This window comes from Streptosporangiales bacterium (assembly GCA_009379825.1).
Lineage (GTDB): Bacteria > Actinomycetota > Actinomycetes > Streptosporangiales > WHST01 > WHST01.
On the sequence record WHTA01000042.1, the window covers coordinates 1 to 47,462 of the forward strand.

Annotated in this window: 45 protein-coding genes and 1 pseudogene; 26 read left to right on the forward strand and 20 right to left on the reverse strand. The window is 70.6% G+C overall.

Features of this window, described 5'->3' with window-relative positions; all coding sequences use genetic code 11:
* The first annotated feature begins 67 nt into the window (after window positions 1–67).
* The 4 genes from GEV07_19000 (at window position 68) to GEV07_19015 (ending at window position 3,156) form a co-directional block, all read left to right on the forward strand.
* Window positions 68–694, forward strand: coding sequence for a sigma-70 family RNA polymerase sigma factor (locus tag GEV07_19000; protein ID MQA04712.1), 627 nt, complete (start codon window positions 68–70; stop codon window positions 692–694).
* Window positions 691–1,362 (forward strand): anti-sigma factor, encoded by a 672-nt coding sequence (locus tag GEV07_19005; protein MQA04713.1) that lies wholly within the window; start codon window positions 691–693, stop codon window positions 1,360–1,362. Before GEV07_19000 ends, GEV07_19005 begins: the two co-directional genes overlap by 4 nt.
* 87 nt (window positions 1,363–1,449) lie before the next feature.
* Window positions 1,450–1,917, forward strand: a complete 468-nt coding sequence (locus GEV07_19010; protein ID MQA04714.1) for a DNA starvation/stationary phase protection protein — start codon at window positions 1,450–1,452, stop codon at window positions 1,915–1,917.
* A 72-nt stretch (window positions 1,918–1,989) separates the two neighbouring features.
* The gene (locus GEV07_19015) at window positions 1,990–3,156 is read left to right on the forward strand and encodes a hypothetical protein (GenBank protein ID MQA04715.1); all 1,167 of its coding nucleotides are present in this window, start codon (window positions 1,990–1,992) and stop codon (window positions 3,154–3,156) included.
* A gap of 7 nt (window positions 3,157–3,163) precedes the next feature.
* Here the strand turns inward: GEV07_19015 and hisN are convergent, their stop codons facing one another.
* Genes hisN through GEV07_19030 form a run of 3 tightly spaced genes read right to left on the reverse strand, consistent with a single transcriptional unit; the run spans window position 3,164 to window position 6,127 of the window.
* Window positions 3,164–3,970 (reverse strand): histidinol-phosphatase, encoded by an 807-nt coding sequence (gene hisN / locus GEV07_19020; protein ID MQA04716.1) that lies wholly within the window; start codon window positions 3,968–3,970, stop codon window positions 3,164–3,166.
* Window positions 3,971–4,029: 59 nt separating this feature from the next.
* Window positions 4,030–5,346 carry a mandelate racemase/muconate lactonizing enzyme family protein gene (locus GEV07_19025; protein MQA04717.1) on the reverse strand — a complete coding sequence of 439 codons (1,317 nt, stop codon included), beginning with the start codon at window positions 5,344–5,346 and terminating at the stop codon, window positions 4,030–4,032.
* Window positions 5,312–6,127: an FCD domain-containing protein gene (locus GEV07_19030; GenBank protein MQA04718.1), complete on the reverse strand. Its 816-nt coding sequence runs from the start codon at window positions 6,125–6,127 to the stop codon at window positions 5,312–5,314. The genes GEV07_19025 and GEV07_19030 overlap by 35 nt, the downstream gene beginning before the upstream one ends.
* Between GEV07_19030 and GEV07_19035 the strand changes: the two genes are divergently transcribed.
* Both GEV07_19035 and GEV07_19040 read left to right on the forward strand, forming a co-directional pair.
* The gene (locus GEV07_19035; protein ID MQA04719.1) at window positions 6,030–6,968 is read left to right on the forward strand and encodes a prephenate dehydrogenase/arogenate dehydrogenase family protein; all 939 of its coding nucleotides are present in this window, start codon (window positions 6,030–6,032) and stop codon (window positions 6,966–6,968) included. The two genes, GEV07_19030 and GEV07_19035, sit on opposite strands and share 98 nt — an antisense overlap.
* Window positions 6,969–6,973: 5 nt before the next feature.
* Window positions 6,974–8,387, forward strand: a pseudogene (locus GEV07_19040) (MFS transporter).
* Window positions 8,388–8,390: 3 nt separating this feature from the next.
* Here GEV07_19040 and polX read toward each other — a convergent pair.
* The 4 genes from polX to typA are packed head-to-tail and all read right to left on the reverse strand — an operon-like array spanning window position 8,391 to window position 14,289.
* A complete protein-coding gene (polX, locus tag GEV07_19045; GenBank protein MQA04720.1) occupies window positions 8,391–10,112 on the reverse strand; it encodes a DNA polymerase/3'-5' exonuclease PolX in 1,722 nt (573 codons plus the stop codon).
* A 9-nt stretch (window positions 10,113–10,121) separates the two neighbouring features.
* Entirely contained in the window at window positions 10,122–11,111 is a 990-nt protein-coding gene (gene rsgA / locus GEV07_19050) for a ribosome small subunit-dependent GTPase A (GenBank protein MQA04721.1), read from the reverse strand.
* Window positions 11,112–11,118: 7 nt separating this feature from the next.
* Entirely contained in the window at window positions 11,119–12,381 is a 1,263-nt protein-coding gene (gene aroA / locus GEV07_19055) for a 3-phosphoshikimate 1-carboxyvinyltransferase (GenBank protein MQA04722.1), read from the reverse strand.
* A 48-nt stretch (window positions 12,382–12,429) separates the two neighbouring features.
* The gene (gene typA / locus GEV07_19060; protein MQA04723.1) at window positions 12,430–14,289 is read right to left on the reverse strand and encodes a translational GTPase TypA; all 1,860 of its coding nucleotides are present in this window, start codon (window positions 14,287–14,289) and stop codon (window positions 12,430–12,432) included.
* A 154-nt stretch (window positions 14,290–14,443) separates the two neighbouring features.
* Between typA and GEV07_19065 the strand changes: the two genes are divergently transcribed.
* From GEV07_19065 to GEV07_19120, 12 genes are all read left to right on the forward strand, one after another.
* Window positions 14,444–14,878 (forward strand): CBS domain-containing protein, encoded by a 435-nt coding sequence (locus GEV07_19065; GenBank protein ID MQA04724.1) that lies wholly within the window; start codon window positions 14,444–14,446, stop codon window positions 14,876–14,878.
* Between the two features lie 179 nt (window positions 14,879–15,057).
* On the forward strand, window positions 15,058–16,002 hold the full coding sequence (locus tag GEV07_19070) for a sulfotransferase (protein ID MQA04725.1): 945 nt from the start codon (window positions 15,058–15,060) through the stop codon (window positions 16,000–16,002).
* 38 nt (window positions 16,003–16,040) lie between these two features.
* Window positions 16,041–16,814: an SOS response-associated peptidase gene (locus GEV07_19075; GenBank protein ID MQA04726.1), complete on the forward strand. Its 774-nt coding sequence runs from the start codon at window positions 16,041–16,043 to the stop codon at window positions 16,812–16,814.
* Between the two features lie 29 nt (window positions 16,815–16,843).
* On the forward strand, window positions 16,844–17,173 hold the full coding sequence (locus GEV07_19080; protein MQA04727.1) for a conjugal transfer protein TraR: 330 nt from the start codon (window positions 16,844–16,846) through the stop codon (window positions 17,171–17,173).
* Window positions 17,174–17,267: 94 nt separating this feature from the next.
* Window positions 17,268–17,915 (forward strand): alpha/beta hydrolase, encoded by a 648-nt coding sequence (locus GEV07_19085; GenBank protein MQA04728.1) that lies wholly within the window; start codon window positions 17,268–17,270, stop codon window positions 17,913–17,915.
* 207 nt (window positions 17,916–18,122) lie between these two features.
* Window positions 18,123–18,752: a sigma-70 family RNA polymerase sigma factor gene (locus GEV07_19090; protein MQA04729.1), complete on the forward strand. Its 630-nt coding sequence runs from the start codon at window positions 18,123–18,125 to the stop codon at window positions 18,750–18,752.
* Window positions 18,749–19,039 (forward strand): mycothiol system anti-sigma-R factor, encoded by a 291-nt coding sequence (gene rsrA / locus GEV07_19095; GenBank protein ID MQA04730.1) that lies wholly within the window; start codon window positions 18,749–18,751, stop codon window positions 19,037–19,039. Before GEV07_19090 ends, rsrA begins: the two co-directional genes overlap by 4 nt.
* A 374-nt stretch (window positions 19,040–19,413) precedes the next feature.
* Window positions 19,414–20,796, forward strand: a complete 1,383-nt coding sequence (locus GEV07_19100) for an HD domain-containing protein (protein MQA04731.1) — start codon at window positions 19,414–19,416, stop codon at window positions 20,794–20,796.
* Window positions 20,793–22,040 (forward strand): HD domain-containing protein, encoded by a 1,248-nt coding sequence (locus GEV07_19105; GenBank protein MQA04732.1) that lies wholly within the window; start codon window positions 20,793–20,795, stop codon window positions 22,038–22,040. Before GEV07_19100 ends, GEV07_19105 begins: the two co-directional genes overlap by 4 nt.
* A gap of 5 nt (window positions 22,041–22,045) precedes the next feature.
* Entirely contained in the window at window positions 22,046–23,386 is a 1,341-nt protein-coding gene (locus tag GEV07_19110; protein MQA04733.1) for an ATP-grasp domain-containing protein, read from the forward strand.
* A gap of 72 nt (window positions 23,387–23,458) precedes the next feature.
* Window positions 23,459–23,674, forward strand: a complete 216-nt coding sequence (locus GEV07_19115; GenBank protein ID MQA04734.1) for a biotin/lipoyl-binding carrier protein — start codon at window positions 23,459–23,461, stop codon at window positions 23,672–23,674.
* 5 nt (window positions 23,675–23,679) lie between these two features.
* Entirely contained in the window at window positions 23,680–24,066 is a 387-nt protein-coding gene (locus GEV07_19120; GenBank protein ID MQA04735.1) for a thioesterase, read from the forward strand.
* 7 nt (window positions 24,067–24,073) lie between these two features.
* Here the strand turns inward: GEV07_19120 and GEV07_19125 are convergent, their stop codons facing one another.
* Window positions 24,074–24,403: a GNAT family N-acetyltransferase gene (locus tag GEV07_19125; protein ID MQA04736.1), complete on the reverse strand. Its 330-nt coding sequence runs from the start codon at window positions 24,401–24,403 to the stop codon at window positions 24,074–24,076.
* 208 nt (window positions 24,404–24,611) lie between these two features.
* Between GEV07_19125 and GEV07_19130 the strand changes: the two genes are divergently transcribed.
* The gene (locus tag GEV07_19130; protein ID MQA04737.1) at window positions 24,612–26,174 is read left to right on the forward strand and encodes an amidohydrolase family protein; all 1,563 of its coding nucleotides are present in this window, start codon (window positions 24,612–24,614) and stop codon (window positions 26,172–26,174) included.
* Window positions 26,175–26,182: 8 nt separating this feature from the next.
* Here GEV07_19130 and GEV07_19135 read toward each other — a convergent pair whose 3' ends face one another.
* Window positions 26,183–27,091 (reverse strand): DUF2785 domain-containing protein, encoded by a 909-nt coding sequence (locus GEV07_19135; protein MQA04738.1) that lies wholly within the window; start codon window positions 27,089–27,091, stop codon window positions 26,183–26,185.
* A gap of 122 nt (window positions 27,092–27,213) precedes the next feature.
* Here GEV07_19135 and GEV07_19140 point away from each other — a divergent pair, with 122 nt between their 5' ends.
* Window positions 27,214–28,722: a PAS domain-containing protein gene (locus GEV07_19140; protein MQA04739.1), complete on the forward strand. Its 1,509-nt coding sequence runs from the start codon at window positions 27,214–27,216 to the stop codon at window positions 28,720–28,722.
* A 239-nt stretch (window positions 28,723–28,961) separates the two neighbouring features.
* On the opposite strand, the gene GEV07_19145 is transcribed toward GEV07_19140, so the two are convergent.
* Together GEV07_19145 and GEV07_19150 are read right to left on the reverse strand one after the other, a co-directional pair.
* Window positions 28,962–29,216 (reverse strand): WhiB family transcriptional regulator, encoded by a 255-nt coding sequence (locus GEV07_19145; GenBank protein MQA04740.1) that lies wholly within the window; start codon window positions 29,214–29,216, stop codon window positions 28,962–28,964.
* Between the two features lie 287 nt (window positions 29,217–29,503).
* Entirely contained in the window at window positions 29,504–30,430 is a 927-nt protein-coding gene (locus tag GEV07_19150) for a diacylglycerol kinase family lipid kinase (GenBank protein ID MQA04741.1), read from the reverse strand.
* 86 nt (window positions 30,431–30,516) lie between these two features.
* Between GEV07_19150 and GEV07_19155 the strand changes: the two genes are divergently transcribed.
* On the forward strand, window positions 30,517–30,924 hold the full coding sequence (locus GEV07_19155) for a hypothetical protein (protein MQA04742.1): 408 nt from the start codon (window positions 30,517–30,519) through the stop codon (window positions 30,922–30,924).
* A 3-nt stretch (window positions 30,925–30,927) separates the two neighbouring features.
* On the opposite strand, the gene GEV07_19160 is transcribed toward GEV07_19155, so the two are convergent.
* A complete protein-coding gene (locus tag GEV07_19160) occupies window positions 30,928–31,503 on the reverse strand; it encodes an HTH domain-containing protein (GenBank protein MQA04743.1) in 576 nt (191 codons plus the stop codon).
* Between GEV07_19160 and GEV07_19165 the strand changes: the two genes are divergently transcribed.
* Entirely contained in the window at window positions 31,365–31,925 is a 561-nt protein-coding gene (locus GEV07_19165; GenBank protein MQA04744.1) for a DinB family protein, read from the forward strand. The genes GEV07_19160 and GEV07_19165 overlap by 139 nt on opposite strands.
* A 23-nt stretch (window positions 31,926–31,948) precedes the next feature.
* Here the strand turns inward: GEV07_19165 and GEV07_19170 are convergent, their stop codons facing one another.
* A complete protein-coding gene (locus GEV07_19170) occupies window positions 31,949–32,509 on the reverse strand; it encodes a hypothetical protein (GenBank protein ID MQA04745.1) in 561 nt (186 codons plus the stop codon).
* Window positions 32,510–32,669: 160 nt separating this feature from the next.
* Here GEV07_19170 and GEV07_19175 point away from each other — a divergent pair, with 160 nt between their 5' ends.
* The gene (locus GEV07_19175; protein ID MQA04746.1) at window positions 32,670–33,878 is read left to right on the forward strand and encodes an NAD-dependent malic enzyme; all 1,209 of its coding nucleotides are present in this window, start codon (window positions 32,670–32,672) and stop codon (window positions 33,876–33,878) included.
* Between the two features lie 72 nt (window positions 33,879–33,950).
* Window positions 33,951–34,919 carry a zinc-binding dehydrogenase gene (locus GEV07_19180; GenBank protein MQA04747.1) on the forward strand — a complete coding sequence of 323 codons (969 nt, stop codon included), beginning with the start codon at window positions 33,951–33,953 and terminating at the stop codon, window positions 34,917–34,919.
* On the opposite strand, the gene GEV07_19185 is transcribed toward GEV07_19180, so the two are convergent.
* The 5 genes from GEV07_19185 to GEV07_19205 all read right to left on the reverse strand — a co-directional run bounded on the left by GEV07_19185 (window position 34,906) and on the right by GEV07_19205 (window position 40,999).
* Complete coding sequence (locus GEV07_19185) at window positions 34,906–35,325, reverse strand: hypothetical protein (GenBank protein ID MQA04748.1); 420 nt, start codon at window positions 35,323–35,325, stop codon at window positions 34,906–34,908. The two genes, GEV07_19180 and GEV07_19185, sit on opposite strands and share 14 nt — an antisense overlap.
* A gap of 4 nt (window positions 35,326–35,329) precedes the next feature.
* The gene (locus GEV07_19190) at window positions 35,330–36,046 is read right to left on the reverse strand and encodes a PadR family transcriptional regulator (GenBank protein ID MQA04749.1); all 717 of its coding nucleotides are present in this window, start codon (window positions 36,044–36,046) and stop codon (window positions 35,330–35,332) included.
* Window positions 36,043–36,975: a DUF4097 family beta strand repeat protein gene (locus GEV07_19195; protein ID MQA04750.1), complete on the reverse strand. Its 933-nt coding sequence runs from the start codon at window positions 36,973–36,975 to the stop codon at window positions 36,043–36,045. Before GEV07_19195 ends, GEV07_19190 begins: the two co-directional genes overlap by 4 nt.
* A 99-nt stretch (window positions 36,976–37,074) precedes the next feature.
* Entirely contained in the window at window positions 37,075–37,269 is a 195-nt protein-coding gene (locus GEV07_19200; protein ID MQA04751.1) for a hypothetical protein, read from the reverse strand.
* A gap of 22 nt (window positions 37,270–37,291) precedes the next feature.
* Window positions 37,292–40,999 (reverse strand): multifunctional oxoglutarate decarboxylase/oxoglutarate dehydrogenase thiamine pyrophosphate-binding subunit/dihydrolipoyllysine-residue succinyltransferase subunit, encoded by a 3,708-nt coding sequence (locus tag GEV07_19205; GenBank protein ID MQA04752.1) that lies wholly within the window; start codon window positions 40,997–40,999, stop codon window positions 37,292–37,294.
* Window positions 41,000–41,159: 160 nt separating this feature from the next.
* On the opposite strand from GEV07_19205, the gene GEV07_19210 reads away from it, so the two are divergent.
* Window positions 41,160–42,821 (forward strand): AMP-binding protein, encoded by a 1,662-nt coding sequence (locus GEV07_19210; GenBank protein MQA04753.1) that lies wholly within the window; start codon window positions 41,160–41,162, stop codon window positions 42,819–42,821.
* A gap of 185 nt (window positions 42,822–43,006) precedes the next feature.
* On the forward strand, window positions 43,007–46,630 hold the full coding sequence (metH, locus tag GEV07_19215) for a methionine synthase (protein MQA04754.1): 3,624 nt from the start codon (window positions 43,007–43,009) through the stop codon (window positions 46,628–46,630).
* 15 nt (window positions 46,631–46,645) lie between these two features.
* On the opposite strand, the gene GEV07_19220 is transcribed toward metH, so the two are convergent.
* Window positions 46,646–47,320, reverse strand: coding sequence for a hypothetical protein (locus GEV07_19220; protein ID MQA04755.1), 675 nt, complete (start codon window positions 47,318–47,320; stop codon window positions 46,646–46,648).
* A partial coding sequence (locus tag GEV07_19225) for an ISNCY family transposase (GenBank protein MQA04756.1) occupies window positions 47,304–47,462 on the reverse strand: 159 nt, incomplete at its 5' end. The genes GEV07_19225 and GEV07_19220, both read right to left, overlap by 17 nt.

Genomic DNA, 47,462 nt, shown 5'->3' on the forward strand with positions numbered 1-47,462 from the left:
GGACTACCTTGAGCATGGGCGTACCTTCCCGAACCAGCGCGCCAACGCTGGCCCTGATCAGAACTGCATGGGCTTCAGATCATCCTTCGAGAAGGTACGCCCCTCCCGAAGCACATCCACAGGTTCTGATCATTGCTCGACAGCTGACGTAGCCGCGGCGAGTCGTGAGGGGGCCGTGCCAGACAGTCAGGCGGAGCTGATGCGCGCGCTGCACGACGAGCATGCGGCGGCGCTGTGGGCGTACGCCCTGCGGCTGACCGGCGGCGACCGTGCACGCGCCGAGGACGTGGTGCAGGAGACGCTGTTGCGCGCCTGGCGGAACCCGGCCGTGCTCGACCGGGGGGACGGCGCGCGCTCCTGGCTGTTCACCGTCGCCAGGCGGATCGTCATCGACGAATGGCGCACCAAGAGGTCCAGGAGCGAGGTGTCGGTGGCGGAGCTCCCCGGCACCGGCAGGTACACGTCGGCGAACGACGAGACCGAACAGACGATGTTGGTCTGCTGCGTCGCGGAGGCACTCGAACGGCTCTCCGTCCCGCATCGACAGGTGATCATCGAATGCCACTACCTCGGACACTCGGTCGCGGAGGCGGCCGGGCGGCTCGGCGTGCCCGAGGGCACGGTGAAGTCGCGGCTGCACTACGCGTTGCGTGCCCTGCGGCTCTCCCTCGAGGAACTGGGGGTTAGCGAATGAGTGCTGAGGACCGCTTCGCCACCTACGACGCGCCGTACGTGCTCGGCGCGCTGTCCCCGCGCGACCGGCAGGAGTTCGAGCTGCACCTGCGCGACTGCGCCGACTGTGCGCGGGCCGTGCGCGAGCTCGCCGGCATGCCCGGCCTGCTGTCGAAGGTGCCGCCTGACCTGGTGCCGGCGGGGGAGCCGCCTGACCTGCCGCCGGAGACGTTGCTGCCTTCGCTCATCGACATGGCACGCAGACAGCAGCGGCGGTCACGCTGGACGACTATCGGCACGAGTGTCACCGCGGCGGCAGCATGTCTGGTGCTCGCCGTCGTCCTCGTCCTCGGCGCGGCTCCCACCGGTGAGCGGCCGGTGTCCATCCCCACCGTCACCATGAGCCCGGTGCGTTCCGCGCCGGTGTGGGCGACCATCGGGCTCGAGGACGTCGCGTGGGGCACCAAGGTGAACATGCACTGCATGTACGAGAAGAAGGCCACCTGGACGGGCAAGTACGTGCTCGTGGTGGTCGACAAGTACGGCGAGGTCGAGCACATCGGCAGCTGGACCGTCCGCCCGGGCAAGGACGCGGAGCTGCAGGGCGCCACGTCGTGGCCGGTGCGCGACATCGCCTCGGTGGAGATCAGGACGACCAGCGGCACTCCCGTGCTGCGGATGCGTCCCTAACCCCGTCGTCGTTTTCGGTTTGCACTGGTCAACACGTGGTTAGAGGTAACGTGGCGATCGGGACCCACGCGTAGGGAGGCAGCCGAGATGACAACCATCAACGGTCCGCTCGAGGAGAAGGCGACTGCTGTCACCGGCGACGCACTGCAGGACACTCTGGTCGATCTCATCGACCTGTCGCTGACCGCGAAGCAGGCGCACTGGAACCTGGTGGGCAAGCGGTTCCGCAGCATCCACCTGCAGTTGGACGAGCTGGTGAGCGCGGCACGTGGCTACACCGACCAGGTAGCCGAGCGGGCGGCAGCGCTCGGTGTCAACCCCGACGGCACGGCGGGGACGGTCGCGGCGAACAGTCAGGTACCGCAGTTCGACGCCGGGTGGCTGTCCGACGACGGTGTCGTCGCGCACCTGGTCGCCGTCTACCAGGGGGTGATCGCCCGGATGCGGGAGCGCATCGCCACGACCGGGGACACCGACGTGGTCACCCAGGACCTGTTCATCTCGCTCACCGCCGAGCTGGAGAAGGAGTGCTGGATGCTGCAGGCGGAGCGGTAACGCTTCCGCTGCGGCCACACCGGCCGGCCGGTCGCCGGTAAGCTGCCGTACGCCAGGTCGTACGGGGGTGACATGAGCCGGTACACGGGCGGGTCGGCGCGACGTCGCTGGCTGGCGGTCGGCGTGCTCCTCGGTGCGCTCGCGGTGGTGTCGGTCGTCCCGACGGCCGCCGCGTACGGCGCGAACGGCGGCCTGGTGGCGAAGCCGGCCGAGGGCAGTGCCGGCTGGCAGGTCAGGGTCCGCGACGACTGTTACGACGACGAGGTGCGCTGCGTGTACCGCGACACCTCCGCGTCCAGCCGGTCGGACATCTGGGCGGTAGGCGACCAGGTCGACGACGGCACCGCGGTGGCCGGCCTGCTGCGGCACTGGAACGGTGCACACTGGGCCACCGTGGAGCCTGCGGTGCAGGGCACGCTCATCTCGGTGAGCTCGAAGTCCGCCACGCAGACCTGGGTCGCCGGGTACACCGCGACCGACGGCGGCCTCCGGCCGCTGACGCTGCGGTGGACAGGCGCCCGGCTGGAGCAGATCCCCGTGCCCGCGGGGGACGACGACACCACGCTCGCGGCGGTGTCCGTCGGCCAGGGCCGGCCGTGGCTGGTCGGTACGAGCAGCAACGGCGACGGGACGTACCGCGACCTCGCCTGGCGGTGGACCGGCTCGCAGTGGCAGGAGGTCGCCGTCCCCGATCTGTCGCCCGATGCCGGCGGCCTGATCGACGTGGCGGCGGTCGCCGAGGACGACGTGTGGGTCGTCGGCAACCGCGGCGACGGCGAGAGCCACTACGTACTGCACTGGGACGGCTCGAACTGGTCGGAGGCGAAGCTGCCGGAGCAGTCCGGCGGCTCGCACGCCACGAACATCCAGTCCGTGTACGGGCAGATCCACGTGATCGGTGGCCGCACGACCGCCGCCGAGCCGTACCGGGAACGGCCGTTCGTACAGCGCCGGGTGAACGGCTCCTGGCGTGCCGCGGCGAGCCCGCAGTACGAGGGCCGGCTGAGCACGGTCGCAAGGGACGGCGCCGGCGGTGTCTGGTTCGGCGGCAACGACTACTCGTCCGGCGCCGCGAGGCTGGACCGCTGGGACGGCACATCGATGCGCAAGGTACCCGGCCCTGGCGGCGAGCTGGCCAGCCTGACGAACGTGCCTGGCACCACCGCCCTCTGGGCGAGCGGCGGCGCGAGCACCGACGGCGAGGGCTACCACGCCTACGTCGCCAGGCACGCACCCTGACGCCGGGTCAGAACAAGCGTTGCTCGGGGTCGAGAGCGGCGAGCACCTTGTCGTGCAGCAGGCCGTTGGTGGCTACGGCGTCGCCGGAGTGTGGGCCCGGGGTGCCGTTGAGGCCGGTGAAGCGGCCGCCGGCCTCTTCCACGATGACGGCGAGCGCGGCCAGGTCCCACAGCGACACCGCGGGCTCCGCGGCGATGTCCACGGCGCCCTCGGCGACCAGCACGTACGACCAGAAGTCACCGTAGGCGCGGGTGCGCCAGACGTCGTTGCTGAGGCCGAGGAACGGTTCCAGCGCCTCGCGCTCCTGCCAGCCGGTGAGGCTGGAGTACGACATCGACGCGTTGGCCAGCGAGTCGACCGAGGACACCGAGCAGCGGGTGGCGCTCGCGAGTCCCTTGCCGGTCCAGGTGCCGCTGCCCCTCGCCGCCCACCAGCGGCGTCCGAGGGCGGGCGCCGACACCAGGCCGACCACCACCTCGTCGCCGTAGAGCAACCCGATCAGCGTTGCCCACACCGGTACGCCACGGACGTAGTTCTTGGTGCCGTCGATCGGGTCGACGACCCAGCACCGTGGTCCGTCGCCCTGTCTGCCGTACTCCTCGCCCAGCATCGCGTCGCGCGAGCGCACTCGCGAGAGCGTGCTGCGCAACGCCTCTTCGACCGCGGTGTCGGCCTCACTGACGGGCGTGAGGTCGGGCTTGGTCTCGACGTGCAGGTCCAGCGCACGGAACCTGCTCATGGTGATCGAGTCCGCGCCGTCGGCGAGGGTGTGAGCGAGGCGGAGGTCATCGTCAAAGTTGCCGTTCGCGGTCACGGCGTTCAACCTACCGTCATCGAGACCACATCAGCAGTACGCTCCCGCCGCCGGCGTGCTCACGAATCGGACACGTTGCCCACGAGCTGGGCATCCTCCGTGTATTCCTGCACCGCATGGCGATCCAGCGCGACGCCGAGCCCGGGCGCGGCGGGGATGGTGACGACCCCGGCCCTGGGAACCGGCGGCGCGGTGAGCAGCGGGTCACGCAACGGGTTGTGCCTGACGTCGTACTCGACCCGTTGCACGGTCGCGTCGGCGGCCGCGAGCTGCAACGTCGCCGCGAAGCCGAGCGCGCCGCCGTAGAGGTGCGGCCACACCTGTTTGCCGGCGGCGGCCGCCAGCCGGCCGACCGCGAGCGCCTCGGTGAGCCCGCCGGCCTTCGTGATGTCCGGTTGCAGGATGGCGACTGCCGGACTTGCCGCGAGTGCCTCGAATGTGGCCAAACCGTACACGTTCTCGCCCGTGGCGATGGTGATGCCGGTACGGCTGTGCAGCTCCTCCAGGTCTGCGAGCCGGTCGCCGCGGATCGGTTCCTCCAGCCAGCCGACGCCGAAGTCGCGCAGCACCGGCACCATGGCGGCCGCTTCGTCGACCGTCCAGGCCTGGTTGGCGTCGGCGTACAGCGTGGCGCCCGGCCCCAGCGTGGTGCGCGCGTCGTTCAGCGCCTGCTGGTCGGCGGCCCTGCCGAAGCCGAGCTTCACCTTCACGGCGGTGTGCCCGGCCGCCAGGCAGTCCTGGGCGTCCGCCACCACGTTCGTGGGGCCGAGGCTGCTCGCGTACGTCGGGATCGTGGTTCGTACGGCCCCGCCGGCGAGAGCGGCGACCGACTCGCCTGCGGCCTTGCCGGCGAGGTCCCACAGCGCGACGTCGACCGCGCTGATCGCCTGCCGGATCGGGCCTGGCGCACCCCACTGCCGGCCGAGCGGGTCCAGTCGCTGCGTCAACCGCGGCTGTGTCTCCTGCACGGTGCCTGGCGTGTCGAGCACGAGCGGCAGCACGCCGTCGCGCAACGTCGCGACGCGTTCCGCCGGCGCCCAGGCGGGGAAGTTCACCCAGCTCTCGCCGTACCCGACGGCGCCGCTCTCGCCGTGCAGCTCGACGAGGACCATGCTGCGGTGCGCGAGCGGCGCGAACGACATGGCCACCCCGCCACGGGTAGCCGCGCGAAGCACCCGGATCCGAGCGCCGACGATCCGTTCCACGGGTGTCCGAGCGGGCGCTGTGGCGGTCATGAGGAGACCTTTCGCGCGAGCATCGCAGCGAGAACGGCTGCCGTGCCGCGTGCGCGTACCGTACGTGAGCGAGGAGCGGAGCGCGGAAGGTCGACGGGGTGCACGGTCATGGCGGGCCTCCGGCCTTGGTGGCGTTGTCATGCAGCTCGCGCTTCAGCCGTGCGATGTGTGCCCGGGCGGTGGCTTCTGCCTCCGCCGGGTCGCCCGACCTGATCGCGGTGAGGATCGCGCGGTGGTCGCGGACGGCCCGTTCCGGGCCGGCGGTGACCACGGTGGAGCGCATCGCCAGCCGCACCCTGCCCTGGATCCCGTCGAGTACGCGGATCACCTCGTCGTTGCCTGACGCCTGCCTGATCAGCTGGTGGAAATGAGTGTCGGCGGCGTAGTGCCCGGCGATGTCGCCGTCGCGCACCAGGTGTTCGTGGGTGGCGAGCGCCTGGGCCAGCTCGTCGACGAACCGGCGGCCGGCGTTCTCCACGGCGAGCCTGGCGGCCAGGCCCTCGAGCACCTCCCGCACCTCGTAGAGCGCGGCCAGGTCGGCCAGCGACACCTCGGCGACGACCGCGCCGCGCCTGGGTTCCTCCCTGGCCAGCCGCTCCTGGGTGAGTCGCAGTACGGCGTCCCTGACCGGGCTGCGGCTGACGGTGAGCCGCTCGGCCAGTGCGGGCACGCTCAGTCGGCTGCCGGGGGCGAGCTCGCCGGCGAGGATCTCGTCGCGCAGCTGCTCGTAGACGGTGTCGCCGAGGCGGTCGTCGGTCCGTGCCGTCACCCTCGTGCTTCCCCTCTGCGCCCAGATACCGGAACTGCCTGTTGACAGCACGGGTATGCGAAGCAATGCTGCATGCAGTCTTAAACAATTACATGCAATCCCAGGAGGCGCAACGATGGGCCAATCGGTAGCGGTGATCGGCCTTGGCAACATGGGTGGCCGCTCCGCCGTCCGGCTGCTCGGTGCGGGGGCTTCGGTCAGCGGGTACGACCCGCTGCCGGCGGCGCGGGACAAGGCGGCCGACGCAGGGGTGCGCGCGTTCGACAGTGCGGCCGCGGCGATCGAGGGAGCGGACGTCGTCCTGCTCTCGGTGCCGATGCCCGCGGACGTGCTCGCCACGGCACACGACCTGCTCGCCGAGCTTCCCGCAAGCACGATCGTCGTCGACATCTCCACCATCGACCCGGCCACGGCCAGGGAAGCGGCGGAGATCGTGGGTGCGTCGGGTGCCACGTACCTCGAGACGCCGGTGCTCGGTCGGCCGGAGGCGTGCGGCGAGTGGACGTTGGTCGCCGGCGGGCCGGCGGACAAGATCGGGCAGGTGCGCGAGCTGCTCGAGGCGAGCATCGCCAAGGCCATGGTGCACGCGGGGGAGATCGGCTCAGGCTCCACCGTGAAGCTGCTCAACAACCTGATGTTCGGCGCCATCAACGCGGTCACGGCCGAGGTGCTGAACGTTGCGCGCCAGGCCGGTGTGCCGCCTGAGCGGTTCATCTCCATCGTGAAGGACTCGGGCGCGGCGACGGTCTCGCCGTTGTTCCGGCACGTCGGCTCCCGGGTGTCGGACGAGGACTTCTCGCCGAACTTCGGGTTGTCGTTGCTGCAGAAGGACAACCGGCTAGCGCTGCAGCTCGCCCGCAGCGTCGGCGGTCCCACGTTCGTGGGCAACAGCGTCGACCAGGTGAACACCCTGGCGGCCGACCAGCAGTGGGGTGGGGACGACACCACGGTCGTCTACAAGCTGTACCAGCTGCTCTCGGCGACGGACGGGTAACGGCCATGGCCGTCGAGACACCGGACGTACCCGAGAGCATCACCGTTCGGACGAAGCGCGACATCATCGACTTCGTCAACAGCCACCCCGCGGGCACCAGGCGGACGAAGATCCTCGTGTTCATCGCGCTCGGTGGCATCTTCGTCGACGCGTACGACTTCACCAGCCTGGGCTTCGGCGTCGACGCGATCACCGAACAGTTCCAGCTGGTGCCGTGGCAGGTCGGGACGATGACCGGGGTGATGGCCGTCGGCGCGCTGCTCGGTGCGTTCCTCGGCGGCTATCTGGTCGACAAGATCGGCCGGTACAAGCTGTTCGTCCTCGACCTCATCCTGTTCGTCGTCGCGGCCATCGGCGCCGCGCTCGCACCGAACCTCATCACGCTGCTGATCTTCAGGTTCTTACTCGGCTTCGGTGTCGGCGTGGACATGCCGGTGTCGTTCAGCTTCATCGCCGAGTTCACGAACAAGCAGAGCAAGGGCAAGTACGTCAACTTCTGGCAGTCGATGTGGTACATCGCCGTCGTCTCTGCGGGCATCGTGGTGCTGCCGTTCTACTTCGGCGGTGCGGGTGGCGACCTGTGGCGGTGGGCCGTGGGCTTCGGTGCCGTGCCGGCGTTGATCGTGCTGCTGCTGCGGTTGAAGTACACGGAGGAGAGCCCGATGTGGGCCGCGCACCGGCTCGGGCTGCACGAGGCGGCGAAGATCCTGGAGAAGAGCTACGGGATCACGGTGGTCGTGGAGGCAGCCGAGGGCCAGGAGGCCGTGAAGAAGCTGCCCAACCTCAGCGCACTGTTCAAGAAGAAGTACCGCGGCCGCACGGTGCTCGCCTCGGTCATCTCGGGCACCCAGTCGATGGAGTACTACGCCGTCGGGTTCTACGTACCGACGATCGTCGCGTTGATCCTCGGCAAGGGCGTGCTGTTCGCCATCATCGGCACCATCGTGATCAACCTGTTCGGTGTGCTCGGTGGCACGACACAGCCGTTCCTCACCGCGCGGTGGGGAACACGGAAGCTCGCCATCACCGGCTATACGATCGTCGTGAGCTGCCTGCTCCTGCTCGGCCTGGTCGGTGAGACGGTGCCCGGCATGATAGCTGCGCTGCTCGTCGGGGTGCTCATCTTCGGGCACTCGTTCGGCCCGGGTGCCGCAAGGCAAGACGATGGCGGCGCTGTCGTACCCCACGGAGATGCGTGGCATCGGCATGGGCTGGGCCGAGGGCATGTCGCGGGTCGGCACCATCCTCGGTTTCTACGTGTTCCCGTTGATCCTCGCGGTCGCCGGGCTGTCGAAGACCATGCTGGTGCTGATGCTGATCCCGCTTTCCGGTCTGCTCGCGCTCGCGCTGATCAAGTGGGAGCCGGTCGGCCAGGACGTCGAGACACCGGAGGAGGAGGGCACCACCACAGTCGCGTGACGGTCAGCGGTCCTTGCGGAGGAAGGCGCGCAGGCGGTCGAGCGGCCAGGTGTTGACGACGTCGTCCGGGGTGAGCCAGCCGCGCTGCGCCGAACCGACGCCGTACCGGATCAGGGCCATGTGGTTGGTGGCGTGCGAGTCGCTGTCGATGGCGAACTTCACCCCGTAGCGCTTGGCGCGCATAATGTGGTCGTCGCGCAGGTCGAGGCGGTCCGGGTGCGCGTTGACCTCCAGCGCCGTGCCCGTGCGCGCGCACGCCTCGAACACCGCGTCCAGGTCGACCTCGACGCCGGGGCGCTTGCCGAGCTTCCTTCCCGTCGGGTGCCCGATGACGTTGACGTACGGGTTCTCGCAGGCGCGGACGATCCGCCTGGTCATCGCCTGCTCGTCCTGGGTGAAGTGCGAGTGGACCGACGCCACGCAGACGTCGAACCCGGCGAGGAAGTCACCGGGCCAGTCGACCTCGCCGTCCGGGTCGATGTTCAGCTCGGTGCCGTGCAGCAGGGTCATACCCGGGTAGCTGTCGGCCAGCCGCGCCAACTGTTCCCGCTGCGCGAGGATCTTCTCGTCGGTCATCCGCTGCATGACCAGGTTCGGTGCGTGGTCGGTGACGGCGACGTACTCGTAGCCCCGCTCGGCCGCCGTCGCGACCATCGTCTCCAGCGAGGAGACGCCGTCGGTGAGGTCGGTGTGGGTGTGCAGGTCGCCGCGCAGGTCGGCCTCGGTCACCGGGGTCGGCAGCTCGCCGGCGAGCGCGGCCTCGATCTCGCCGCGGTCCTCGCGCAGTGCCGGCGGGATCCACGGCAGGCCGAGCCGTTCGTACACCTCGGCCTCCGTCGCCGAGACGATCCGCTCATCGGTCTCGGTGTCGAACAGGCCGTACTCGGACAGCCGGAGCTTGGCCCGTACGGCCATCTCCCTGGTGCGGATGTTGTGCGCCTTGGAGCCGGTGAAGTACTGCATGGCCGCGCCCCAGGCGACCGGTGGCACCACGCGCAGGTCCATCTGCAGGCCGGCCGTGGTGCGGATGGACGTCTTCGTCTCGCCACGGGCGATGACCTCGCGCACCTGCGGCAGCTCGCAGAACGCGTCCATCAGTGCGGTGGACCCGTGCGCAGCCGCCAGGATGTCGACGTCGCCGATCGTCTCGCGCATCCGGCGCAGCGAGCCGGCGTACGCGCACTTCTCGCAGCCCGGCACCTCGGCCAGCCGCGCCACGACGTCCTCCGCCTGCTCCATGGCCACGTCGATCTTCACCCGTTCGCCGGTGGACTCGAGCGACGCGATGCCGTGCCTGATGTTCTCCTCGGTCTTCTCGCCGAAACCCTTGAGGTCGCGCAGCCTGCCGGCGTCGATCGCGGCGGCCAGCTCCTCGACCGAAGACACCTGCAGCTCCTGGTAGAGCAGCAGCGCCTTCTTCGGCCCGAGCGTCGGGATGGCCGTGAGCCTGCGGACGCCGTCGGGTATCTGGTCGCGCAGCTTCTCCACCTGCGGGATCGAACCGGTGCTCAGGTACGCGGCGATCTTCTCGGCGAGCGCCTTGCCGACGTTCGGGATCGTCCGCAGCTCGGCGGCGTCCATGCTGGCGAGGTCCGCGTGGTGGCCGGCCACGGCGCGGGTGGCCTTCTCGTAGGCGCGCACCTTGTACGCCTCGCCGCCGGTGATCGCCACCAGGTCGGCGTACTCCTGCAAGATCTCGGCGACCTCGTCGTTGACCCGTGCCATACCTCGACCCTAGTCACCGGCGGTGGGGGTGCGGGTGTCGAGCAGCCGGCGCAACGACTCAAGGCGTGCGGCGTCGGCGTGGCCGGCAGCGACCCAGGCGTCGAGCGCGCACTCGTTGCCCAGGTGGTCGCAGCCGTGCGGGCACTCGGCGACGCCGTCGGCGAGGTCGGGGAACGCGGCCACCACGGTGGTCGGGTCGACGTGGGCCAGTCCGAAGCTGCGTATGCCAGGGGTGTCCACCAGCCAGCCGTCGTCGCCCGGCAGGCCGAACGCGATCGCCGACGACGAGGTGTGCCGGCCCCGGCCGGTCACCACGTTCACCCCGCCGACGGCCCGCTTGGCGTCCGGCACGAGCGCGTTGACGAGCGTCGACTTGCCCACACCGGAGTGGCCGACGAACACGCTGAGCCGGCCGGACAGCCGGGCACGGAGCTCGTCGAACGAGCCGTCGCGCCGGGTGGCGACCGCGTGCACACCCAGCGGGCGGTACAGCGCAAGCAGCTCGTCCGGGTCGGCGAGGTCGGCCTTCGTGAGGCACAGTAACGGCGTCACGCCCGCGTCGTACGCGGCGACCAGGCACCGGTCGACCAGCCGCGCCCGCGGTGGCGGGTCGGCGAGCGCGCAGACGATGACCATCTGGTCGGCGTTGGCGACGATCACCCGCTCGACCGGGTCGGTGTCGTCCGCCGTGCGCCGCAGGATCGACGTCCGCTCGATGATCCGGACGATCCTGGCGAGCGTGCCCGGCGCGCCGCTGACGTCGCCGACCACCTCGACCCGGTCGCCGACAACCACCGAGCCCCGGCCGAGCTCCCTTGCGCGCATGGCGGTGACCTCGGTGTCGTCGACGAGCAGTCGGTACCGCCCGCGGTCGACGGCGACGACGAACCCGGGAAGCGCGTCCTCGTGCTTCGGCCGCTTCCTGGTACGCGGCCGGGAACCGCGGCCGGGGCGGACCCGTACGTCCGTCTCGTCGTACTGACGACCCCGCCCGGCCACCGTCACGTCAGCCAGCCAGCATCCCGTGCCACAGCTGCGGGAAGTCCGGCAGCGTCTTGCTGGTCACCGTCACGTCGTCGAGCACCACCTCGGGCACCCGCAGCCCCACGAGCGCGGCCGCGGTGGCCATCCGGTGGTCCTCGCACGTCGCGAACGTGCCGCCGTGCAGCGCCGCCGGCGTGATGTGCAGCCCGTCTGCGGTCTCCGTCACCGCGCCGCCGAGCCCGCCGAGCTCGGTCGCGAGCGCTGCCAGCCGGTCGGTCTCGTGGCCGCGGATGTGCGCCACCCCGCGGATGGTGCACGGGCCGTCGGCGAAGCAGCCGAGCGCCGCGACGGCGGGCACCAGCTCGCTGACGTCGCGCAGGTCGAGGTCGAACGCCGGTACGGTGCCGTCACCGCGCATCACGAGCCCCGCCGCGGTGTGCGTGTGGGTGCCGCCGAGCGCGCCGAGCACGTCGAGGATGCGGTCGGCCGCCTGCAGCGGGTGCGCGGGCCAGCCGGCGACGCACACCTCGCCCCCGGTGAGCACGGCCGCGGCGAGGAACGGTGCCGCGTTCATCAGATCGGGCTCGACGGTCACGTCGAAGGGACGGGGGACGCCGGGCGCCACGTGCCAGCTGTCCGCGGCCGGCCGGTCGACCTCTATGCCTGCGGCCGCGAGCATCCGCAGCGTCATGGTCACGTACGGCACCGAAGGCAGCGGCGGGCCGACGTGGTGCACGGTGACGCCCTTGTCGTACCGGCAGCCGGCAAGCAGCAGCGCGCTGACGAACTGGCTGGACGCGGACGCGTCCAGGGTGACGTCGCCACCGATGAGCGAGCCGTGCCCGTCCACGGTCAGCGGCAGGTGGTCGCCGTGCACCTCGGCGCCGAGCGCACGCAGCGCGTCGGCGAGGCTGCCCATCGGCCGGGTTCGTGCGGCCGGGTCGCCGTCGAAGCGCACCTGGCCGGGCACGAGCGGCGCCAGCGCGAGCAGGAAGCGCATCACGGTGCCGGACAGCCCACAGTCGACGTCGGTGTCGCCGCGGGGCACCGCAGGGGTCACCGGCCAGTCCGTGCCGCTGTCGTCCACGCCGTGGCCGAGGGCGCGCAGGGCGGCGGCCATCAGGTGCGTGTCGCGCGCCCGCAGCGCGCCGCGTACGGCGGACGGCCCGCCGGCGCGCGCGGCGAGCACGAGCGCGCGGTTGGTGACCGACTTCGAGCCGGGCAGCGACACGGTCGCCCGCACCGGTGCGGTGGCCGTCGGCGCCTGCCAGCTTCTCGTCGTCACGTCCGCGAGGATAACCCGACCGCGGCCCCCGGTCGGCGTGCGTGGGCGTCAGTCGCGGCGGGCGCGGCTGCGTTGCTTCTCCCTGGTGTGCTGGTCGAGGACCACCTTGCGCGGCCGCACGGCGGTCGGCGTGACCTCGACGCACTCGTCCACCCGGCAGAACTCCAGCGCCTGCTCGAGCGACAGGTCGCGCGCCGGCACCAGGCGCTCGAGCTCCTCGCCGGTCGACGACCTGACGTTGGTGAGCTTGCGCTCCTTGCACGGGTTGACGTCCATGTCCTCCGGCCGGGAGTTCTCGCCGATGATCATGCCCTCGTACACCTCGGTGCCCGGCCGCACGAACAGGGCGCCACGCTCCTGCAGGTTGAAGCAGGCGTACGCGGTCACCGTGCCGCGGCGGTCGGCGACCAGCGAGCCGCGCGGCCTGATGCGCAGCTCGCCGACCCACGGCTGGTAGCCGTCGAAGACGTGGTGCAGCAGCCCGGTGCCGCGGGTCTCGGTGAGGAACTCGGTGCGGAACCCGATCAGGCCGCGCGCCGGCAGCACGTAGTCGAGGCGTACCCAGCCGGTGCCGTGGTTCACCATCTCCGCCATCCGGCCGCGCCGCAGACCCAGCAGCTGCGAGGTGACCCCGACGAACTCCTCCGGCACGTCGATGGTGACCCGCTCGAACGGCTCGTGCAGGCTGCCGTCGATCTCCCTGGTGACCACCTGCGGCTTGCCGACGGTGAGCTCGTAGCCCTCCCGCCGCATCAGCTCGACGAGCACCGCGAGCTGCAGCTCGCCGCGGCCCTGCACCTCCCAGGTGTCCGGGCGCTCGGTCGGCAGCACGCGGATGGAGACGTTGCCCACGGTCTCCGCGTCCAGCCGGCTCTTCAGCAGCCGCGCGGTCATCTTGCTGCCGCTCTCGCCGGCCAGCGGCGAGGTGTTGATGCCGATGGTGGCCGAGATGGACGGCTCGTCGACGGTGATGACCGGCAGCGGCCGCGGGTCCTCGGCGTCGGCGAGGGTCTCGCCGATGGTGATCTCCGGGATGCCCGCGAGCGCCACCAGGTCGCCGGGGCCCGCGGTGTCCGCGGGCACCCGGTCGAGCGCCTCGGTGACCAGCAGGTCGGTGATCTTCACCTTCTCCACCGAGCCGTCGGTGCGGCACCACGCCACGGTGGCGCCGCGGCGCAGCTCGCCCTGCCTGATCCGGCACAGCGCGAGCCGGCCCAGGTACGGCGACGCGTCCAGGTTGGTCACGTGCGCCTGCAGCGGTGCGGCTTCGTCGTACTCCGGTGCCGGCACGGTGCTGAGGATGGTCTCGAACAGCGGCCGCAGGTTCTGGCTGTCCGGCAGGGTGCCGTCGGCCGGCTGCTCGAGCGACGCGCGGCCGGCGGTCGCCGCCGCGTACACGATGGGGAAGTCGAGCGCCTCCGCCGACTGGTCGTCGATGAGGTCCATGAACAGCTCGTACGTGGCGTCGACGACCTCGCGGATCCTGCTGTCGCCGCGGTCGACCTTGTTCACCACGAGCACGACAGGCAGCCGCTTGTGCAGCGCCTTGCGGAGCACGAACCTGGTCTGCGGCAGCGGCCCCTCGGACGCGTCGACGAGCAGCAGCACGCCGTCGACCATCTCCAGGGCGCGTTCCACCTCGCCGCCGAAGTCGGCGTGGCCGGGGGTGTCGACGATGTTCAGCGTGACGTCGGCGTCACCGTCGTGATACCGGACGGCAGTGTTCTTCGCGAGGATGGTGATGCCCTTCTCGCGTTCCAGGTCCATCGAGTCGAGCACCCGTTCCGCGACGTCCTGCCCTTCGCGGAACGCGCCCGACTGCCAGAGCATGGCGTCGACGAGCGTGGTCTTGCCGTGGTCGACGTGGGCGATGATCGCCAGGTTGCGGAGGTCGTTGCGACGGGCCATGGGGTTCATCCTTCCTAATCCGCCGCAGGGGCCACCCGCCGGCCATCGGTTTCCGGTGTTTCTCCGGCTCGATCGGGGGTACGCTCACCGGATCACTACGTCTCGTAGTGGTGGTGCCGTGGCGGGGGCGCAAAGGCTACGGAGGGGGTCAGGAATGCGGATCAGCGACATTCTGCGAACCAAGGGGGCGTCGGTCGTGACGATCGCCCCGACCGAACCGGTGGCGGCACTCGTCAAGCGGCTCGCCGAGCACAACATCGGTGCGGTGGTCGTCAGCGGGGACGGCACGTCGGTCGACGGCATCGTCTCAGAACGCGACGTGGTGCGCAGTCTCGCCGGTGGACCCGAGCCGCTGCAGGCGGCCGTGTCGACGATCATGACGACCGACGTGCGCACCTGCCTGCCCGACGACTCCGTCGACCAGCTGATGCTGTTGATGACGCAGCACCGGATCAGGCACCTGCCGGTGGTGACCGAGGACGGCGAGGTCGCCGGCATCGTCAGCATCGGCGACGTGGTGAAGGGCAAGATCGGCCAGCTGGAGTTCGAGCGGGAGCAGCTGGAGGGCTACATCACCAGCACCCGCTGACGCCGGTCGACGCAGCGTCACCTGAACTTTCGCTTACGGCCTCCCGGCGGTCACGTCCCCGGCGGGTCGGTGGGGCACAGTCGGGCGCCACACCACCGCACTGGGCCTGAGGAGGCGTCATTACTGCGCAGCAGGACCGACCGATCTTCGTCTTCGGGTGCGCGCGGTCGGGGACGACGATGCTGCAGCTGATGCTGCACTCGCACCCGCGGATCGCGATCCCGCCCGAGACGCGGTTCATCGAGCGGGCGTACTTCGAGCGGCGGTCGTTCGGGGACCTGACCGACCCGGCGAACCGCCGTCGCCTCGGCGAGGCGATCGTCGGCTGGAAGGACACCAGGTTCCGCGACCTGCGGCTGGACCGTACCGAGGTCGTCGAGCGGGTGGCCGAGGCCGCGCCAACCGTCGGTTCCGCGTGCGCGACCGTGCTGCGGATGTACGCCGAGCAGTTCGGCAAACCGCGGTGGGGGGACAAGCGCCCGATGTACCACCGGGTGGTCCCCGCGCTGCGCCGGATGTTCCCCGACGCGGTCTTCGTCCACCTGGTGCGCGACGGCCGCGACTGCGTCACCTCGCTGTCGCGTGCGTCGTGGTGGGAGCGGCCGTTCTACCACGCGGTACGCGCCTGGACGCTCGCCATCGACAACTCGCGGCGGGCCGCCCGCAGCCTGCCCGCGGACTCGTTCTACGAGCTGAGGTACGAGGACCTCGTCCACGAGCCGGGCGAGCAGCTGAAGGCGCTGTGCGCGTTCCTCGGCGAGGAGTTCGACGACGCGATGCTGGCCCCGAAGGAGCTCGCCGGCGTCGCGGTGGCGGAGCGCAAGATGCGCGTCGAGGGCACCCTGCGCGAGGTGTCCGGCAGCTCGATCGGCAACTGGCGGCAGCACCTCGACGACTGGAAGGTCGAGCTGTGCGAGCTGGCCATGGGCGACCGGTTGCGGTCGTTCGGCTACGAGCTCACCGGCGCAAGCCGGCCCGTGCCGTCGCACCAGGTGCGGTACGCGAAGGCGGTGTTCGGACGGGGCCGGCGCTGGCAGGCGAAGATGCTCGCCGACCGGCTGGAGCGCACGCTCCGGCCACGGCCGCTCGCGGACGTGCCGCCGGTGCGCACACCCACGGCCTGAACGTGCCAGGACGCCGCTGCGTGTGATGCACTACCCCCATGTGTGGGAGGTACGCGTCGGCCCGCAGCGCTGACGACCTGATCGCCGAGTTCGACGTGGACGAGCTCGCGATCGAGGAGGCGTTGCCGCCCGACTACAACGTCGCCCCGACCGATCCCGTGCACGTCGTGCTGGAACGTCCGGCGCGGCCGGCCGCGCCGGAGCGCGGGTTGCCGGAGCGGAAGCTGCCCACCCGCCAGCTCCGGGTGGCCAGGTGGGGGCTGGTGCCGTCGTGGGCGAGCGACCCGAAGATCGGCGCGCGGATGATCAACGCGCGGGTGGAGACGGTCGTGCAGAAGCCCGCTTTCCGTACGGCGGCCGCGCGCCGGCGGTGCCTGGTGCCGGCGGACGGGTACTACGAGTGGTACGCGGACGAGGGCACCAAGCGGCCGCATTTCCTGCACAGAGCGGACGGCAAGGGGCTCGCGTTCGCCGGCCTGTACGAGATCTGGCGCGACCAGAAGGCCGCCGACGAGGCCGGCGGCTGGATGTGGTCGTGCAGCATCGTCACCACCGAGGCGACCGACGACCTCGGCCACGTGCACGACCGGATGCCGATGGTCGTACCGACCGATCGGCTGGCGACCTGGCTGGACACCGGCCTGACGGACGCTGCACGTGCCTGCGAACTGCTGCTTCCGGCCGGATCAGAGGGTTTGGTGACCTATCCTGTGGCCAAGGACGTCGGCGACGTTCGCAACAACGGCCCGCACCTGATCGAACCATTGCGGTCGACCGCCGCGGACGACGACGATGTCCCCATGCTTTTCTGACGCATCCCCAGGTGGAGAGGCTGACGACGATGGACACGGCCTGCCAGCGTGAACGACTGAAGCAGTTGTTGGACGAGCTCGACGGTACGTTGGCCTCCCTGCGCAGCTCGAGCGTGACGGAGATGGAAGCTGCCGACGCCGGCACCGGCCTGTCCGACAACGACCGTTCGCTGGCCATGGTCGAGGCCGTCGAGCAGCAGCGGACGCAGACCATGGAAGCGCTTGGCCGGCTCGACGAGGGCACCTACGGCCAGTGCGTGGACTGCGGCAAACCCGTGCCTGAAGGCCGCCTGGAGGCCCGCCCAGAAGCCGCCAGATGCGTCGACTGCCAGCAGAAGGTCGACCGCGCAACGGCCTGACCCCGCGTCCCGCATCGCGGGAGGGTGGTGAAGCGCGCTCCCGGTGGGGCTGTGGTGCATGCTGCTCTGGCAGGTGGAGACCCGGGAGGGACGCGTGAGCGAGCAGTTCCAGGTGGCGACGTCGGTGGGCACTGCGGAGGTGGTGCTCGACGACCCGGGGGCGGCGGCTGCGCTCGTCGTGCTCGGGCATGGTGCCGGTGGTGGGGTCGACGCGCGGGATCTGGTGAAGGTACGCAGCGTGCTGTGCGGCGCCTCGTACGCCGTCGCGCGGGTTACGCAGCCGTACCGGATGGCCGGGCGGAAGGCGCCTGCGCCGCCCCGCCAGCTGGACGCGGCGTTCGCCGAGGTGGTGACGGCGCTACGCGGCCGGGCCGGGCTCGGCGAGCTGCCGCTGGTCACCGGCGGCCGCTCCAGCGGGGCCAGGGTCGCCTGCCGCACGTCGGCGGCGGTCGGCGCCCGTGGCGTGGTGGCGCTGGCATTCCCGCTGCACCCGCCCGGCCGGCCGGAGAAGTCCCGGGCGGACGAGCTGCACGCCGTGCAGGTTCCGGTGCTCGTCGTGCAGGGGGAGCGGGACTCGTTCGGGCCGCCGGACGAGGTGCTGGCGACCGAGCCGCCAGCCGGCGTGACCGTGCACCCGGTTGCCGGCGGTAACCACGGGCTGGCGGTGCGCAAGGGCGACCCGCCAGCCCTGGACGCGGTGGCCGACCGGGTGCTCAGCTGGCTCACCGAGCTGCTGCAGTAACGCGGCGGAATCTCCTGGCCCGCGGCGGTGTTGTGTGCAACACGAGGGTTTCCGGACAGGAGGGAGCACGGTGTGCTCGCAGCAGTAGCGCCGCGTTCGGTCGAGCCGGGGTTTTCGTACCTGGTCGGAGGGACGCTATCCTCCGCCTCAGGGGCATCGACCGCGCCGGCGAACCGGCAGGCGGCCGAGACCCGGCGATACGAGGAGGTGGGTCCGGTCGAGGAGACGCTGGAACGTCGTACTCAACGGTTCGAGCGGGACGCGCTGCCGTTTCTCGACCAGTTGTACTCCGCTGCCCTGCGGATGACCCGTAACCCCTCGGACGCCGAGGACCTGGTGCAGGAGACGTATGTCAAGGCGTTCGCCGCGTTCCACCAGTTCCAGCAGGGTACGAACCTGAAGGCCTGGTTGTACCGGATCCTCACCAACACCTTCATCAACAGCTACCGCAAACAGCAGCGTGAACCGCGGCAGGCGGACACCGAGGACATCGAGGACTGGCAGCTCGCCCAGGCGGAGGGCCACATGTCCAGCGGGCTGCGGTCCGCCGAGCTGGAAGCCCTCGAACACCTGCCGGACAGCGACGTGAAGGAAGCTCTGCAGGCGCTGCCCTACGACTTCCAGCTGGCGGTCTACCTCGCCGACGTCGAGGGGTTCGCGTACAAGGAGATCGCCGAGATCATGGACACCCCGATCGGCACGGTCATGTCTCGGCTGCACCGTGGGCGCCGGCAGTTGCGCGGCATGCTCGAAGACTACGCAAGGGAGCGTGGGCTTGCGTCCGGGCCGAAGCACTCGGCGCGCTCCACGTCCGCACGGGAGGACGCGGACCGATGACAGGCATGTACCCCGATGACGAGGAGGTCGACTGCCGTGAGGTGCTCGCGCGGGTCTACACCTTTCTCGACAACGAGCTGGAAGACGCCGACTACGAGCAGGTGCGCCAGCACATCGACGACTGTGCGCCCTGCCTGCGCGAGTTCGGTATCGAGCAGGAGGTGAAGACGCTGGTCGCGCGGAAGTGTGGCTGCGACCCGGCGCCGAACGGCCTCAGGGAGAAGGTGCTCGGCAAGCTGCGCGAGGTCAGCACCGAGTACGGCCACCTCGAGTACCGGCCGGACTGACCGTAACCGCCTGACCGGGTGAGATCACCACAGCTGCAGCTGGTAACGCCACCTGCGGCACGGTGACGCTGAGTCCATTCAACTCGTGTCGCGTGTTCCTACTGTATGCAATCGGGCGGGGCATGCTGGTCTCCCGGCGGACAGGGCGTACGCTGAGGGTGCTCGGCAGCTACCGAGTGACCGCGCGTAGGTCGTCCGGGGGGACGTTCAGATGGCGCCAGTACGGTCCTGTGGCGCGGTCACTTACGACGTAATGCAAGACGAAAGGGCCCCCATGCGCCGCAGCCTTGCCTTCCCGACAGCCGCAGTGTGCAGCGACTGGAGCTGGGACTAGGTAGCACTTTGGAAGTACGTGACCGGGCGGGGTCGCCGAGATGACAGGTCTCAGCGGCCCTGCCCGTGTCTATATCGGCGCCGTCGGCGCCGTCGGCGCGGCCGGCCTGGTGTTCGCCTTCACCCACCGGGTGGACTGGGCGATGGTAGCTCCGCTCGCGGTGCTGGTCGTCGCGGCGGACGCCGCCCCCGCGGTGGCGCTCAAGCGGGGCGCAGGTGGCGTCAGCCTTTCCGTCGCGTTCCCCATCCGGATGGCCGCCGTCGTGCTGACCGGCCCCTGGGGTGCGGTCATCGCGAGCGCCGCCTCGCTGTTCGCCTACGTGCCCGGCGGGCGCACGCCGGTCAAGCGGGTGTTCAACGTCGGGCAGTACATGATCGCCGTCGGCCTCGCCGGGCTGGTCTACAACGGCCTGGGGGCCGAGACCGGGCCGCTGAACGGCGGTAACTTCGCGAGCGCGCTGTTCCCGTTCGCGGTGGCCGCGCTCGTCTACTGCCTGGTGAACGTCGCCCTGGTCTCCATCGTGCTGGCGCTGACCAGCCCGATCCGGCCGTCCGAGCTGTGGCGCGAGGCGCTGCGGCCGCTCGCGCCGACGTACCTCGGGTACGGGCCGGTGGGCATGGTGATCGCCGTGCTGTGGGACGAGGTCGGCGTGCTCGCCGCCGTCCTGGCGCTCGGCCCGATCTTCATCGCGCGGTGGGCGTCCACACAGCTGGTGGCGGAGCGGCAGATGCACGACGGTGCGCTGCGTACGTTCGCCAGGGCGGTGGAGGCGAAGGACCTCTACACCCGCGGGCACAGCGAGCGGGTGTCCAAGCTCAGCAGCCTGATGGGCAGCGAACTGGGGATGGGCGAGGACCGGGTGGCGCTGCTGCGCTACGCCGGGCTGCTGCACGACATCGGCAAGATCCGGGTGCCCACCCACATCCTGCAGAAGGCGGGGCCGCTGACCAGGGACGAGTTCGCCGCCATCCAGCTGCACCCGGTGTACGGCCAGGCGATGATGCGCGACGTGGCGTTCCTCGACGACGTGCTGCCCGGCATCCTGCACCACCACGAGCGGATGGACGGCGCCGGTTACCCGATGGGGCTGGCCGCCAGGGACATCCCTGAGTTCGCCCGCATCATCGCGGTCGCGGACGCGCTGGACTCGATGACGTCGACCAGGTCGTACCGCTCGGCGTCGAGCGTGGTGGACGCGATGGCCGAGATCAGGCGCAGTGCAGGCCCGCAGTTCGACCCTGCCATGGTGGCGGTGCTCGAGGCGGTCGTCGAGCAGCACGGCTGGCAGCCGCACCACATGCGGGCGGCGCCGGCCACCGTGGAGGGCGTGCTCAGCACGTTCGACCACGACGACCCGCGCCGGCCGCTGCCCGGCGGTGACGACGAGCAGAGCGGGGACGCACGGGAGCCGGATCCGCGATGAGGATCGGGCTGCGGGTGATCGTCAGCGTCGCCGGGCTGGTGCCGCTGCTGCTCGCTGCGGTGACGCTGGCTCGCACCGGCATGCAGAACTGGCCGGCGGCCATCACCTTCGGCATCCTCATCGTGGTCGGCTGCCTGCTCGGCTTCGTGATCACCGGCGACCGCCGGTTGATGCCGATCGGCCAGGGCGCGTACATCGGGTACGCGATGTACGCGTCGATGGTCCCGCACCAGGGCGCGAGCGTCGCCCAGATCATCGTGGTGGGTGCCGTCTGCGTGCTGCTCGGCAGCCTGCCACGGATCTTCGTCGAGGGCGGTGTGCGGCTCGACCTGGTGGCCGACCGGGTGCTGATCCTGCTGCTCGTGCCGCCTGTGGTGCGTTGGACGGACACCTGGCTGGAGTCGATGCCGCCGGTGCTCTCGATCTCCGGCATGATCCTCGCGGTGATGGTGGTGCTGCTGCTGCAGATCACCCTGATGGGTCTCTACCAGTACGAGCGCGCCGGTGGCCGGCTGCTCGCGCTGATCCGCGACGAGCTGCAGGTGCGCTGGCCGTTCCAGCTGCTCGGCGCGCTGTTCGGCGTGATCGTCGCGCTCACCGTGTACGCCGTCGGGCTGCTCGGCCTGGTGGTCGCGGTGGTGCCGGCCGGGGTGACCCAGGTGGCGATCCTGCGGTGGTCGGCCGTGCGCAGCACCCGCGCCGACACCGTGCGGTCGCTGTCACGGATCCCCGAGCTGGGCGGCTACGTCGACCCCGGGCACTCCCGGCGGGTCGGTGACCTGGTGCTCGACATCGCCCGCGAGCTCGGCATCTCCGAGCTGCGCAGCCGCCGTGCGGTGCTGGCGGCCATGATGCACGACATCGGCCAGCTGTCCCTGGCCGAGCCGGTGCCTGGCGGCACCACGTCGCTGCTGGACCAGGAGGAACAGCGGCGCATCGCCCGGTTGGGCGCCGAGGTGATCCGCGAGGGCGGCGGGCTGGATGACGTGGCCACGTTCGTGGAGCGGTTCGCCGACCCGTACCGCAGGCCGGACGGCCGGCGCGACGACAACGTGCCGCTGGAGAGCCGCATCATCCGGGTGGCCAACGCGTACGACGACCTGGTCGGCACCTCGCCGGACCCGGAGCTGCGGCTGCAGGCCCTGGAACGGGTCGAGCTCGCGCTGTCGCGCGACTACGACCCGGATGTGACGAAGGCCCTTGGCCGGGTCATCGAGCGGAGGCAGCGGCTCCCGGTAGGTTGACTGACATGTTCGAGTCCCTGTTGGTGGCCAACCGTGGTGAGATCGCGCGGCGGATCATCCGCACCGCGCAACGGATGAACGTCAAGGCTGTCGCCGTGTATTCGGAGGCGGACGCCGAGTTGCCGTTCGTCACGGAGGCCGACGAAGCGATACTGATCGGCCCCGGTGCGCCCGCGGAGAGCTACCTGGACGCGACGAAGGTGCTCGAGGCGGCCAAGACGGCGGGCGTCGACGCAGTGCACCCGGGGTACGGCTTCCTGGCGGAGAACGCCGGGTTCGCCCGCCTGGTGGCGGCCGAGGGGCTGACCTGGGTGGGGCCGAGCCCGGAGGCGATCGAGCAGATGGGCGACAAGGTCAACGCCAGGAACCTGATGGCGCAGGCGGGCGTGCCGGTCGCCGCCGGCACCAGCGAGCCGGTGGCGGACGTGGACACGGCCGTCGCGCAGGCCGCGTCGATCGGCTACCCGCTGATGGTCAAGGCGGCCGCGGGCGGCGGCGGGATCGGCATGGGCGTCGCGCGCGACGAGGACGGGCTGCGCAAGGCGTTCGAGACCGCACGCACCAGGGCGGACCGGTTCTTCGGCAACCCGGCGATCCTGCTCGAGCAGTACATCGAGCACGCCAGGCACGTCGAGGTGCAGATCCTCGGCCTGGCCGACGGCCGGGTGATCGCGCTCGGCGAGCGCGACTGCTCGGTGCAGCGCAGGCACCAGAAGGTCGCCGAGGAGACCCCGTCGCCCGGGGTGGGCGACGACCTGCGCGCCCGGATGCTCCAGGCGGCCGTACGTGCCGGCGAGGCCGTCGGCTACCGCGGTGCGGGCACCGTCGAGTGCCTGGTCGACCCGGCCGCGCAGGAGTTCGTGTTCCTCGAGATGAACACCAGGCTGCAGGTGGAGCACCCGATCACCGAGCTGGTCACCGGCCTCGACCTGGTCGAGCTGCAGCTACGCGTCGCCGCGAACGAGGACGTCTCCGCCGCGCTCGCCGACGTCACGCCGTCCGGCCACGCACTGGAGCTGCGGGTGTACGCGGAGGACCCGAAGCGGTTCCTCCCCGCGCCCGGTGCCATCGAGAGCTGGCAGGAGCCGCAGGGCGCCGGCATCCGGGTCGACTCCGGCTACGTCGCAGGCAACACCGTGACGCCGTTCTACGACCCGCTGCTGGCCAAGCTCTGCGTGCACGGCAGCGACCGGGCCGAGGCGCTGGCGAAGGCGCGTCAGGCCGTCGAGGCGTTCCAGGTGACCGGGCCGAAGACGAACCTGCCGTTCTTCACCGAGCTGCTGGACTACCAGCCGTTCGTCGACGGTGCGTACGACACGGGCGTCGTGACGGGCCTGCGTGGCTGAGTTGCGGCGCAGGTAAGGCATAGTTGTCCGGGGTCTCGTCCCCGATCCCAAGGGTGTCTGGAAGGAGCCGTGGTGGCCGAGAAGGTGCACGCCGAGATGGTGGCCAACGTCTGGAAGGTCGTGGTGGCCGAGGGTGACACCGTGGACGTCGACGACACGCTGGTCATCCTGGAGTCGATGAAGATGGAGATCCCGATCGTCGCCGAGTCCGCGGGTAAGGTCGCCAAGCTGCAGGTCGCAGAGGGCGACGTCGTGCAGGACGGCGACCTCATCTGCGAGATCGAGTAGCCACCATGGCCGCGCCGACGCCCGGCCTGATCGGCCGGCTGACGACCGCGGTGTCCGCCGAGGACACCGCGGAGGCGGTCGGCAGCGGTGACGTACCGGTGCTCGCGACCCCGCGGGTGGCGGCGCTGGTCGAAGCCGCGACGGTCGCCGCCGTACACAGTACGCTCGCCGACGGGGAGACGACCGTCGGCACGAAGGTGTCGCTCGACCACGACGTGGCCACCCCGGTGGGTGCCGAGCTCGCGGTGAACGCGGAGCTGGTCGAGGTCGACGGCCGCCGGTTGCTGTTCTACGTCGCGGTCTACTCGGGTGCGCAGATCGTGGCCAGCGGCCAGGTCGAGCGCGTCGTGGTGGACCGGGAGCGGTTCCTCGCCAAGACGCACGGCAACTGAGACGCGGTCACAGCGGCACCTCGTAGGCGAGCAGCCGGATGTCGGGGCGACCAGTCGCGGTCCGTGTGCGGTGGAAGCCGAGCCGCTCGTACAGCCGGTGCGCGTCGGTCATCGGCGCCGCGGACGACAGCCGCACGGTACGGCAGCCGTGGCGCCTGGTCCGGTCGAGCACCGCCTGGACGAGCGCGGCCCCGACCCCCTTGCTGCATGCCGCCGGGTCGACGGCGAGCATCCGGAACTCCGCCTCGCCGTCGGCGGCGATCTCGGCGTACGCGCCGTCGTGTGTCGTGTACGTCACCGAACCGACGATGGTGTCCGCCTCGTCCACGGCGACCAGTAGGTCCGCCGCCCGCGCCCGCTGCGTCGCGGAGCACGGTGACGTAGTCGTCGTCGGGACCGATGAACCCGGCCCCGACGTAGACCCGTGTGGTCAGCTCGCCGATGGCCTCGTGCTCGGCGGGTGCCGCCCGGCGCACGGTGATGCTCACCGCCTCGTTCTATCACCGCGCGCGGACGCGCCACCGGCGTTCGGCAGACTGTGCGCCATGCCGGACATCCTCTACGCCAATGCCCGGATCACCACCCTGTGGCCGGCGCTGCCCGCGGCGGACGCGTTGCTCGTACGTGGGGAGCGCGTCGTCGCCGTGGGTAGCGCGGCGACGTGCCGGGCGGCCGCCAGGCGTGGCTACCGGGAGGTGGACCTCGGCGGCGGGTACGTGGTGCCCGGGCTCACCGACAGTCACATCCACCTCGCCGGCTACGCCTTCGCCGAGCACCAGCTGGACCTGCGCGGCGTGTGCGACCTCGCCGAGGCGCAGCGCCGGCTGCAGGCGTTCGCGCAGCGGCTGCCCGCCGGCGCCTGGGTCTTCGGCGGCCGGTTCGACGCGAACCGCTGGCAGCTCGACCGCCCGCTGCACCGGCGCGACCTGGACCCGTTCTCCGCCGGCCACCCGGTGGCGCTGGAGAGCCACGACAGCCACTCGGCGTGGGTGAACACCCAGGGCCTGGCCGCGCTCGGCATCGACGAGCACACGGCGCAGCAGTCCGACGGCCGGCTGGAGCGCGACGCCGACGGGCCGACCGGCCTGCTCAGGGAGTCCGCGGCCGAGCCGGTGCGCGCGCTGGTGACCGAGCACCAGGCCGCCGGTATCGAACCGATGCTCGCCGACGCGCTCCGTGAGCTGCTCGCGCACGGCGTCACCGGCGTGCACGACATCGACGGCAGGGAGACGGCTGCGGCGTACCGCGCGTTGCGCGAGCGCGGCGAGCTGCCGGCGCGGGTGCACCAACTGATCTACGCAGGCGACCTGGACGCTGCGATCGAGGCGGGGGAGGCGACCGGCGACGGCGACCGGTGGGAGAGCACCGGGCCGGTGAAGCTGTTCGCCGACGGCGCGCTCGGCTCGCACACGGCGGCGTTGAGCGCGCCGTACGAGGACGCGCCCGAGGACACCGGCGTGGTGATGCTCGACCGGGTGGAGCTGGCCGAGCGGGTGCTCACCGCGGCCGGCGCCGGGATCGCCGTGGCCGTGCACGCGATCGGCGACGCGGCGAACACGGCGGTGCTGGACGCGCTGGCCGAGGTGCGGCGGCGCGGCGTCGGCGCGTCGCTGCGGCACCGGATCGAGCACGCCCAGCACGTCGCGTGGCACGACGTACCGCGGTTCGCGGAGCTCGGCGTGGTCGCGTCGATGCAGCCGGTGCACCACAGCAGCGACGTCGCCCTCGCGGCCGCCCTGCTCGGCGACCGGCCGCTGGCGTCGTACGCGTGGAGCGACCTGGCCGCTGCCGGCGCGCACGTCGCCTTCGGCTCGGACGCGCCGGTGGAGACGCTCGACCCGATCGCTGGCATCAAGGCGGCGACCGCGCGTGCAGGCACCGGCGAGCAGGGCAGGAACGCGATCGCGCCGCTGCAGGCCCTGCACGGCTACACGACGCAGCCCGCGTACGCGTCGTACGAGGAACACACGAAGGGCCGGCTGGCCGTCGGCTACCTCGCCGACTTCGTGGTGCTGGACGCCGACCTCACCGACCCCGACGTGGCAACCTCAGGCGCGGCTCAGCCGCAGGTAACGGTCGTTGGCGGCCGCGTGCGCTGGCAGCGCTGACGCGTGGGCTAGAGGCTGCGCTGGCGGTACCAGGGACCGGTGGTGCGCAGCAGCCTGGCGATGCCGCCGAGTAGGTCGATCCGGCAGGCTACGTCGGTGGTGAAGTGCTGTGCGGCGCGGCCGGCGGGCAGCAGCGGCTGGACGCCCAGTTGCAGCTGCAGGTGCAGACACCGCAGGTAGCTGACGGTGTTGAACGGGACGGCGCCGGCGTCCGGCGCCGTGGTGCTCTTCCAACCGTCGGCGAGACGCTCAAGCCACGGGCCGATGACGTCCATCTCCAGGACGTTGCGGTGCAGGATGCCCATGGTGGCGTACGCCAGCCGCTCCGGCTCGCCGTGCACCAGCCGGTAGTCGGTCGGCTCGAGCAGCCGGTCGCCGATGGCGTCGAGCAGGACCATCAGCTCGCCCTCGCCGAAGTGCCGGGAGAGCGCGAGCGCGAGCAGCAGGTCGGCACCGTGCGCCGCGGCGTGCGCCCGGCCGCATGCAGGCACCTGGCCGCGCAGGTCGCGCTCCTTGACCAGCCAGCGGATCCCGCGGTCGCCCCAGCGCAGCAGGATGTCCGGGTGCAGCCGCTCGGCCTCGGTGTCGCGGGCGATGATGTCCGCGAGGACGACGGCGGAGAACGACCGCCGGAACACCGCGTCGTGGCCGTCGGCGCCGAGGCCGTTGTCCAGGCCGACGCACATCCCGTCGCCGAGACCCTCGAGCAGGTCGTCGTAGACGCCCCTGCGGATCCAGGTGGAGAGGACCGGGTACGCGACCTCGTCGCGCTCGTGGCCGTCCGGTGACCCGAGCATCCGGGTGAGGTCGACGGTCAGCTCGTCCAGGGGAGGGTAGGAGGGCAGCGCACAGTCGTCGCGCAGCACCTGTTCCCAGAACGCGACCTGGTTGGCCGCCGTCTGGCTATCCATCACCATCCCTACTCATCCTGCCAGTATCCGCGATCCGAACCGATGACGGTGCAGCCGTGTCGGGTACGGGCGTGTCGGGCGTCCCGGCGGTGCGAACACCGGGCGCCGCGCCCGGGTACCCTGCTCACGTGCCGACCCTCTCCGAGCTCGTTCGGCAGCACAGTCCCGCGAGCGCCGCCGATATCGAGTGGCTGCACATGCTCGCCTCCGAGTGGCAGCTGCTGGCCGACCTGTCCTTCGCCGACCTGCTCCTGTGGCTCCCCATCGACGGGGGCGCCTCCTGGGTGTGCATCGCGCAGGTGCGGCCAGCGACCGGCCCGACCGCGCACACTGACGACATGGTAGGCAGGGTGGTCGACCGCGGTCGGATGCGGCTGGTCGACCGGTCGTGGGAGGAACGCCGGATCTGCCGGGAAGGCGACTCCTCGTGGCGTTCCGGCGACGTCCCCGTACGGGAGGAGACCATCCCCGTACGCCGCGGCGACGACGTGCTCGGCGTGATCGCCAGGCACACCAACCTCACCGGCGTACGGACGCCCAGCCGGCTGGAGCTCACCTACCTGCGCACCGCCACCGAGCTGGCCCAGATGATCGCCTCCGGGCGGTTCCCCAAGCCGGGCGCGGTGCACGAGCTCGGCAGGTCGCCGCGGGTCGGCGACGGCCTGGTGCGGCTGGACGTGGACGGGGTGGTCGGGTACGCGAGCCCGAACGCGCTGTCCGCGTACCGCAGGCTGGGGCTGGCCGCCGACCTGGTGGGGAAGCGGCTGGACGCCGTCACGCACGACCTCGCCCCGTCCGCGGAGCCGGTGGACGACACGCTGTCGCAGGTCGTTACCGGGCGTGCGGCGGCCAACGCCGAGGTCGACAATGGCCAGGTGGCGCTGCAGCTACGCACCATCCCGATCGACCCGGACGGCCGGCGGATCGGCGGCCTGGTGCTGGTGCGGGACGTCTCCGAGCTGCGCCGCAGGGAGCGGGAGCTCCTCACCAAGGACGCGACCATCCGGGAGATCCACCACCGGGTGAAGAACAACCTGCAGACCGTGGCGGCGCTGCTGCGGCTGCAGGCGCGCAGGCTCGAGGACGCGCCGCAGGCGAGCGCGGCGCTCGGCGAGGCCGTGCGCCGGGTCGGCTCGATCGCCGTGGTGCACGAGACGCTCTCGCAGTCCGAGGACGAGATGGTGGACTTCGACGGCGTCGCGGAGCGGCTGCTCGGCATGGTGGGGGAGGTGTCGGCGGCGGCCGGCCAGGTCGAGACCGTGCGCCGCGGTACGTTCGGCGTGCTGCCGGCGGACGTCGCGACGCCGCTTTCGCTGGTCCTCACCGAGCTGCTGCAGAACGCCGTCGAGCACGGGCTGCGCGGGCGTTCTGGCAGCGTCTCGCTGGTCGCCGAGCGCGCGGGCGAGCAGCTGCGCGTGGTCGTCGTGGACGACGGGGTGGGCCTGCCGCCGGAGTTCGACCTGGCGGCGTCGGGGAACCTCGGGCTGCAGATCGTCCGCACGCTGGTCGGCAGCGAGCTGCACGGCGTGCTCGAGATCGACGGGTGCGACAGCGGCGGCACGCAGGCCGTGCTCGACCTGCCGCTGGCCGCCACCCGCGGTGTCACGAGACGTACGCCGTGGGAGGACGCTGAGTAGGGGCGACAGCCCGCCGATTACGGCCAGGCACAGCCACCCGACCTGATCGCGACGCGGAGGTGGCGTCGATCGGGCCGAGAAAGCCGGCCTGGCCGACGGGAGTTGCTGATCTGCACAGGTCGAGCGTGTGCTCGAGCATTGGGAAGGCGGGGCAACCAAGCGGGGCAACCAAAAGGCCCACGGCACAGGCCGCGGGCCTTGGTTATCTCATCGGGGCTTGTTGATCGGTCGGGGGCCGATCAGGCAGTCGCCTGCGCGCGATTGCGTACGCGCTGACGCTTGAGCGCGCGGCGCTCGTCCTCGCTCATGCCGCCCCAGACACCAGCATCCTGGCCGGTGGAAAGGGCCCATTCGAGGCAAGGGTCCATGACCGGGCACTGCCGGCAGACAGCCTTTGCTTCTTCGATCTGTAGTAGCGCGGGGCCAGTGTTGCCGATCGGGAAGAACAACTCCGGATCGACCTCACGACACTTCGCCCGGTGGCGCCAGTCCATCAGTCTCCCTTTCCTCCGTTTCTGGTGGGGGCCCAAGGAGCAGACGTGCCTCGGTGACGAGTCACGTCCGAACCATCTCCTTGTGAATACTTTCACGATCTGAGCGAGACGCTGACAGCGAACGCTTCTGTGGTGTGGATTCCGACCTTTCCAGGTGAAAGGCCTATCCGCAAGGGTTTACCCCGGGAAAATCGATCTATCCGTCTGTCTGCTCGATCACATCGTGGTTCAGTGCATCACCATAGAGGGGATCGGAGGAATCCGGTCATCCGTTACAGCCCGATTACTCAAAGCACGACGTCGAGCGCCTCGGGGACGCTCCGGAACGTTACCCGTTCGCGCTCGCCCAGGTACTCACCGTCAACTTGATGGGGGAGTGGGCGTACCGCGGTGACGGTGAACTCGGGCATGTCGTGGAGAACCAGCGCGGACCGGCCACCCGGCTTCTTCGTGCTGCGGCCGAGGATCCGCATCAGTTGGTCCGTCGAGGCGATGGTGCGCATGGTGCGGAGCGAGAAGACGTCGAGACCGGTGTCGAACGACGCGTCCGGGCACGGGTTCAGGGCCTGTTTCCCCGCGTACGTCCACGGTGCCGTGTTCTGCACGATGGCACAGAAGAGGTCGGGGATCGTCGGCTGGCCGGGCCGTTCGATGGCCAGCGGCGGGTGTCTGCGGTCGGAGGCGGTGAAGAAGTACCGCACGGCGGTGCGTTGGTGCACCGAGTTCGACACCTTCAGCCCGGTCGACCGCAGCGCCTCAGCCGCACGAACGATCTCCGCGTCCAGGCCGAGGCCGGAGCAGAACGTGAAGTAGCGGTCGTCGGCCTGGCCGAGCCCGATGGGGCGCCTGCGGCCCGACCGCAGCGCATCGATGACCGCGCCCGTCGCCTCGACCGCGTCGCTCGGCAGGCCGAGCGCGCGGGCGAAGACGTTCGTGCTGCCGCCGGGGATCACCGCGAGCGCGGGCAGCCGGCCGACCGGACCGCCGGCGAGCAACCCGTTCACGACCTCGTTCACCGTGCCGTCGCCGCCGAGCACGACGAGCGCGTCGACCTCCTCGGTGACGCAGTGCTGGGCGAGGGCCGCGGCGTGCCCGCGGTACCTGGTCTCCACGATGTCGAGCTTCGTCTCGCTGGCGAGCGCGCGGCAGAGGACATCGCGCGTGCGAGATGTCGTAGTGGTGGCGTTCGGGTTCACCACCAGGACAGCACGCATGCGACCAGCCTAGGGTGTGCCTCGCAATGGCGTCCCGAGGCGAGCGGCGGCCAGCGGCACACCCTCGGGCGGATAGGCTGCCGTACGTGACCGAGTGGCTTGCCGGCAGACCGCCACTGCTCGTGACGGCCGCGGTGATCGTGTTCCTGCAGGGCGTTCTCGTCGCCGTGCTCGCGGTGGTCGTGGGGGTGGGCGCGCTCGTCGGTGGTTCGTCGGACCTCGCCGGCGCGGAGGTCATGGCGCTGTTCGGCCTTGCCGTCGGGGCGGGGCTGGTGGTCGTGGCGCGGGGGCTGTTCCTGCGCAGGCGCTGGGGACGGGCGCCGGCGTTGCTGACCCAGCTGCTGTGTGTGCCGGTGGCGGTGGCTCTCGTCCAGGCGCAGCAGTACGTGCCGGGCATCGTGCTCGGCGCGGCCGCGGTGGTCGCCGCGTTCTGCGTCATCTCCCGGCCGGTGAGCGAGGCGCTCGGCGACGCGCAGCGCGCGGCGTGGGACTAGCGCTCAGTCCAGCGCGCCGACCAGCTTGTCCAGCGCGGACTGGGCGGTCGCGGAGCCCAGCGGGCCGATGCCCACCAGGGACGCGACGAGTACGGCGATCTCGCCGGTGGTGAGCTCCACGCTGGTGCGGCTGCGGCTCACGGTGAACGAGTAGCCGCCGCGCGGGCCGCGCCTGGACGCGATCGGCACGCCGGCCGTGCGGAGCTGCTGGACGTCCCGCTCGATGCTGCGCGCGCTGACGCCGAGCGCGCGCGGGCGAGCGCGTCGACGGCGACCGCCTTCGGGGCGCTCGCGCGTAGCTCCTCGAGGATGCGTTGCTGGCGCTCCACCCGTGGCACCATCGGATGGACGTACGATGCGGTGGCCGGTGTGGGCACGGCTTGCCTCCTCGTCGAGATGTCGCCACAGCCCTGGCGGGAACCCACCGTATCGTCGAAGCCATGACCATCGACTACCACCGTGAACTGCTCGAGCAGCTGCAGTGGCACTGGACGAGCCAGCTGCGTCCGCGCCTGGACGACCTGACCGACGACGAGTACTTCTGGGAGCCGGTGGCCGGCTGCTGGTCGATCCGGCCACGCCCCGAGGGCGGCTTCTCCTGCGACTGGGCGCCGAGCGAGCCGAGCCCGCCGCCGGTCACCACGATCGCGTGGCGGCTGGCCCATGTGAGCGTCCTGGTGCTGGGAATGCGCACCGCCACCCACTTCGACGGCGTCACGCAGCAGGAGTACGGCGCGCAGTTGCAGACGCGGGACTGGCCGGGCAGCGCCGCGGACGGCCTGGCCGCCCTCGACGACGCGTACGACCGGTGGGTGAAGGGCGTGCAGTCGTGGACCGCCGCCGACCTGGAGGCGGAGTGCGGCATTGCCGAGGGCCCGTGGGCGCGGCACCCGCGCGCCACGCTCGTGCTGCACATCAACCGTGAGGTCATCCACCACGGCGCCGAGGTGGCGACGTTGCGCGACCTGTACCGCGCCAGCGGCGGCGGCCGGCTGTCCTGACCGCCGCGGACCGGGCGAGGCGGTCAGCCGGTGGCGCGGCCGGCCTGCTCCCTGCGGCGGGCGCGGTAGGCGGCCACGTTCGCCCGGGTGGCGCACCGGTCCGAGCAGTACCGCCTGGACCTGTTGGTGGACGTGTCGAGGAAGACGAACCGGCACGGGTCGGCCTGGCAGGCGCCGAGCCGGTCCGGGGTGAGCTCGGTGACCAGGGTGGCGATGCCGAACACCGCCCGCGCCACGTAGCGCTCGGTCGGTGAGCCGGACTCACTGAGGTGCAGATGCCAGCCGGAGTCGTCGTGGTCGGTGACGACCGGCCGGACCGGGAACTCGGTCAGCAGCGCGTTCAGCTTCACCATTGCGCCGCGCACGTCGTCCGCCTCGACCGCTTCGAACACCGCGCGCAGCCGGTCGCGCAGCTCCCGCAGCTGGCGCAGGTCGTTCTTCGTACAGGTCGCCCTGGACTTGGGGAGGTCGGCGAAGAACGCGCGCAGCTGCGCGAGGTCGGTGAGCTGGTCCCCGTCTTCGCGGCTCAGGTCGTTGGTGTTGACCAGGCGGACGGCGAGCTCGGCATACGACGTGAGATCCACATGATCCCCTATCGGCGACGGTTGGCGTCGATGATCACATCTTCCCGCACCGCATGCCAACGGTTGGGCTCACCCGCTCGCGGGCGGCCGACCGCTTTCTGTCAGAATCACACGACGCGAGCGATCCTCGTTGCGCGCCTGCGGTGACCGGCGTACATCAATGCCGACGTCACGTCGCGCTCCTGGTTGCCAGATAAGAGCTGAGGGGATCAGCGTGTCCAGCTTTCCGGAATACGAGTCGGATCCGGCGTTCCCGCTGCACCATGGCGGCAAGATCGAGGTCCGCCCGACCGTGCGCATACGGGACCGCGCCGGCCTCTCGCTCGCGTACACCCCGGGTGTGGCGAGGGTGAGCACGGCGGTCGCGGAGGACCCCGAGCTCGCGTACCGCTACACCTGGAAGGGCGGCACGGTCGCCGTCGTGACCGACGGCTCCGCCGTGCTCGGCCTCGGCGACATCGGCCCGCTCGGGGCGCTGCCGGTCATGGAGGGCAAGGCCCTGCTGTTCAAGGAGTTCGGCAACGTCGACGCCGTGCCGATCTGCCTGGACACCAACGACGTGGACGAGATCGTCGACACCGTCGTCCGGATCGCCCCGGCGTTCGGCGGGATCAACCTGGAGGACATCAGCGCGCCGCGCTGCTTCGAGATCGAGCAGCGGCTGGACGCGCAGCTGGACATCCCGGTGTTCCACGACGACCAGCACGGCACGGCGGTCGTCGTGCTCGCCGCCCTGCGCGGCGCGCTGCGGCTGACCGAGCGCGACACGGCGGACACCAGGGTGGTGATCTCCGGCGCCGGCGCGGCCGGCGTGGCCGTAGCGCGGATCCTGCTCGAGGCCGGCATCGGCGACGTGGTGGTCGCGGACAGCCGCGGCATCCTGCACCCCGGCAGGGACGGTCTCACCCCGGTGAAGGAAGCGTTGGCAAAGGAGACGAACAACGACGGCCTGCGCGGGTCGCTGGCCGACGGGCTGCGCGGCGCGGACGTGTTCGTCGGCGTCTCGGGCGGCCGTGTCGCCGAGGAGGCGGTCGCCGCGATGGACGACGACCCGATCGTGTTCGCGCTGGCCAACCCCGACCCCGAGGTGCACCCGGACGTCGCGGGCCGGCACGCGGCCGTGGTCGCCACCGGGCGCAGCGACTACCCGAACCAGATCAACAACGTGCTCGCGTTCCCCGGCATCTTCCGCGGCGCGCTGGGCGCGCGGGCGGCGGCGGTGACACCTGCGATGAAGCTCGCCGCGGCCGACGCGCTGGCCGACCTGGTCGGCAGCGAGCTGAGCCCGACGTACGTCATCCCCAGCCCGTTCGACGACCGGGTGGTGCCGGCGGTGTCGCGGGCGGTGGCGGCGGCCGCCGACGCCTGACCCCGGCGCCGGTCGGTGTGAGGTTTGCCCGGCAGCATTGGTTTGGCCGCCGAGCACCGTTACAGTCGCCCCATGTTCGCTATCAGTGTCACCGACTTCAACGACGCCGATCCGCTCGCCGGCCTGACACTCGATGAACGGCCCGCGCCGGCCGACCGGCCGGGGTGGACGGCTGTCACCGTACGGGCTGCATCGCTGAACCAGCACGACATCTGGTCGCTGCGCGGCGTCGGGCTCGGCGCCGACGAGCTGCCACGCGTGCTCGGTTGCGACGTCGCCGGCGTTGACGAGGACGGCGACGACGTCGTCGCGCACTCGGTGATCCCAAGCGACGACTGGCTCGGCGACGAGACGCTCGACCCGAAGCGGTCGCTGCTCTCCGAGCGCTACGACGGGACGTTCGCCGAGCAGGTACTGGTGCCGCGGCGCAACCTGCTCGCCAAGCCGGCCACGTTGAGCTTCACCGAAGCCGCGTGCCTGCCGACCGCCTGGCTGACGGCGTACCGGATGCTGTTCACCAACTCTGGGCTGCAGCCAGGCGGCTCGGTGCTCGTGCAGGGCGCAGGGGGAGGCGTCGCGACGGCGCTGATCGTGCTCGCCCGCGCCGCGGGCCTGCGGGTCTTCGCGACCAGCCGCAGCGACGCGAAGCGCAAGCGCGCCGTCGAGCTTGGCGCGCACGAGGCGTTCGAGTCGGGTGCGCGGCTGCCGATGCGCGTCGACGCGGTGATGGAGACGGTGGGCAAGGCGACCTGGAGCCACTCGGTGAAGTGCCTGCGGCCTGGCGGCCGGATCGTGGTCAGCGGCGCGACCACCGGGCCGGACCCGTCCGCGGAGCTGCAGCGCGTCTTCTACACCCAGCTCTCGGTCATCGGGTCCACCATGGGCGACCGCAGCGAGCTGCAGCAGTTGCTGTCGTTCCTCGACGTCACAGGCGCGCGGCCGGCGATCGACAGGGAGCTGCCGATGTCGTCCGCGCGCGACGGCTTCCAGGCCATGCTCGACGGTGACCTGTTCGGCAAGATCGTCTTCACGCTCGACTGAGCCGGTCGAGCACGTCGCGGAACCCCTGCCGCTGCTGTTCCTGGAAACCGAAGAAGAACCGGTTGGCCAGCGGCACCAGCCAGCGGGTCTTGCTGGCCACGTTGTAGACGCGGTACGTCACCTGTGTGCCGTCGCCGGTGACGGCCACCGTCCACTCGCCGCGGTACCACCAGCCGCCCTGGATCGCGAGGGTGTCGGCCGACAGCTCGACGGTCTGGGTGCCACCGGCGATCGTCAGGGTGAACCGCTGCGGACCGCCGGACAGCGTCTCGCCGAGATCCGTGAGCAGCCAGCCGTTGGTGTCGCTCACCGGTCCAGGGCGGACGGTCAGCACGAGGTCGCGTACCCGCTCGACGGGCGTCTCCACGACGCCGGTGCTGCGGTGCAGCAGCTTGCGTCCGGCCACGGTCTCAACGACGCAGGTCGCGGACGTGGGTCAGGGCGCCCTGCAGCGTCGTGTGCATGTCGCGCAGCACGTCCTCGCCGAGGTTGGCCTGCACCGCCTTGCGTACCTCCGCGCGGAGCTCGTCGGCGGCCTGCAGCAGCTGGTGCGCCGGCCGCTTCCCCTCCATGTCCCAGCCGTGCCGCCACTCGCCGTGCAGCGACCTGGTGCTCTCCTTGACCGCGCGCTTCGCCTCCTCCATGGCCTGCTTCGCCTCGGCCCAGCCGGGCCAGTCGGAGAGGTTCTCCCACGGCGCGCCGCCGCGGTCGTCGCCGTCGGTCCGCTGGTTCTCTGCGTCGCGCACCTCGCGGGCCGCGGTCTTCAGCTCCTCGCGCAGGCCACGTACGGACGCGCGCACGTCCTCGCGCACCTCCCGCGCGAGGTCGCGTACCGAGCGGTCGATGTCCTGCTCGAGGGCGGCCAGCTCGTCGGCGCGGTCGGCGAGCTCGGCGCGGCCGGCGTCGGTGAGGCGGTAGATCTTCTTGCCCCCGCTGACCTCGTGCTCGACCAGGCCCTCCTCGGTGAGCCTGGACAGCCGCGGGTAGATGGTGCCGGCCGACGGGGCGTAGACGCCCATGAACCGGTCTTCGAGCGAGCGGATGATGTCGTAGCCGTGCCGCGGCTGCTCGTCGAGCAGCTTCAGCAGGTACAGCCGCAGCCGGCCGTGTCCGAACACCGAGCTCATTGGTCCTGCCCGCCCGCCGCCGCGGCCGTCGTGCTCGGCTTCTTGCGCGCGAGCAGGTGTACGTCGCCGGAGACCGTGTGCACCTCGACCCGGCCGTGGCCGCCGCCGAGCGTGCCGTGGATCCGTTTCTTGCCCGGCTTGCGTTCGCGCTGCAGCTCGTCGAACCCGGACGTCATGTCGCCCGAGGTGGACGTCACCTCGACGCGTGCGTCGGTGTCCGCGGCCAGCCGCGCCGTGACGTCGCCGGACACGGTGGAGAAGCTGAGCCGGCCGTCCGGGCCGAGGTCGAGGTCGGCGAGCAGGTCGCCGGAGACCGTGCGGCCCTCGACGCGGTCGCTTGCGGCCTCCGCGACGGTGAGGTCGCCGGACACCGTGACGAACGAGAGCCGCCCGGACAGCAGCTGCGCCTCCAGGTCGCCGGAGACGGTGTGCGCGTCGACCTCGCCGGACAGCCCGTCCAGGGTGACCCCGCCGGACACGCTCTTCACCGTGGTGCTGCCGTCGATGCCGGCGGCGACTGCGGTGGCCGAGACCACGTTGAGGTCCACCCTGCACTGCCTGGGCACGGCGATGGACACCACCGCGTGGCGCTTGCGGCCGGACCAGGGGAACTGGCGTACCCACTCCTCGGTCCTGCTGGTGCGGCCGTTCTCGAACAGGTCGCGAAGCGCCTCGCCGAGCCCGGTCAAGGTCTCCTTCGCCAGCCTGCCGTCGAAGTCGAAGACACCTCCGAGGTCTTCGTAGCCGACGGTCAGCCTGCCGTCGTCGCTGGTGACCACGACCGGGTCACCGGTGAGCTCGTGGACCTCGATGCGCGGCGGCCCGTCCGTCGTCATGACGTCCACGTGCCCCGCGACGAGCTTGACCTTCAGCTCGGTGACTTGGTCGACGGTGACCGAATCCGGCCCACCCAGCGTCCAGCGCTCCACCGCTGCCTCCCAAACGAGATATATCGTGTTGCTGCGACTATAGGCACGCTCGAGCCAGGAGTCAAGATATATCGCGTCTTGCCGGCCACGGCTGGGTAGTCAGTCGTCGTCGGTTGGTTCGTCGGCTTCGTCGTCGCGGCGGGCTAGCCAGCTGGCGAAGCGGTCCGCTGCTTCGGCGAAGTCGGTGTGCTCGTCGGCGAAGTCGCGTAGTTGGTCGGCGAGCCAGCTGAGCGTCACGGACTCGTCGCCGCGACGCTCCTCCAGCTCCTCGATGCCACGGTCGGTGAAGTACACGGACGTGCCTCCGGCAGGTCGATCAGGCCGAGGGGAGGGCGGCGGCGAGCAGCTGCTCCTGCTCGGCCGCGTGCAGGTGGTGCGACCCGGCCGCAGGCGAGGAGCTCGCCGGCCGGCTGACCGGCGTGACGGTGAACGCGCCCGTGTGCTTGGGCAGCTGCAGGGCGAGGAACGGCCACGCGCCCATGTTCGCCGGCTCGTCCTGTACCCAGCGCACCTCCTGCAGCGACGGGTACTTGGCGAGCTCCGCCTCGATCGCCGCACCGGGCAGCGGGTGCAGCTGCTCCAGCCGGGCGATCGCCGTGGTCCGGTCGCCGATCTTCTCCCTGCGCGCGATCAGGTCGTAGCAGACGCGGCTGGAGCACAGCAGCAGCCGCCGAGCCTGCGCCGGGTCCACGGTGTCGTCGCTGATCACCTGTTGGAAGTTGCCGGTGGTGAACTCCTCGATCGGGGAGGCCGCGGCCTTCAGCCGCAGCACCTGCTTCGGCGTGAACACCACGAGCGGCCGGTGCACATTGTCCATCGCGTGCTGGCGCAGCAGGTGGAAGTAGTTCGACGGCGTCGACGAGTGCGCCACGGTCATGTTGTCCTGTGCGCACAGCGTGAGGAACCGCTCGATACGTGCGGAGGAGTGGTCCGGGCCCTGGCCCTCGTAGCCGTGCGGCAGCAGCAGCACGACGCCGCTGCGCTGCCCCCACTTCTGCTCGGCCGAGCTGATGAACTCGTCGACGATCAGCTGCGCGCCGTTGACGAAGTCGCCGAACTGGGCCTCCCAGGAGACCAGCGCCTTCGGGTTGGCCACCGAGTAGCCGTACTCGAAGCCCATCGCGGCGTACTCGCTGAGCAGCGAGTCGTAGATGTAGAACGGCGCCTGCCCGGGCTCGAGCTGCTTCAGTGGGTTGTACTCGGCGCCGGTGTACCTGTCGGTGACGACGGCGTGCCGCTGCACGAACGTGCCGCGCCTGGAGTCCTGGCCGGCCAGCCGTACCGGGTAGCCGTCGAGGAGCAGCGAGCCGTACGCGAACAGCTCCGCGGTCGCCCAGTCGACGCCGCCCTGCGAGGTCATCGCGGCCCGCCGCTGGAGCACCGGCAGCACCTTCGGGTGCACGGTGAACCCGTCCGGGACGTTGACGAACGAGTCGCCGATCTTCTTCAGCGTCTCGAGCGGTACGGCGGTCTCCACCTTGTGCGCCGTGGAGTGCTGCGGTGCCGGGTGTACCTCGGACGGCAGGTCGGTGACCGCCTCCCTGGTCTCCTTGAACACCCGCTCAAGCTCGTCGCGGTAGTTGCGCAGCGACGCGTCCGCGTCCTCGATGCTGATGTCGCCGCGGTTGACCAGCGACTCGGTGTACACCTTGCGGGTGCTGCGCTTGTTGTCGATCAGGTCGTACATCTGCGGCTGCGTCATCGACGGGTCGTCGCCCTCGTTATGGCCGCGCCGCCGGTAGCAGACCAGGTCGACCACGACGTCCTTGTGGAAGGCCTGCCGGTACTCGAAGGCCAGCCTTGCGACCCTGATGCACGCCTCCGGGTCGTCGGCGTTCACATGGAAGATCGGCGCCTGCACCATCCGTGCGACGTCGGTGCAGTAGACACTCGACCTGGCCGCGCTCGGGTCGGTGGTGAAGCCGAGCTGGTTGTTTACCACCACGTGCACGGTGCCGCCGGTGCGGTAGCCGCGCAGCCCGGAGAGGTTGAGCGTCTCCGCAACCACGCCCTGCCCGGCGAACGCGGCGTCGCCGTGCACGAGCAGCGGCAGCACGGTGAAGCCCGCCTGGCCCTTGTCGATGATGTCCTGCTTCGCGCGCACGACGCCCTCGAGCACCGGGTCGACCGCCTCCAGGTGGCTGGGGTTGGCGACCAGCGACACGGCGATCTTCTCGCCGCCGAGGCCGACGTACTCGCCCTCGGCGCCCAGGTGGTACTTCACGTCACCCGAGCCGTGCGCGCTCTTCGGGTCGAGGTTGCCCTCGAACTCACGGAAGATCTGCGCGTAGTTCTTGCCGACGATGTTGGCGAGCGCGTTGAGCCGGCCGCGGTGCGCCATACCGATGACGACCTCGTCGAGCTCCTCCTGGCCGGCCGCGGACACCACCGCGTCGAGGACGGGGATCAGCGTCTCCGCGCCCTCGAGCGAGAACCGCTTCTGCCCGACGTACTTCGTCTGCAGGAACGTCTCGAACGCCTCGGCCACGTTCAGCCGGTTCAGGATGCGCAGCTGCAGCTCACGCTGTGGCTTCTCGTGCTTGTGCTCGACCCGGTCCTGGATCCACGTGCGCTCGTGCGGGTCCTGGATGTGCATGTACTCGATGCCGACAGTGCGGCAGTACGTGTCGCGCAGGATGCTGAGGATCTTGCGCAGCTTCATCATCGGCTCGTCGCCGAACGTCTCGCCGGTGGCGAACTCGCGGTCGAGGTCCCACAGGGTGAGACCATGCGAGCCGATGTCGAGGTCGGGGTGGCTGCGCAGCTCGTACTCGAGCGGGTTGGTGTCCGCCATCAGGTGGCCGCGCACCCGGTACGCGTGGATCAGCTCGAAGACCCGTGCCTGCTTGTGGATGTCGTCCTCGTGGCTGGCCGGCAGGTCCGGTGCCCAGCGGATCGGCACCGTCGGCACCCGCAGCGAGCGGAAGATGTCGTCCCAGAAGGTGTCGGAGAGCAGCAGCTCGTGCACCCGGCGGAGGAACTCACCGGACTGCGCACCCTGGATGATCCTGTGGTCGTACGTCGAGGTCAGCGTCATGATCTTGCTGACCGCGAGGCGGGCGAGTGTCTCCGGCGACATGCCCTGGAACTCGGCCGGGTACTCCATCGCGCCGACGCCGACGATGCAGCCCTGCCCCTTCATCAGCCGCGGCACCGAGTGGACGGTGCCGATCATGCCGGGGTTGGTGATGGAGATGCTGGTGCCGGTGAAGTCGTCGATGGTCAGCTTGTTGTTGCGGGCCTTGCGGACGACCTCCTCGTAGGCGCGCAGGAAGCTGGCGAAGTCGAGCGTCTCGGCCAGCTTGATCGACGGGACCACCAGGGTGCGGCTGCCGTCGCTCTTCTGCAGGTCGATCGCGATGCCGAGGTTGACATGCTCGGGCTGCACCAGGTGCGGCTTGCCGTCGACCTCGGCGAAGGCCGAGTTCATCTCCGGCATCTCGGCGGCGGCCTTGACCACCGCGTACCCGATCACGTGGGTGAAGCTGATCTTGCCGCCACGGGTGCGCTTGAGGTGGTTGTTCACCACGATGCGGTTGTCGACGAGCAGCTTCGCCGGCACCGCACGCACGCTGGTCGCGGTCGGCAGCTCCAGGCTCTGGTTCATGTTCGTGACGACGCGTGCCGCGGCGCCCTTGAGCGGGGACTGCGTGACGGCCTTGGCGTCCACGTCGGCCGCGGGCTGCGCGGGCGGGGTGGCCGGCTTCGCCGCGGCGCCGTCGGTCGCGGCAGGCGCCGGCTTGGCCGCGGGCTGCGGCGCGCTCTGCGCCGGCTGCTGCTGCGCGGGTGCCGGTGCCGGCGTGCTCGCGTTCGCGGGCGGGGTGGTTGTCGTCGGTGGCGGTGTTGCTGCGGCCGGCGAGCCGGACTGCGGCTTGTAGTCGGCGAAGAAGTCCTGCCACACCTTGTCGACGGACTGTGGATCCTGGACGTACTGCTGGTACAGCTCGTCTACGAGCCACTCGTTGGGTCCGAACTGGTGAACTGGCTCAGGCCGGGATTCACTTGACTGGGACACGGCCGACATCGCCTCTTCAATGCCTCACTTTGCAGGACAAGGCCCAGGCTACCTGCCCGCCGTCCCCGCGTCCCGCGTGACCGTGCCGGCGCGTATTGACGCAGGCCGGGGCTGGCGTTACGGTCCGGCAAACCCGGGTGGTTCGCACTGCCGCGAGAGGACGCCGGCGATGACGACGACAGCTCCTGCCAGGCCAAGCTACTCGTCCGGAGTCTCCGAGGTGCCGCTGCTCGGTGACACCATCGGTGACAACTTCGACCGGACGGTCCGGGTGTTCCCCGGCAGAGACGCGCTCGTCGACTGCGCCGCCGGCCACCGTTGGACGTACGCCGAGCTCGCCGCGGACGTGGACGCGGTGGCGCTGGGGCTGCTCGAGCTGGGCGTCGGCAAGGGCGACCGGGTGGGCATCTGGGCCCCGAACCGCGCGGAGTGGACGCTGGTGCAGTACGCGACGGCGAAGCTCGGCGCCATCCTGGTCAACATCAACCCCGCGTACCGCTCGCACGAGCTGCAGTACGTGCTCGGCCAGGCCGGCATCAGGCTGCTGGTGGCGGCGCAGCAGTTCAAGACGTCCGACTACGCCGCGATGATCGACCAGGCGCGGCCGCACTGCCCGGCGCTGACTGACGTGGTGCTGCTCGACAGCGACCGGTGGACAGCGCTCGTCGAGTCCGGCCGGGCCGCCGACAGGGAACGGCTGCCGGCGATCCAGGCGACGCTGTCCGCCGACGACCCGATCAACATCCAGTACACCTCGGGCACCACGGGCTTCCCGAAGGGCGCCACGCTGAGCCACCACAACATCCTGAACAACGGCTTCTTCGTCGGCGAGCTGTGCCGCTACACGGAGGTGGACAGGGTCTGCATCCCGGTGCCGTTCTACCACTGCTTCGGCATGGTGATGGGCAACCTGGCCTGTACCAGCCACGGTGCGTGCATGGTCATCCCTGCGCCGGCGTTCGAGCCGCAGGCCACGCTGGCCGCGGTCGCCGCCGAGGGGTGCACGTCGCTCTACGGGGTGCCGACGATGTTCATCGCGGAGCTCGCCGAACCTGGCATCGACGCGTACGACCTGTCCAGCCTCCGCACCGGCATCATGGCCGGCTCGCCGTGCCCGGTCGAGGTGATGAACCAGGTGATCGGCAAGCTCGGCATGGCGGAGGTGGCGATCGCGTACGGCATGACGGAGACCTCGCCGGTGTCCACGCAGACCAGGCCGGACGACTCGGTCGAGAAGCGGGTGTCCACCGTCGGCCGGGTCATGCCGCACCTGGAGCTGAAGGTCGTCGACCCGGAGACCGGGCTGACCGTGCCGCGCGGTGAGCCGGGGGAGCTGTGCACCCGCGGGTACTCGGTGATGCTCGGGTACTGGGAGCAGCCGGACAAGACCGCCGAGGTCATCGACGCCGCGCGCTGGATGCACACCGGCGACCTTGCGGTGATGGACGACGACGGCTACGTGAACATCACCGGCAGGATCAAGGACATGGTGATCCGCGGCGGCGAGAACGTCTACCCGCGGGAGATCGAGGAGTTCCTCTATACGCATCCGGACATTCTGGACGCTCAGGTCATCGGCGTGCCGGACGCGAAGTACGGCGAGGAGCTGATGGTGTGGGTGCGGATGAAGCCGGGCGCGGAGCCGCTGACCGCCGAGGCTGTCAGGGAGTTCTGCGCCGGCCAGCTCGCGCACTTCAAGATCCCGCGCTACGTGCACGTCGTCGACGAGTTCCCGATGACCGTGACGGGGAAGGTACGCAAGGTGGAGATGCGCGAGCGGGCCGTCGAGCTGCTCGGCCTGCACGACGCCGCGGCCCGCGAGCACGCCTGACGACCGGCACGCCACGTCGTTCCTGGTAGACCGCCCGTTCCACCAGGGGTGGCACATCGCGAGCGGAATGACGATATGGTCGAGGGGAAGCCGAGAGGCGCTGCAACGGGCATAGCTATGTCCGCCACGCTCGGCCCGCTAGACGAAACAAGGGCGCCTCCCAGACACTAAAGGGAGGTGAACAGGTGGACAAGAACAAGAACAAGACCCAGTCTCTTCGGGACGCGCTCGACCAACGAATCCTCGTCCTGGACGGCGCTTGGGGCACGATGCTGCAGGCCGCCGGCCTCGCTCCCGAGGATTACCGCGGTGACAGGTTCGGCAACCACACGCACGACGTGACCGGTGACCCCGACCTGCTCAATCTGACCCGTCCCGATGTGGTGCTCGACGTGCACCGGCAGTATCTCGACGCCGGCGCGGACATCACCACGACGAACACGTTCACCGCGACGAGCATCGGACAGGCCGACTACGGGCTGCAGGCGTACGTCAAGGAGATGAACCTGCAGGCGGCCCAGATCGCCAGGCAGGCCGCCGACGAGGCCGGCGGCAGGTTCGTGGCCGGCTCGGTCGGGCCGCTGAACGTCACGCTGTCGCTGTCGCCGAAGGTGGAGGACCCCGCGTTCCGCGCGGTGTCGTACAGCCAGGTGTACGACTCGTACGCGGAGCAGATCCAGGCGCTCGCCGAGGGCGTCGACGTGCTGCTGATCGAGACGATCTTCGACACGCTGAACGCGAAGGCCGCGGTCACCGCGGCGCGTGAGGTCGCGCCACAGCTGCCGCTGTGGATCTCCGTGACCATCGTCGACCTCAGCGGGCGCACCCTGTCCGGCCAGACGGTCGAGGCGTTCTGGAACTCCGTCGAGCACGCGGAGCCGCTGCTCGTCGGGTTGAACTGCTCGCTCGGCGCCGAGGAGATGCGCCCGCACGTCGCGGACCTGTCCAGGTTGGCCGGCACGTACACCGCATCCTACCCGAACGCCGGCCTGCCGAACGCGTTCGGCGGCTACGACCAGACGCCGGCGGAGACCGGCGGGCTGCTCGCCGGGTTCGCCGGCGACGGCCTGGTGAACGTCGTCGGCGGCTGCTGCGGCACCACCCCTGACCACATCAACGCGATCGCGAAGAAGGTCGCGGAGATCCCGCGCCGGCCGTTGCCCGAGCGGGAGCCGACCACCAGGTACAGCGGTCTGGAGCCGTTCGAGTTCGCCCAGGACACCGGGTTCGTCATGGTCGGCGAGCGCACCAACGTCACCGGCTCGGCGCGGTTCCGTCGGCTGATCGAGGCGGACGACTACCAGGCGGCCGTGGACGTCGCGCTCGAGCAGGTGCGCGGCGGCGCGAACCTGCTCGACGTCAACATGGACGCAGATCTGCTCGACAGCGAGCAGGCGATGACCACGTTCCTGAACCTGATCGCGACCGAGCCGGAGGTCGCGCGCATCCCCGTGATGCTCGACAGCTCCCGGTGGAGCGCGCTCGAGGCCGGGCTGAAGTGCGTGCAGGGCAAGGGCGTGGTCAACTCGATCAGCTTGAAGGAGGGCGAGGAGCCGTTCCTCGAGCAGGCGCGCCGGATCCGTGACTACGGCGCCGGCGTCGTCGTGATGGCGTTCGACGAGCAGGGCCAGGCCGACACGGCCGAGCGCAAGGTGGCGATCTCGGGTCGCGCGTACGACCTGCTCACCGAGAAGGTGGGCTTCCCGCCTGACGACATCGTGTTCGACCCGAACATCCTCGCCGTCGCCACCGGCATCGAGGAGCACAACGACTACGCGAAGGCGTTCATCGAGGCGCTGCCGCTGATCAAGCAGCGCTGCCCCGGTGCGCGCACCAGCGGCGGTATCTCCAACCTGTCGTTCTCGTTCCGCGGCAACGAGGTCGTCCGCGAGGCGATGCACTCGGCGTTCCTGTACCACGCGGTGCAGGCGGGCCTGGACATGGGCATCGTCAACGCCGGCCAGCTCGCGGTGTACGAGGACATCCCGAAGGACCTGCTCGAGCTCGTCGAGGACGTGCTGTTCAACCGGCGCGACGACGCGACCGACCGGCTGGTCGAGTTCGCTGAGACGGTGAAGGGCTCGGGCACCAAGCGCGAGGTCGACCTGTCGTGGCGCGAGGCGCCCGTCGGGGAGCGGCTGTCGCATGCTCTGGTGCACGGCATCGTCGACTACATCGAGGAGGACACCGAGGAGGCCAGGCAGGCCGCCGACCGCCCGCTCGACGTCATCGAGGGCCCGCTGATGGACGGCATGAAGGTCGTCGGCGACCTGTTCGGTGCCGGGAAGATGTTCCTGCCGCAGGTCGTGAAGAGCGCGCGGGCGATGAAGCGTTCCGTCGCCTACCTCGAGCCGTTCATGGAGGCGGAGAAGGAGGCGGCGCGCAAGGCCGGTCTGGTCGACGAGGACGGCGGTCACGGCAAGGTCGTGCTCGCCACCGTCAAGGGCGACGTGCACGACATAGGCAAGAACATCGTCGGCGTCGTACTCGGCTGCAACAGCTACGAGGTGATCGACCTCGGCGTGATGGTGCCGGCCGCGAAGATCCTCGACACGGCGATCTCCGAAGGGGTCGACGCGGTCGGGCTCTCCGGCCTGATCACCCCGTCGCTGGACGAGATGGTCGGCGTCGCCACCGAGATGCAGCGGAGGGGGATCGAGCTGCCGCTGCTCATCGGCGGGGCGACCACCTCCAAGCAGCACACCGCGGTCCGGATCGCGCCCGCGTACGACGCGACCACGGTGCACGTGCTCGACGCGTCCCGGGTGGTCGGCGTGGTGTCCGACCTGCTCGACCCGGGGCGTGCGGAGCAGCTGGACAAGCAGAACCGGATCGAGCAGCAGGACCTGCGGGAGAAGCACGAGGGCAGGAAACAGAAGCCGCTGCTCACCCTCGAGCAGGCGCGGGACAACCGGGAGCCGGTGGCGTTCGACGAGCTGCCGAGCCCCGACTTCACCGGCGTGCGCAAGGTCGAGCCGGACATCGCGACGCTGCGGGAGTACATCGACTGGCAGTTCCTCTTCCTCGCCTGGGAGCTCAAGGGCAAGTACCCGGCGATCCTCGACCAGCCGGTCGCCAGGGAGCTGTTCGACGACGCCAACGCGCTGCTCGACGAGATCATCGCAGAGGGCAGGTTCCGTGCCAGCGGCTGCTACGGCTTCTGGCCGGCCCACGCCGACGGCGACGACCTCGTCGTCGAGGGTGGGGCGGGCACCGTACGGCTGCCGATGCTGCGGCAGCAGACGGAGAAGCCGAAGGGTCGGCCGAACCGTTCGCTCGCCGACTTCCTGGCGCCCGAGGGCGACCACCTCGGCGGTTTCGCGGTCACCATCCTCGGCGCGGGCGAGCTCGCCGGCGAGTACGAGGCCGCGAACGACGATTACAAGGCGATCATGGTGAAGGCGCTCGCGGACCGGCTCGCCGAGGCGTTCGCCGAGTACGTCCACCTGGAGGCGCGGCGCGCCTGGTTCGAGCCCGACGTCACCCCGGCGCTGGCGGACCTGCACGCGGAGCGTTTCCGCGGCATCCGGCCGGCGCTCGGCTACCCGGCGTGCCCGGACCACACCCAGAAGCAGGACCTGTTCGACCTGCTCGGCGCCGAGGAGATCGGCGTCAGCCTGACCGAGTCGTTCGCCATGAACCCGGCCGCCAGCGTCAGCGGGATCGTGTTCGCGCACCCGTCGTCGCGGTACTTCACGGTCGGGCGGATCGGCAAGGACCAGGTCGAGGACTACGCGAAGCGGTGCGGCACCGACGTCGCCGAGATCGAGCGCTGGCTGCGGCCGAACCTCGCGTACGACCCGGAGTGAGCTGGCCCGCCAGGGCTAGGGCTTGCGGGCTACGCAGGCGACCATGAGCTGTTCCATCGGCGACAGCGGTCGGTGCCGTGGGCCCTCCGGCCACCAGTCCTCGGTGATCACCAGGCCGGGCGGGACCAGTTCCAGGCCGTCGAGCAGGGAGGCGATCTCGTCCCGGCTGCGGAGCGTGAAGCCGGCGCTCGCCTGCTTGAACTTGTCGTACGCCTGCATCAGCTCGGTGTAGTGCTCGCTGTCGGCGTCCGGTCGTTGCGCGTGCGTCATCCCGACGAAGGACCCGCTCGCCAGCCGCTCGGCGTAACCCGCGATCACCCGCCGCGCGTGGTCGAGGTCGGGGATGTGGTGGACGGTGAGGCACTGCAGCAGGGCGATCGGCCGCTCCAGGTCGAGGTGTGCGGTGACGACCGGGTTGGCGAGGCTCTCCTCGGGCTCGGTGAGGTCGCCGGGGACGAAGAAGGAGTGGTCGTTGTCCTCGAGCAGCACTCTGCCGTGCGCGATCACGGCAGGGTCGTTGTCGGCGTAGACGACGACCGCGTCCGGGTTGACGCTGTGCGCGACCTCGTGCGTGTTCTCCGCCGTAGGTACTTCGACCTGAAAAATGGTGGGCTGGGGTGACCTGGTTCGTGTTTGGTGGGTTTCTTCGAGCGTGGTCTTCCCGGGTGGCTCTTCACGCGGCCAGTGCACTGATCTTGACCAGGTTGTGGGCGAAGATGCCGTGTCCGCACCAGGTCCGGGTACCGTCGATACCGGTGAGTTCGGTGCGGTTCCAGCCGTAGCTGCGTTTGAGGTGGTTGATTCGTCCTGCGGATCCGGTGCGCCATTTGAC

Excerpts from the sequence above, each read along its gene's own strand:
- GEV07_19000 (MQA04712.1), top strand. The coding sequence starts at position 68 with ATGGGCTTCAGATCATCCTTCGAGAAGGTACGCCCCTCCCGAAGCACA.
- GEV07_19005 (MQA04713.1), top strand. The coding sequence starts at position 691 with ATGAGTGCTGAGGACCGCTTCGCCACCTACGACGCGCCGTACGTGCTC.
- GEV07_19010 (MQA04714.1), top strand. The coding sequence starts at position 1,450 with ATGACAACCATCAACGGTCCGCTCGAGGAGAAGGCGACTGCTGTCACC.
- GEV07_19015 (MQA04715.1), top strand. The coding sequence starts at position 1,990 with ATGAGCCGGTACACGGGCGGGTCGGCGCGACGTCGCTGGCTGGCGGTC.
- GEV07_19025 (MQA04717.1), bottom strand. The coding sequence starts at position 5,346 with ATGACAACGCCACCAAGGCCGGAGGCCCGCCATGACCGTGCACCCCGT.
- GEV07_19035 (MQA04719.1), top strand. The coding sequence starts at position 6,030 with ATGCGAAGCAATGCTGCATGCAGTCTTAAACAATTACATGCAATCCCA.
- GEV07_19030 (MQA04718.1), bottom strand. The coding sequence starts at position 6,127 with ATGTTGCCAAGGCCGATCACCGCTACCGATTGGCCCATCGTTGCGCCT.
- polX (MQA04720.1), bottom strand. The coding sequence starts at position 10,112 with ATGGCACGGGTCAACGACGAGGTCGCCGAGATCTTGCAGGAGTACGCC.
- typA (MQA04723.1), bottom strand. The coding sequence starts at position 14,289 with ATGGCCCGTCGCAACGACCTCCGCAACCTGGCGATCATCGCCCACGTC.
- GEV07_19065 (MQA04724.1), top strand. The coding sequence starts at position 14,444 with ATGCGGATCAGCGACATTCTGCGAACCAAGGGGGCGTCGGTCGTGACG.
- GEV07_19070 (MQA04725.1), top strand. The coding sequence starts at position 15,058 with ATGCTGCAGCTGATGCTGCACTCGCACCCGCGGATCGCGATCCCGCCC.
- GEV07_19075 (MQA04726.1), top strand. The coding sequence starts at position 16,041 with ATGTGTGGGAGGTACGCGTCGGCCCGCAGCGCTGACGACCTGATCGCC.
- GEV07_19080 (MQA04727.1), top strand. The coding sequence starts at position 16,844 with ATGGACACGGCCTGCCAGCGTGAACGACTGAAGCAGTTGTTGGACGAG.
- rsrA (MQA04730.1), top strand. The coding sequence starts at position 18,749 with ATGACAGGCATGTACCCCGATGACGAGGAGGTCGACTGCCGTGAGGTG.
- GEV07_19100 (MQA04731.1), top strand. The coding sequence starts at position 19,414 with ATGACAGGTCTCAGCGGCCCTGCCCGTGTCTATATCGGCGCCGTCGGC.
- GEV07_19105 (MQA04732.1), top strand. The coding sequence starts at position 20,793 with ATGAGGATCGGGCTGCGGGTGATCGTCAGCGTCGCCGGGCTGGTGCCG.
- GEV07_19110 (MQA04733.1), top strand. The coding sequence starts at position 22,046 with ATGTTCGAGTCCCTGTTGGTGGCCAACCGTGGTGAGATCGCGCGGCGG.
- GEV07_19120 (MQA04735.1), top strand. The coding sequence starts at position 23,680 with ATGGCCGCGCCGACGCCCGGCCTGATCGGCCGGCTGACGACCGCGGTG.
- GEV07_19130 (MQA04737.1), top strand. The coding sequence starts at position 24,612 with ATGCCGGACATCCTCTACGCCAATGCCCGGATCACCACCCTGTGGCCG.
- GEV07_19135 (MQA04738.1), bottom strand. The coding sequence starts at position 27,091 with ATGGTGATGGATAGCCAGACGGCGGCCAACCAGGTCGCGTTCTGGGAA.
- GEV07_19145 (MQA04740.1), bottom strand. The coding sequence starts at position 29,216 with ATGGACTGGCGCCACCGGGCGAAGTGTCGTGAGGTCGATCCGGAGTTG.
- GEV07_19150 (MQA04741.1), bottom strand. The coding sequence starts at position 30,430 with ATGCGTGCTGTCCTGGTGGTGAACCCGAACGCCACCACTACGACATCT.
- GEV07_19165 (MQA04744.1), top strand. The coding sequence starts at position 31,365 with ATGACCATCGACTACCACCGTGAACTGCTCGAGCAGCTGCAGTGGCAC.
- GEV07_19175 (MQA04746.1), top strand. The coding sequence starts at position 32,670 with ATGCCGACGTCACGTCGCGCTCCTGGTTGCCAGATAAGAGCTGAGGGG.
- GEV07_19180 (MQA04747.1), top strand. The coding sequence starts at position 33,951 with ATGTTCGCTATCAGTGTCACCGACTTCAACGACGCCGATCCGCTCGCC.
- GEV07_19190 (MQA04749.1), bottom strand. The coding sequence starts at position 36,046 with ATGAGCTCGGTGTTCGGACACGGCCGGCTGCGGCTGTACCTGCTGAAG.
- GEV07_19205 (MQA04752.1), bottom strand. The coding sequence starts at position 40,999 with ATGTCGGCCGTGTCCCAGTCAAGTGAATCCCGGCCTGAGCCAGTTCAC.
- GEV07_19210 (MQA04753.1), top strand. The coding sequence starts at position 41,160 with ATGACGACGACAGCTCCTGCCAGGCCAAGCTACTCGTCCGGAGTCTCC.